This window comes from Paenibacillus sp. GCM10012306 (genome assembly GCF_042649265.1).
GTDB lineage: Bacteria > Bacillota > Bacilli > Paenibacillales > Paenibacillaceae > Paenibacillus_AQ.
The window spans coordinates 287345-345015 of the sequence record NZ_JBHRYW010000006.1 but is presented as its reverse complement, the minus strand read 5'-3'; the positions used below and the strand labels follow the sequence as shown (position 1 = coordinate 345015).

The following is a 57671-nucleotide window of genomic DNA, read 5'->3' as shown; positions in this document are numbered from 1 at the left end:
TGAGGTCAAGCTGCGTCATCGCCGACTGGGTCGGGGTCTGGTTGACGATAATTTTGGTGGAGGCTTCATATACCGGCTTCTTGATATACAAGCTGTAAACCCCGGCAAGAGCGCACACAACTACAACAATACTGACGATCATCCACAGTCTCTTCCTGACGATCCGGAAATAATCGCGAAGATCCAATTCTTGTGATGACAAGTGAAATTACCTCCAAGTTGTTTCTAGAATATCCCAGAGAAGGACCTCCTCTCATCTGCATGAAAGGAGGTTCTCCAATTTACTATATTATTTGAAGTTAATAGTGCGGTAGATAATTACAGCAGCTTCAGCACGTGTAGCAGAATTGTTAGGATTGAATTTACCAGCATTACCGATAACCAGGTCATGGCTTGCTGCGAAAGCAACGCCTTCCTTCAGGGAAGAACTGATCTTGGCAGCATCACTGAATAGGCTCAGGGCCGACAGCGAAGTCGTGCCTTTGATATCCTTCTCAGATTTCAACGCACGGGAGATCATAGTTGCCATCTCAGCACGAGTAATCGTTGCGTTCGGATCGAACTTGTTATCGCCACGTCCATTGATAATGCCCTTCTCAGCAGCAACTGCAACATAAGGTGCGAACCAATCGTTGGCTCTTACATCGCTGAAGGTTGGGGTAGCAGAGCTGTTCTCCAGATTCAAGCCACGAATCAGCATCTTCGCGAATTCAGCGCGAGTCACGTTACTCTTCGGAGCAAATTTGCCGTCGCCTACGCCTTCGATAACACCTTTAGCGGCTACAACTTGAATTTGTCTTCCAGCCCATGTCTGTACACTAGCTGTATCGCTGAAGGATACTTTGTTCTCAAGTACAGCGTAGGAAGAGAAGGTATCACGTGGCTTCACAATATGATCGCCATCCAGTACGCCGCCTTGGAACTGCAGGTTGCTATATACCAGCTTGGTTACGGAAAGAAGCTCTTTGTCCAGACCTTCAGTATTTTTCAATGGCAGCTTCAGTGTAATCGGTTGTTTGAAGGTAGTTACGGCTTTGCCGTCTACAGTCAAATTGAATTCATATACGCTAGAAGCCAGTTTCAGTTTGGTTACGGAAGTTACAACTGCATCTTCAACATTGGTGACGGTCAGAGCAATTGCAGCATCGAATTGTCCCACTGGAATCGTAACGGTCAGACCGTTGAAGGTTACCGCAATGTTAGCGATACCTTTAGCTTTTGCTGCATCGATGATCGCTTTGGACAGCGGCACTTCTACCGTCTTAGCATCCACAGTACCCAAGTCCAGGGTCAACGTTTTAGCTTCTTTATTTGCTGCTAGAAGTGCGTCAATTGCCTTCACTACATCAGCATCAACCAGCTTCAGGGTAGCTTTGCCGTCAACAATGGATACCAGTTTGGATACGTCGTAGACGCCACCGTCTTTAATAACTGGAGCTGGTGTACCCGGATAGGAGTCTGAACCGTTACTAGAGTTGCTAGGGTTGCTAGGTCCAGGATTGCTAGGTTCACCAGGATTTTTGATCAGTGGGTATGCCTTCAGATAAGCAGCAAAGAGAGAAGCTGCTGCCGGTTGAGCTTTATCAAGGTTTTCTCTTACATTGTTTACCGTCGTATAGACCTCATCACTGGTAATACCCAGATTATACACTGCTTGACTGACAGTTAAATGATTAGGGCCCTCTTTCTTAGTCAAAACACTCTTGATCGCTGTCTTCAGCAGTTCCGGGCTAAGATCCTTATCGGTAATCTGCTTCCGCAGTTCAGCTTCTACGCCTTCAGTCCCGAAGATGAATTCGTTGAGGTCGTCAAAAGTCAGGCTGTCTACCTTGGCTGCCTTAGCAATTTTGTCCAGCAGCTCAATATTCTTGTCCACCACAAGCTTATTCTTAATGACACCGGTACCTTCAGCATATACGTCATAAACTACACTGGAGACACTTTGGAACAATTCATAGGATGTGTTCACATCCGCTGGGTCCAGAACCTCTTTGGAAACCAACTTGTTCAAGATCGGAGCAAAGATTTCCTTGTAAGCGTCGAAACTAAGACTCTCAGCTTGTTGTTTGTAAGCAAAAAGTGCTTCTCCGGAAGTCAGATTGCTATAGATCTTCTGAATTCTCTCATTAATTTCCGACTTGGTAGTTACTGCTGAAGCCGCAGCTACTCCCGTCAGTCCAAACTGCTTAGCCAGCCCCTCGCTGCTAAACGGAATTCCTGCAAAAGACGCTGCAGCCATGCTGACTGCCAAAGTCGATACTGCCAGTTTCTTCTTCAAAGTCACTGTTCATCCACCTCTTCTTACATATTTTTTAATTGGTACAACTGGAAAAATCATGGTGTCTTCAACCCAATAAAAACCATTCTACCATCATTCCAGCATTTGGTCAGCCTTTTCGGGAAAAAAAAGCGAACAATTTCTGACGCTTTGTTCGTATTTTTACAAAATGCTGCTGAAATACCTGCTCATTCATGACAATTTTCTGCGTGTTTTCACGAAAATAGTCGCAGACCTCCGGCCCCATCTCTGACTCTAGTATTCTGTATGCCTCACTCAGTCCGAACGGACGGCGCACGCTGTCATGGGCATCGGAAGCAATCATATGTACGGCCCCCATGCGGCATAGCTCCAGCGACAGCTTTTGCAGCTTGCTCCCGAAGGTACCCGCAAGACTTTGCGCAGTTAATTGGCCCAGTACACCTATTTCAGTCAGTTTTTGCAGTTTGGCTGGCTCTGCTGCAACTTCGGCATTGCGCTCCGGATGTGCAATAATCGGAACGATTCCCTGAATGATCAGTTCATGGCAGACTTCCTCCATATTGCGGGGGATTCGTGAGGATGGCATCTCTAGCAAGAGATAACGAGAACCTGACAAAGTTAAGAGCTCGCCCTGCTCCAGATCAGCCAAAAGATCGCCATAGACACGGACTTCCTGACCCGGAAGAACATTCAGCGGGTTCCCGGCCCGCCGAAGTCTCTCATTCAACTCCTCCACAGCTGCCAGTGTATTACTTGCAGGATTCATATATTGTCCGTTGGCATGATGTGGTGTGGCGACTACGCTGGTGATTCCATCCGCCAGGGCATCGCTCGCCATGTCTAGTGCAGCGTCCCAGTCACTAGCTCCGTCATCCATAAAGGGTAAGATGTGGCAATGTATATCTATCATAAGTTCTCTATCGGTCCTTTCTACCTATATCTTTAGTTTTTCGACAAAAAAATACAACCATTTCGCTTGGAAATGATTGTACCTTTCAGTAACTCTTTCATTATGCTTCCAATTGGAAAAGCCTTGCGGCAGCAGCGCTCAATTCACCATCAATCTCTGCAATACGGTACAACGATTCCGCGGCATTGCGTGCATCCAGCAGCAGATTCACCTGCCGCCTGAGGGCTGCAATCTCCTCTTCTACGAAGTTGGATTGGTATATTTTCAGCATTTCTGCAACCGTATGCTTGTGCTGGTAGATCAGCTTGCTGCCACCAGGCGTAATTTCCGAAATTTGGCGGACAGAGCCAGCCACATAGTAATACATCATCGTGAAGCCTTTGTATATTCGATTAACCGTTCCTGTTCCCTTGTAGGTTACGAACAGCTTGCGAATCGCATTATTCAAATGGGGGTTGACCACCCGACAGGACAACTTGCAGACATAAATGCTACCCTTGCGTTCAAAGGACAAGTGAACTTCCTCTCCCCCAGCCGCCTCCAGCACAATCTCCTGTTCCCCGCCGCCGAGCACTTTGACACGGTGACTAATATAACAGGTATCTGCTGTGAGCAGGAACTGGTTCATCTGAAATTCCGTCATTTGCAAAGTCGCATTCACATATTCCGTAGCCAGACGCTGAGCCATCTTAATCCCTCAATTCTTGGTAACACTGTTTAGCAAGATTATACAATGAACACGAGCTTCTTGCCATACTGCTATGCACGTTCTACGCTTCGGTGACTTCACCAGCATCCGGCTCTTGACCGTCAGCTACCTCTTCTGCCACTTCCTGCTCAGTAGACTGGATATGCTCGGCGATCAGTGCCCACAGCTCCTCACGACCAAGTCCGATTTCCGATGAAAATTGAATGAACAGATCACCCGGCAGTACGCCCAGTTCCTGCTTCATGATCTTGATATGCTTCGGCCAACGGGTCTTCGGAATTTTGTCGGCCTTGGTGGCTACCACGCACATCGGAATGTCATAGTGCTTCAGCCAGTCGAACATCATCTTGTCATTGCTCGTAGGCGGGTGACGAAGATCCACGACGAGCAGAACAAGCTTCAGCGTATCCCGTTCGGCCAAATATTTTTCCACCATTTTACCCCAGGTCGCACGCTGGGTCTTGGACACCTTGGCGTAACCGTATCCTGGAAAGTCCACGAAATACATGTTCTCATTAACAAGATAATAGTTCATATGCTGCGTCTTACCCGGGGTAGAGCTTGTCCGGGCCAGATTCTTACGGTTAATCATACGATTGATCAAAGAGGACTTTCCTACATTGGAGCGCCCTGCCAGAGCAATCTCTGGCAAGGCGTCGTCAGGGTATTGATCAGGGCCGACGGCACTGATAATAAATTCGGCGTTATTAACTTTCATAGAACTTCCTTTCTAATGCACACTACTACGTGGCTCACTGCTGATTTTTAGGTATGATGCTCCACAAGCGCATGATGCAGCACCTGGTCCATATGGGATACCGGGACGAACTCTACATCTTTTTTGACGCTGTCGGGAATTTCCTTCAAGTCACGTTCATTGTCCTTGGGCAGTAGAATTTTCTTATACCCGGCACGATGAGCCGCAAGTGATTTTTCCTTCAATCCACCGATCGGCAGTACACGACCGCGAAGCGTAATCTCACCGGTCATGGCGACATCCTTCGAGACATAGCGTTTGGTCAACGCAGAGATTAACGCCGTAGCGATCGTTATACCTGCGGATGGTCCATCCTTCGGAATGGCACCTTCCGGGATGTGAATGTGAATATCATTTTTCTCGTAAAAATCAGGCTCCAGCCCCAGCTCCACCGCTTTCGAACGGGTGTAGCTGAAAGCGGCTTGTGCCGATTCCTTCATGACATCTCCAAGCTGTCCAGTCAGGATCAGCTTACCTGCGCCCGGAACCACCGTTACCTCAATCAGCAGCGTATCGCCGCCAACCTCGGTCCAGGCCAGACCTGTTACCGTTCCGATCTGGTCCTCCAGCTCTGCCATGCCATAACGATACTTGGAGGCTCCCAAATAATCCTTAAGATCTTCCTCAAGGATAGTTACAGCTTCCTTCTCCGCCGAGACCAGTTGCTTCGCAGCTTTACGACACAAGGCAGCGATCTGCTGCTCCAGGTTACGCACCCCGGATTCCCGTGTATATTCACGGATAATCTTAAGCAGGGTCTCCTCTGGGATGCTCAGCTGATCCTCTTCCAAACCATGGTTCTTCTTCTGCTTCGGCATGAGATAACGACTGGCTATCTGCAGTTTCTCCAGTTCCGTGTATCCGGGAATAAAGAGCATCTCCATCCGGTCCAGTAGGGGCCGTGGGATGTTGTGCACTGCATTGGCTGTCGTCACGAACATAACGTTGGACAGATCAAATGGCAGCTCGACAAAATGGTCGCTGAACGTGCTGTTCTGTTCCGGGTCCAACACCTCCAGCAGCGCAGCTGAAGGATCGCCGCGGAAATCCGCAGCCATCTTGTCGATTTCGTCCAACAGAAAGACCGGATTCGTACTGCCAGCGGTCTTCATGCCTTGAATGATCCGACCCGGCATCGCACCGACATAGGTGCGGCGGTGGCCGCGAATCTCAGCTTCATCCCTCACACCGCCGAGCGAGATGCGGACGAATTTGCGGTTCAGCGAACGGGCGATCGAGCGCGCCAGCGATGTTTTGCCGACACCCGGAGGCCCTACAAGACAAAGAATAGGTCCCTTGAGCTTCTTAACCAGTTGCTGAACGGCCAAGTATTCCAGCACCCGTTCCTTCGGCTTCTCCAGACCATAATGATCGGCGTCCAGCACCTCTTCAGCCTTCACGATATCGAGATCATCCTCGGTCCAGTCATTCCATGGGAGACTAAGCAGCCAATCCACATAGTTGCGGATCACGCCACCTTCCGCCGAGCTAGCCGGCATTTTCTCCAGACGGTCGATCTCCTTCTCGATCTTCTCTTTGACACGCTCCGGAAGATCCTTCTCTTCCATCTGGGCCCGCAGCTCTTCCGCTTCCCCTGCCCGGCCTTCCTTCTCGCCAAGCTCTTTCTGGATCGCTTTCATTTGCTCGCGCAGATAATATTCCTTCTGGGTCTTCTCCATCTGCTTCTTCACGCGCTGGTTGATCTTGCGTTCCAGTTCCAACACTTCACGCTCATTGTTGAGAATATCGAGCAGCTTCTCCAGACGTTTGCGAACATCTATGGTCTCCAGGATTTCCTGTTTATCCTTGATCTTCAGCGCCAGATGGCTAGTGATCACGTCAGCCAAACGCCCTGGCTCCTCAATATCGGATACCGCAGCAAGCGTCTCCGGCGTAACTTTCTTGGAAAGCGTGATATAGTGCTCGAACTGATTCAGAACGGTGCGCATCAGGGCATCGCTCTCCTGATCGGCTCCCTCTTCCTCAGGCAGTTCACGCGCCATCACTTCATAATACTCTTCATTATCGGTATAATGAATGATTTCGGCCCGTTCCACACCTTCTACCAGCACACGAATCGTGCCGTTCGGCAGCTTCAGCATCTGCCTTACGTTGGCGACGGTACCCACCCGAAAAATATCTTCCTGACCCGGTTCCTCAATATTCACTTCAGATTGAGAACAGAGGAGGATTAAATTATCTTCAACCATAGCCTTCTCCAGCGCTTTGACTGACTTCTCGCGGCCCACGTCCAGGTGAAGCACCATGCTCGGGTACACAAGAAGGCCTCGAAGCGGCAATAAAGGAAAACGACGACCTTTCGATTTGTTCTGTATCATCGCTTTCACACCCCCAATGGCTCTCAAGTAATGTCACATGCATTCATTCTATCAAAAGCAGCCTCAAAACACCAACGGGCCGCTATTATGCGGCCTGCCGGTGTTTGCTATGCTTGTATTGCAATCTATTTCCCAGGCGCAACCGATGATGTTGCTGTGCTGAATATGAAAATCTACAGGCTTAGAAATTCTACAAACTTAGAAGATCTACAAACTTAGAAATTCTACAGACTTAGAAATTCTACAGACTGGTGCTTTCGCCGGAAGCATCGGCTTTGAGCAGCGAGGGCGCTCCCGAGAATGTCTCGCCGGATACGGCTGGCAGTCTCACATCGGCGATATGTGCGCCGAAGAGGTGGCGGAATACTTCCTCCACTGTCTCCACGGGAATGACCCGCAGTGGCGAGAGGTCTTCAAACAGAGACTGCCAGTTGTCTTTGGGAATCAGGACAGTGGTAGCTCCAGCCTGGAAGGCGGCTTCGACCTTGGCGATAACGCCGCCCACCGGCTTCACACGTCCATGAATCCCAATCTCTCCGGTAATTGCCACTGTGTTGTCCACAGGCAGCCCGCGGATGGCGGAGACAATGGCCACCGCCATCGCCACCCCGGCAGAAGGCCCATCGATGGGTGTACCACCCGGGAAATTAACGTGCAGATCATAACGATCCGGCTCTAGGTTCATGGTGCGTAGCACAGTCAAGACATTCTCCACCGAACCCTTGGCCATACTCTTACGCCGGATCGTGCGCGAGCCACCGCGCGTCTCTTCTTCATCGACAACGCCGGTGATGTTGAGTCGGCCCTGACCACCTGTAGCTGGTGCTGCCGACACTTCAATTTCCAGCAGCGTACCCATGCCCGGTCCGTAGACCGCTAGCCCGTTGACCAATCCCACTTGCGGAGCTGTGGGAATCTTGCGCTCGGTGCGCAGCGGGAGCTGGCTGCTGCTCGCTACCCACTCTACATCCGCAGCGCTAAGGGTTTCGCGCTGCTCAGTCAGCGCAAGACCGGCCGCCAACTGAATCATGTTGACGGCTTCCCGCCCGTTGGTAGCATATTGCTGGACAACGGTAACCGCCTCGGGACTCGGCTTTAGCCCGATTTTCTGAATCGCATCCCGGGCGATGACAGCAATCTCCTCCGGCAGCAGTGGCCGGAAATAGATCTCCATGCAGCGCGAGCGGAGCGCGGGCGGAATTTCCTCTGGCGAGCGCGTCGTTGCACCTACGAGACGGAAATCTGCCGGCAGGCCATTTTGAAAGATATCATGAATATACGCCGGTGTATTGCTGTCCTCTGAATTATAATAGGCGCTCTCCAGCAGCACCTTCCGGTCCTCCAGCACTTTCAGCAGCTTGTTCATCTGGATGGGATGCAGCTCCCCAATCTCGTCCAGAAACAGAATCCCCCCATGCGCCTTCGTAACCGCGCCCGGTTTGGGTTGAGGCACGCCGGCCACCCCCATGGCCCCGGCTCCCTGGTAGATAGGATCATGCACAGAGCCGATCAGCGGATCGGCAATTCCTCGTTCATCAAAACGAGCCGTAGTAGCATCAATCTCCGTGAATTTGGCATCATTTTTGAACGGGGAGAGCACATTCCTCTTGGCTTCTTCCATCACTACACGCGCTGCGGCCGTCTTGCCAACACCTGGTGGTCCATATATGATGACATGCTGCGGATTCGCGCTGCACAGCGCGGCCTTCAAGGCCCGCAGACCATCCTTCTGCCCCACAATATCTCCGATGGAGGCCGGACGTGTCTTCTCCGACAGCGGTTTGGTCAGCGACACCATCCGCATTTTACGCAGCTTATCCAGCTCTTTTCGCGATTCCCGGTCCACCGCCGTCTTATTGGTCTTCTGTCCCCGCAGCAGATTCCAAAAATAAACGCCGATAACCAGCGCGAAAAAGAGCTGCACGATCATCAGCAATATACTTAATTCCATAGGTCATCCTCCTGTTCGTTCTGAATACCTCTCTTACACCCTTGGCTACTACTAGGTAGTATAGCCGTTTCGGTCATTCATAAACGCTCGGGGGAGATGATTTCTGGATTAGCGTTCTACTTTTTCAACTCTCTCTCATCAATCCCAGTAATGCAGAACCTCTCGGCCTAGTTCATACTGTACATTCCGCATTCCGTCGCCTCTTTTAACAGGTACCAACCAGCCCTTCTCACACAATCCTGACAGCAGTATACGTACTCTTCTTGGGGTCAAGGCAAAAAAATCGGCCACATCCTTCGGGCGGATGCTTCCAGCTTGCCCTACTACGAAACGCATAACTTCTTTCTCCATTAGCTGAATCCTGCCATCTGGTGCCTTAATCGTCTGATGTCGGCTGAGCGCGAGTCTTAGTAAGGTTATACACAAATCAGGGCGCTGCTCCACATCATCGTATGCGAAGGAAAGTACCTGATACCCCATTCCATACAGAAACGTTTCTCTATTCAGCTCATTACTGTACTTCTGTCTGTCCATGTCTCTAACATGCGCTGCATACCCTTTGATCTCGAACAACAGTTTGAGGGGTCCCGGCAAATACGCGAAATCTGCAAAGTACGAACGTCCTCGCCAATCCAGCACTTCATACTCCGGATGCAAATCAGCGAAATCTCCCCGAAGCGGCCACCATACATTGTGCAAAAATAGTTGTTCAGCGTGCCCGTGTCCTCTTTTCAGCCGACCCTGCCTCTCTCCCGACCTGGCGGTCAGATGGCGCTCCAGAAAGGCTTCATGTGCTTGTTCATAATTGATGATCTTCTCCTCCTCTATTTAAAAAAATACAAAAAAACGCCCCGCTCTCGCCGCCGGATAACCCGGAGCGTTCGCAGGGCGTTCTTCGCCACTACTTAGAAGTATGCATCATGCCATTTTCTTCCCGCAGCTGAAGGCTGAGGTAAATTAAGGGCAAAATCGTATCTTAATTACACTGATGATTAGAGATATATAGAAATAAGGGCATTTTAGTACCTTAATTCGAAGGTTATTTCCCTGAATCCTAACTTTTGCACAATTTAAGGTGCAGAATTGCACTTATATTGGTTTTTGCTTCATTTGGCGCGTAAATAAGGTGCAAAAATGCCTCTATTTTCGAAATAGAACCTTTGTACGAGCTCCCCAGTATCAGTTTGCCAACACCAGCTACTCAGCACGAGCTGCACAGTATCAGCTTACCATCACCAGTTACTCAACACCAGCTATCCAGCCACCAATCGAGCAACGATGTGAAGCTACTTCTAACCCATAAGTCGTAAAATAAGTGCCAAATTCCAGCCTGTTATACCGTCTCCACCGGCCCGCCCAATTGGGCATGCTTGCGGCCGGGGATTTCCCCGGTTCTTTCGAAATGCTCGACGATGACATCGATCTCCTTCTTCAGCTCGGAGACGAGATCGGCTTCCGGCACTTTGCGGATCATCCGGCCATAGCGGAACAGCAAGCCTTCTCCGCGCGCTCCGGCGATTCCAATATCAGCTTCACGCGCTTCGCCTGGGCCGTTAACGGCGCAGCCCAGCACGGATACTTTGATCGGCACCTTAAGCTTGGAGATGTATTCTTCCACTTCATTAGCAATCGAGAACAGATCGATATCCAGTCGTCCACAGGTCGGACAGGAAATCAACGTTGCCGCGTTGGAGATTAGGCCGAAGGTCTTCAGCAGCTCACGCGCTACCTTCACTTCTTCTACCGGATCAGCACTCAGTGAAATCCGCACAGTGCTGCCAATACCCATAGAGAGCAGTGCGCCAATCCCGGCAGAGCTTTTCACTGTCCCAGCGAACAACGTGCCGGATTCAGTAATACCTAAGTGCAGCGGGTAAGGAATGACTTCTGCCGCCTGGCGGTATGCTTCGATGGCCATCGGCACATCAGATGCCTTAAGCGATACGATAATATCGTGGAAATCCAGCTCTTCCAGAATTCCGATATGATACAAAGCGCTCTCGACCATAGCTTCCGGCGTCGGATAGCCATACTTCTCTAGCAGGTGATTCTCCAGCGAGCCGGCGTTTACGCCAATCCGGATAGGAATTCCTTTTTCCTTACAAGCCTTGACTACTGCTTCGACCTTCTCACGGCGGCCGATGTTACCCGGGTTAATCCGCACCTTGTCAATGCCGTTCTCAATCGCCATAAGTGCCAGTTTATAATTAAAATGAATATCCGCAACAAGCGGGATATGAATCCGTTTCTTGATTTCCTTGATCGCCTCAGCAGCTTCTTCGTTGTTAACGGTGACACGCACCAGCTGACATCCGGCTTCCTCAAGCCGCAGAATTTCCGCTACAGTAGCTTCCACATCCGCAGTTTTGGTAGTACACATGCTTTGAATCGCAACCTCGTTATTGCCGCCAATAATGACTCCGCCTACATTGACGGGACGGGTCTGGTGTCTCAAGAACATGATTTCTCCCCCATAACGCCAAAGCTCCACCCCTTCGCTCCCGCCAGTGAAGCGGGATAAGCGGAAGAAAGGTGGAGACGTTGGCATGTATTGTTAAAGAAGCGTTACGCGCTTTCCTCTTGTTTCTTGTCTTTCTTGATGTTCAATTCCGGCAGAGCCTTCTCTTGAACAACCTGCTCAGTGATGACGCAATCCTTGATGTCATCGCGAGAAGGTACTTCATACATTACGTCAAGCATAATGCTCTCGATGATGGCACGCAGACCGCGAGCGCCCGTGTTGCGTTTGATGGCTTCCTTCGCGATTGCTTCAAGCGCTTGTGGCTCGAACTTCAGCGCAACGTTATCCATCTCCAGCAGCTTAATGTATTGCTTAGTGAGCGCGTTCTTCGGTTCGGACAGAATCCGTACCAAAGTCTTCTCATCCAGCGGCTCTAGTGTCGAGATGACTGGCAAACGGCCTACGAACTCAGGGATAAGTCCGAATTTGAGCAAGTCTTCTGGCAATACCATCGACAGGTATTCGCCTGGCTTCAGATCCTTTTGACCTTCAGCCGCAGCGTTGAAGCCGATGACCTTTTTACCGATCCGGCGTTTGATCATTTGCTCCAGGCCGTCAAAAGCACCACCAACGATGAACAAGATGTTCGTAGTGTCGATCTGGATAAATTCTTGATGTGGATGCTTACGTCCGCCTTGCGGTGGAACAGAAGCTACTGTACCTTCAAGAATTTTCAGCAGGGCCTGCTGTACACCTTCACCGGAAACGTCACGGGTAATGGACGGGTTCTCGGATTTACGTGCCACTTTATCAATTTCATCAATATAGATAATACCGCGTTCGGCTTTTTCCACATCATAATCAGCCGCCTGGATCAGCTTCAGGAGAATGTTCTCCACATCCTCACCAACATAACCGGCTTCTGTCAAGGAAGTCGCATCGGCGATGGCAAAAGGTACGTTAAGAATCTTCGCCATAGTCTGTGCCAAGAGCGTCTTACCGGAACCTGTCGGGCCGAGCAACAGGATGTTACTCTTCGTCAGCTCAACATCTTCCACCTTGCTCTGACTGTTCACACGTTTATAGTGATTGTATACCGCTACCGACAGGGATTTCTTGGCTTGCTCCTGGCCGATAACATATTGATCAAGAATATCGCGAATTTCCTTCGGTTTCGGAATATCCTTCAGATCCAGCTCTTCCTCATGACCGAGCTCTTCCTCCACGATCTCCGTGCACAGCTCAATACATTCGTCGCATATATAAACGCCAGGTCCGGCTACTAGTTTGCGTACCTGTTCTTGCGATTTACCGCAAAAAGAACATTTCAGTTGTCCTTTTTCATCATTAAACTTAAACATTTAACCACCCCTTTAAGATTTGATCGGTGAAGTGAGGACCTGGTCAATAAGCCCGTATTCCTTTGCTTCTTCCGCGCTCATGAAGTTATCGCGGTCGGTATCCCGTTCGATTTTTTCAAGGGGCTGACCTGTGCGATCTACATAAATTTGGTTCAGCTTCTGTCTGGTCTTGAGAATCCAGTCTGTGTGAATCCAGATATCGGAAGCCTGACCCTGAACGCCGCCCAGCGGCTGATGAATCATAACCTCACTGTTGGCAAGCGCATAACGTTTACCCGGCGCACCTGCCGTCAAAAGCAACGACCCCATACTTGCGGCCATGCCCACACAAATCGTTGAAACATCCGGTTTGATGTGCTGCATCGTATCATATATACCCATGCCGGCTGTTACAGAACCACCGGGTGAATTGATGTACAGGTGTATGTCTTTCTCAGGGTCATCCGCAGCCAGAAACAGCAACTGGGCGATAACCAGATTGGCGACATCATCGTCAATCGCATTGCTTAGGAAAATGATGCGATCCTTAAGCAACCTGGAATAGATATCGTATGAGCGTTCGCCCCGACTTGTAGATTCCACAACCATTGGTACCAGACTCATGCCACCAACCTCTTTTCTCTGTATAGATTAGTCTTTCCGTTTCAGAAATATTTTAACACGTTCAAGACGCAATGTCATTTTTTCACTACCCCGGTCTATCACAATGCTAAAGTGTATGACATTACCTCGCAATTATATCCGTATTGACAGGGTTTCATAACTGCACCCGGAGCTTTCTGAGATTTATAATCTCGGAAGTAGGTACTGAAATACATGTCATATGTAAAAAATAAGGCACGTAGCTAAATATACGTGCCTTATCTTCTGTGTATGAAGGCCTCCTAAAAGGCCGTTATAGGTGGATCAATTGGCGCAGAAATTACTCAGCGCTTTTGTCTTCAGCTGCTTCTTCAGTAGCTTCAACTTCTACGCTGCTCTCAACAAGCAAATCAATGGTTTTGCGCAGGGAGAGCTCATCGCTCAGGCTGCTCAGGGAACCGTTCGCTGCAAGAATGCTGCGGATTTCCTCAGGAGTACGTTTGAAGGATTCAGCCATGTTAGCCAGCTCTTGGTTAACGTCTTCTTCAGACACTTCAATGTTCTCTTGCTTCGCGATAACTTCCAGAACCAGGTTGTTGCGAACGCGTTTTTCAGCATCGCCCTTCATTTGGTTCTCGAGGTCTTCACGAGTTTGGCCGGAGAAGCTCAGGAACATGTCCATGTTCATACCTTGTTGACGAAGACGGTTGTCGAAGTCACGAACCATGTTTTGAACTTCGCTGTTGATCATTGCTTCTGGAATTTCAACTTCAGCGTTCTCAGCTGCTTTATCAACAACAGCGTTCTCGCGAGCGCCTTTCAGCTCATCCGCTTTACGGGATTCCAGTTGTTTCTTCAGGTCTGCTTTGTACTCATCCAATGTATCGAATTCACTTACATCTTTAGCGAACTCGTCATCCAGAGCTGGAAGCTGTTTGCGTTTGATTTCGTGCAGCTTCACTTTGAATACAGCAGCTTTACCTGCAAGATTCTCAGCATGGTAAGCTTCAGGGAAAGTTACTTCAACATCCTTGAAATCTCCAGTTCCCATGCCTACAACTTGCTCTTCAAAACCTGGAATGAAGGAATTGCTTCCCAGTTCCAAGGAATGACGCTCAGCTTGTCCACCTTCGAATTGTACGCCATCAACAGAACCGTCGAAATCGATTACGGCGATGTCGCCCAGAACTGCGGTTTCGTCTTCAACGACAACCAGCTCAGCGTGACGCTCTTGCAGACGAGTCAATTCTGCATTCAGCTCATCTTCAGTAACTTCTGCTTTTTGAGCTGGAACTTCAAGACCTTTATATTGACCAAGCACTACTTCTGGTTTCACAGTGATTTTCGCTTTGAAAATAAAGGATTGACCTTTAGCAAATTGCTCGATATCCACTTCAGGACGGTCTACAGGGAAGATGTCAGTTTGTTCAACTGCTTCACCGTAAGCTTCAGGAAGAAGAATGTCAATCGCGTCTTGGTACAGGCTTTCTACGCCAAAACGGGATTCAAAAATCGGCCGTGGTACTTTACCTTTACGGAATCCAGGCACGTTTGCTTTCTTAACTACTTTATTAAAAGCTTTGTCGAGTGCTGCAGCTACACGATCTGCTCCTACTTCGACTTCAAGAACGCCAAGGTTCTTCTCTATCTTTTCCCAAGTTGCTTTCATGTTATACTTTCCCCTCCAAAAATAGGTTCACATGTTTACTCAAATATTCACGCAGTTCACGCACAGAATAACCATTATATTATATACAACATCACTTCATTTATCAAGTAGAGAAGTCTTTACAAATCCTTTCAGAGTGCGGTAAGCTCCTTCAAATTGAAAGCGCATGCTATCTGTAATCCCGTACATGGCCCGAGTTTCCTCTTCCTGCCGGACACCGTTCAGACTTTCGGAAACCATCTGGTGCAGCGCTCCGGCCCATATGTCCAGCATGGCATACTCACCTTCCAGCAGCGTCCGATAATCTCTTGATCCGTAAATAGACATCACGAACTGTCCCCAGAGCTCTTGGGCAAAATAATACAGCGTAGGCTCATGCACCTCGGCTTGTTCAGCCACACGTTCCAGAACCTGACTGATCTGCGGCGGAAATTCATCATTCTGCAGCGGCACACTCTCAATCTCGACGACGACTGTCTCCTGGCCCCGGGTCAGATGAATGCTTCCCTGAGCGCCGCGCTTGTGCAGCGTCTGCAGCGTGCGGAATTGCAGGAGTGGATGGACATTGCCCTGCCCAAGCCACTGTATCAGTGCCTCATCGATTCCTTCCCCTTCCAAATAGGAGAGTTGTTCGAGTGCCAGAATTGTCGCTTCGGACAGCGGTTCTTCCATAATCTTTCGCAGCAGCTTAACAGGATACTCTGTATCTTCCTCCAGTTTGGATCTCGCCAGCACCCGGGCCATATCCTCCTCTTGGAGTTCTTCCTCTTCATGTCTGGAACTGCTGTCCGTTTCTCCGCTGCCGGAGGCATAAGGAAAAGCCGCCACCAGCCAGTCGAGCAGGGACTGCCATTCCTCATAGTGCCGCTCTTCCTGTCCCTGGCACTGCAGCAAAAAACGCAGCAGCTCCATCGCTTCCCCGTAACGTTCACTCTCCAGCATGACCGTCAGCTGAATCTGGTAATAATCCAGCGTGCGCGGAAACAGCACGATATTGTCTTTGGCAGGGGAATCTGATTGTTTAATGAGGGCACCTCCTTTTTTTCCAAAACGATATTCTTGGTTGATTATAGCATATCCTTGGTTACGTTTAAAAAAACCGCTTGAAAAACACTCTTATGTATGATAACATAATTTTTGCTTGCTTTTAACTCATTCTACCTGTGTCCCGGTAGCTCAGCTGGATAGAGCATGCGCCTTCTAAGCGCACGGTCGGGGGTTCGAATCCCTTCCGGGACGTCATGCAAAAGCCTTCCTTTACGGAAGGCTTTTTTTGCGTTCTCACAAGGTGTCCCAAGAATCTTCATTCCACAAGTAGAAAAGGCTTTGCCATGTCCTCTCTAAGGGACGGTATCCGTTTCAGCGAGAAATATAAAATGCCCGGGTTGCCCCGGGCATTACTAATAGATCAGCTATCGTACCAACGTTGTACCTTCCGCCTAAAACAGCAAGTCCTGTGAATAATTCTCGCCTTCCAGAATATCGTACTCCACAAGTCGATAATCCTCCAAAATCGCCTGCTGCTGCTCGTTCAGATCCTGGATAGTATCTTTTGAACCGATGAGCACATTTTTGCTCAGACCCGGAATCTCTGCCTGCACCTCGCGCAAAAGCTTGTAGAATGCTGGCATTTCCTGACCCGACAGCTGAAACACCGTGGGGCCGATAAATGCAGGACTCATCGTACCCACAGGTTCTTTTCCAATATCAAAATTAGCCAAATAGATTAGCTTCGTCTCATGCTTCAACCTTGGATCATTATCCCATCCCGTCTGGGTATAGATATCGGCCGACAGCGCCGGCAGATGATCACCCCAGAAAGCGACAATAGTCGGACGCTGGATCGTCTTCAGCTCCTGGGCCAGATATGCCAGCGCCTCATCCGTCAGCTTCGTGTCATGGACATAGGTCTCCAGCTCGTCCTTCCAGGCTGGCTGTGTACCGCCTACACTAATAGTATTGGGGCCGTTCAGTCCTTTAGTAAAAGGAAAATGATTCTGCATAGTTACAAGATGCAGGAAGGTCGGCTGCTTCGCTGCCTTCAGCTTTCCGACAGCTTCCTGAACGGCAGACATATCGGAGATATAGCCATTCGGCGTAATCCGCTCTGAGTTCTCCATCTCTTTCTCACTGGTAAATTCGTCGAAGCCCATAATTGGATAGACCCGGTTTCGATTATAGAAGGTATCGTCAAAAGGATGCACGGCAAGTGCCTGATAGCCTCTGTCCTTGAGTATGCTGACGATGGATGGGATCTCTGACATTTTGACAATCTTCTGCTGATAAGGAATTGATCCGTCTTTAAGAAAATACATCGACAGGCCGGTCAGCGCCTCAAATTCGACATTGGCCGTGTTCCCGCCAAACTCCGGCGAGAGCAGATAACCGGACGGAGTGTTCTTCCCCTCCTGATGAATGAACGCCAGCGGGTCTTCACTGAAGGTAAAGCCGGGTAGACGGGTCACATCAAAGAATGCTTCATCCATCATATACATGATGTTCGGACGCTCCGTAAGCGTAGTAGTTTTATCGCTACCAGCAGGCAACGCACCATATTTCTCGGCAATCCGGGCAATAGACGCTTGACTGTAATTCGCCGGCTTCTCGATCAGCTTCTGCTTGAGATTGCCCGTGAAGGCGAACACAAAACCGTTCTGGCTGTAATTGACCTTCTGATTCCAGTAAATATTCTGGTACTGGATAGAGGTCGCCAGCGCATGCTGTCCACCAACCATCCAGATAAATCCCCCGATCATGACAGCAGAGAGAAGCGTTAAGATTGCGCGCAGTCTGAAGCGAATCTGCACTCTAGGTAGCTTCCAGATTAAATACACCACTGCAACCAGCAAAACGGCGGCTAGCACCATCGCCAGCGGAGAAATCATCCCTGAGGTGATCTTACTCATCTCACGAGCGTTCTTAAGCTGCATTAAATCCCAGGGAAACAGCGGCTCTCCGGTGGTGGAGAGCTTCTTATAATTCGCTATGCCAATCAGGAGGCATCCTACGAACGCCAGCAATGTTCCGGCATAAATGTTGGGAATGATCAGTGCAAAGCAAAGTAGTACAAAGAAAAAGAACAAGCTACCAAATATATAAAGCCAGTAATATTGCGAAATCCAGGTCAAAGCGCTGCTGGCATTCATCCCGAGCGAAGACGTTTGCATGAAGAAATTAAGCAAAAATCCGCCTAGTAGCAGCAGTAAAAGCAGTATATTCAGCTCTTTGGCAGACGTAAAACGACGCATACATATCCTCCTCTATCTATTCTAATCGAACAGTATACGCCATTTTGATTAAATAAACCTTAAATTTGCAACTGTGCTTCTGTGACGGAGGCGTCGCCCCGCTTTCGTAAAAGGCTAAATTCCTTGCGAACCATCCACGCTGTCCACAGTACGATCATGGCATCAATCGCCAGCGTCCCCCAGTACACACCGGAAACTCCCATAATTCTTGGCAGCACTAACATCACCGGAACATAGAACACAAGCTGTCTGGCAATCCCGATGATCGCAGCCGGTTTTCCTTTATCAATAGACGGGAAGAAGGTCATCGCCATAAAAATCATCGATAACAGCGGCAGGACCGCCATGTTAATCCGGAAGTACATCAGCTCCGCCCCACTGAAGACCTGATCGGGCAGCATAAGCCCCAGAATCATCTGTGGACTCCACATGGCAATTAACCAGAACGGCAGGGTCAGCACCATGGAAGCTAATGTGAATATTTTGTAGGATTGAATGACACGCTCGTATTTCTCTGCCCCGAAGTTAATTCCGATAACCGGCTGCAGTGCGCGCATAAGACCGAAGATCGGTGTAAGCAAGAATGTGAATACCCGGAAAACGACCCCGTAGAAGGCCACATCGGCAATGGTGCCGTATTTGGACAGGGCATTAAACACAATTACGGCCTGCACCAGGTTCATAAAATTCATAATAAAGGAAGACATACCCAGACTGAAAATGGATTTTAAGGTAGTCCCATCTCGGTAAATTGCAAAAGCTTTGCTTTTAAAGGAAGACCATCCTCTACCAAAGTAAATCCAGCCCAGTAGTGTATAGACGAACATTCCGATATTGGTCGCCCAAGCAGCACCCTCCACCCCTAGTTGCAGGACGGCTACAAGCAAATAATTGCAGAGAACATCTGCCACCAAGCCAATGCCCATCACGACTGCCGCAGACTTCATCTTGCCCTCAGCTCTGACAATCATATTCGCGGCCAAACCGTAGATCCAAAAGAAAGCGCCCCAAACGGTAATCCTGAAGTAGCTATTACCCATCTTCAGCGTTTCTCCCTCTCCTCCCATGATTGACACTAATTGGGTAGAAAATAATAGGCCTAGCAACATGTAGACTACGGTCACAATGACCGTTATGTAATTTACATTGCCCATCAAACGCTGCTGAGTAAGTTGATCCCGCCTTCCAATAGCAATGCTCAACACCGCGCCTGCCCCAACCCCGATCAGGGAGCCTAACCCGAGGCTGATTTGTGTCAATGGGTAGGCTACGGAGACACCGGCTAAAGCAGTCTCACCTACATAACGGCCCACAAATACAGCGGCGATCACCGCGTTCAGTCCGTACAATACCATGGCGATAATTGCTGGCCAGGATAGCTGGTACATTATTTTCCACAGATTCTCGTTCAGGATTAGAAGCTTCTGCTTCTCTTTTCCATCTGTGGTCTGCTGTAACGTTGACATAGAAGGAAACCTCTTTTCTCTAAATAAAATAGAAGCCGTTATCCGAACCCAGTTCTCAGATCCTGGCTGACTTCTATATCAGTGTAGGAGATGAAGAGTGTCCCCCACTACCAGCGGACGGAGCCTTATGACCGAAAACAGGATTATTTTCGCCCTGCTGCAGTACAACGCAAAAAAGCCGCCTCCAGGCAGCATGAAAACTACCGGAGACAGCTTTAGATTGAGACAATAAGACATATTGTTCTACTGAACGGCATCCTCACTTCAACTGAAATCAGCGTCCCTGACGGCGGTTGTTCAGCCACAGCGGGAAGCGGAAGGCCAAGTTGATGAGCAGGACAACTATAACCAGCACAGCTGCCGAACGGTCGGCAATCTGACGTGCATCCTCAACGATCGCCTCGGATTGGACGTACCACAGATGCACCGCCAGCGTCTCGCCTGGCGAGAACAGGTTAAAGTCCCACATTTCGCCCGAGGTACTAAGGCCAGCAGTCAAGATGATAACCGCAGACTCCCCGAAAGCACGACCAGCAACCAGACAGATACCGGTTACGATAGAGCGCAAGGCAACAGGGAGCACTACCGTACGGATGACGTGGAATTTGGTCATACCGAGCGCATAACCCGCTTCGCGGATATCGCCGGGAACGGCGCGCACCGCTTCTTCTGTTACGCGAGCCAGCATTGGCAGGTTCAAGAGCGCCAAGCTGACGCCTCCGCCCAGAATCGTAAGTCCAATCCCGAAGTATTCAGCGAAAATCGCTAGACCGAGCATACCGAATACAATGGATGGAACCGAGGACAAGGCTTCTACACAGATCCGTAATGCACCGGTGAATTTGTTATCTGGCGCGTATTCTGCCATGTAAATCCCCGCACCCAGTCCAATTGGAACCGAGATGATCAGTGAGATGAACAGGATGTAGAAGGAGTTGAACAGTACCGGACCAATCCCGCCGCCAGCATCCATCTCCTCTGGCTGCTTGAGCAAGAAATCCAGACTCAGGGATGGCAAGCCTTTGCCCATGATCGAGAACAGCAACCAGAAGATCAGCAGCAGAATCAGACCGCCCAGCGTATAGAAGCCGTATGTAGCTATTTTGTCGCGTAGCTGCGCCCGCGCCGTATGGCGTGTCCGTGTGAAGCTGGTCATGCTGCATCCCTCCGCTTTCTTCCGAGTATCCGAATGATCAGAATCAGCACGAACGAGATCACGAGCAGCAAGAAGGCCATCATGTGCAGCGCATAGTTCCAGGTCGAGTCAAATTCCACATTAGAAATTTGCATTACGATATTACTTGTCAGCACCGAAGAAGGTGTGAACAGTGTTTTGGCCAGTTGGGCTGTGTTCCCGATGACCATAACAACAGCCATTGTCTCACCAACAGCACGAGTCATCCCGAGAATGACCGCAGAAATAATCCCCCGGCCTGCCGCAGGCAGCACTACCCGCATAATTACTTGTAGACGGGTAGAACCAAGAGCATAAGCTGCATCGCGGTATTTGCGCGGTACAGCTACAATGGCATCATCGCTGATCCGGCAGATCGTCGGCAGCACCATCAAGGATAGAACAAGCGCCGCGGCCAATATTCCGTCACCGAGACCCTGGCCACTGACATCACGCAGGAAGGGAAGCAATACGGTAAGGCCCAGATATCCATAAACGATGGATGGAATCCCGACCAGCAGGTCAAGCACTGGGCGAATAAAGGTCTTCAACCAGTTCGGAGCAATCTCGGCAACAAGCACCGCCATACCTACCGAGATGGGAACTGCGATGACCATTGTAAGCGCAGTTAGCGAAAGTGTATTCACAATAAACGCGGCTGCCCCGAAAGCATCCTCTTCCGGACTCCAATTAAAAGAGAAGAAGAAGTCAGCCAATGAGACCTGGCCGAACATTAGCATCGCCGTTTTACCGATAAATAAGATAACCATGCCCAGTACAAAGCAAAGCGCCAAAATACTGAACAAAAAATAATACCGGGATATTGCATTACTTAGCATATGCCTGCTATGTCGTTTTGCATTAGCGCTGACCTTAACCGCGCTTTGTTTCAGCCTGGATTCCAGGTTGTGGACTGGTGCCCCCATATGTTCCCTCCTGTAAGCGGCCAGCCCCCGCTGATTCTCTAGGAGCTGGCCGCTGTTTACCGTTCAATATAATCTTGGATATTAATATTATTTCATCGATGCGATTGGAATGAATTTAAGCTTCTTCAAAGAACCTTGTTGGAACTTCTTGCTTTGTACGTAATCGATGAATTCTTTAGTAGCGCCAGTAGGTTGGCCTTTAGTCATGAAGTAACCGTAAGCCCAAATTTTGTAGGAACCGTTGATTACGTTATCTGTAGTAGCTTCAACGCCGTTGAATTTAACAGCCTTAACGTCGCCACTTACATATACCAAGTCGATGTATCCGATGGCGTTAGGAGTAGTTGCTACAGCTGTTTTCATGTCACCGCTGGAACCTGTTTCTTTGTAGTTCTTTTCTTTCTTCACGATATCGCCACCAGCCAAAGCTTTAGCTTGATAGTTAACGCGTGTACCGGAACCGAAAGCACGAGTGATTACAACGATATCAGCATCCGAACCGCCAACTTCTTTCCAGTTAGTGATTTTACCGGAGAAAATGCCTTTAAGTTGATCTGTAGTCAGGTTGTCAACACCGACATTTTTGTTAACGATTGTAGCAAATGGAATAACAGCTACTTTGTTTGCTACTTGACCGTCAAAAGCTTTGAAGCCTGGAACATCAATACTAGCATCCCAGTCGCAAGCGCCGATGTCAGCGATGCCTTTTTTTACAGCTTGTGGTCCAGTTACGGAACCTTTACCGGAAGCAGCGATTTTCACTTTAGGGTGAAGCTTTTGGAATTCCTTAGCTGCTTGCAGCGTTAGTGGAAGCAATGCTGTGGAACCATTCACCGTAATTTTTCCGGAAAGGGAGTCAGCTGCAGAAGCGATTCCAGCAAAAGCTGTTGTTAACGCAAGAACTGCTGTGAGTGCAGTTACTGTAAATTTTTTAAAAACTTTCATGAACTATTTCTCCTCTCGGCTATACGCCGTTAAATTAGTTAGTAAGGTCTAAGAAGTACAAATGAATGATTGTTATTTAGTCAGTTCGAGAGCTTTGCCGGCTTTGATAACAACTACTTTGCCATCGCTGATGATTGCCAGTTTGCTGCCGTCTTTCGACACAGCCACTTCGGATACATCTTCAGAAGAACGGTACAGCTCAGTTTTAGCTCCGCTAGCATTGATGGAGTATACCACTGTATCGCCATTAGCTGTCGTACCGGACACCACCAGACCAGTACTCACACTGCTTACCCATGTAGGCTCAATATCAAGTGCGATGTCCGAGTTAGTTCCGTCAGCTTTCACACTCTTCAGTGTGTTTGCTGCTTTACCGTCAGCATCTGCACTCAGGTAAGCTACATTGCCATCAGCAAGAATTTCAGGGTACAGCTTGTTGTCTGCGGAAGTAGTGAGTGCAACTGGTTTTGCGTCTTTCACTGTCAGATCCAGCTTATACAGCTGCTCTCCAGCTTTGCTGAAGTCTACTGTAAGAGAATCTTCAGTGCTGTCAGCATCGTTCTTGGCTACACCGGTCAGGTTGACGATATAAGCAACACTCTTCTCGTCAGCAGCCACACGCAGCTCGGATTTGTTCTCGACTTTGTCAGCAAGCACTGTAGCTACAGTTCCCGATTCCACGGAGATGGAAGCAATCTTCTCTTGCTTGTCCCCTTGGATAAAGTAGATCTTCTTACCATCTTGGGACCAGATCAGGTCAGTCTTAACGCTGTTGTCAGTACCCAGCGCTTTAATAGCTCCAGTGTTCAGATCGATCAGACGAAGCTGGCCAGTCTCGTCATTGAAAGCACCCCAACGTTGGTCAGCCGATACTGCGAAATCTACTGCGCTGTCATCGGTAGAGAACAATTGGTAGTTACCTTGATCCGCACCAAACTTAAGAAGTTGAGTCGACTCGGCATCACTTTTGTTCGCAATAATGCTGCCGTCTGCTGCCCAGTGAATCGTATCGAATAGACCCTCAGGACGGGCAAAGCTCAGAATGGATGTACTTTCGGCATCCAGTTCACCGCCCAAGGATACAACAAGCTTGGTTAATTCTACATAAGTGATGTTCTTGTATGTTACAGGCGCAATAGTGAATGTTTGTGCCTCACCGTCTACTTGAAAGCTCTTGGAGCCTGGTTTGATTTGAAGGGTATGTAGGCCTTTGCTGTCGTTCAGCTCAATGCCGCTTGCGCTGGCTTTTACGTGAGCTCCGATCTCGCCGGCTACTTGGCTAAGTGCATAAAGTTTATAACCGCCACTGTCAATTGTCTTGAATGTGACTGGCGTGCCATTTACAGTCCATGTAGCGGTACCTTCATTGACTTTTACCGGCCCGGAGACTGCTGCACTTACTGTTCCTGTCTTACTACCACCTGCACTGGCAGCTAATGCGCTCCCTGCCCCTGCGGTTACTAGAAGTGCCGAAGCCAAGGTTGCGCTTATCCATTTACTGTTTTTCAATTAGATTCACCCTTTTCCTATAGGTAACTGCTAATGTTATTTTCGTCTACAATTGTCAATGCCGTTGCAGAGGTATGTTTTGGAAATATTAATTTGGGCATATTTTGGTAGTTTTTTGTTAAGAGAGTGTAAAATATCGCGTAATGAGTCTATTAGTCCCGCATCTCTAGTGAATATGTCTATAAAAAGACCCCAGCGCCTTCCATTGGGTCTATTTGCACATAATAGTTGCCGGACAGCCCTTCCTTTTACCTGGAAATCGCTGCTGTCAACAATTCGGGAAGTCCTGTTTACAATCATTCCCACTTGACCTACAATCACGAGTGAATGCTGATTTATATCCTGCATTAATGAAGGAGAATGGATATGAAGAAGAATGCTCCCGTCATTTCTGTGAACCATGTCTGCAAATCTTTTGGCAGCAAACAGGTATTGAAAGATATAACACTCGAAGTAGCGCCCGCTGAGACCTTTGGTATTCTGGGACCCTCTGGATCAGGCAAGACCACGCTAGTCAAAATTTTAACCGGTATCGATGAAGCCACCTCTGGTGAGGTGCACCTGCTCGGGGTCAAGCTTCCCAAATTGTCTATGCTTCAGCAGATCGGCTATATGGCCCAGTCCGATGCGCTCTATACAGAGCTCAGTGCCAAGGAGAACTTGGAATTCTTCGCTTCCCTGTACGGTCTTAAGGGACAACGACGTGCCCGCCGCATCAAGGCTGTCATGGAACTGGTCAATCTGGAGGATCATCTGCGCAAAAGAGTGGGGGATTATTCTGGAGGTATGAAGCGTCGCCTGTCTCTGGCAATCGCGCTGCTGCATGAGCCCCCCTTACTGATTCTGGATGAACCTACAGTCGGCATTGATCCTGTGCTACGGCTGTCCATCTGGAATGAGCTGAAGGCGCTGAATACGAAGGGGACGACCATTGTCCTTACTACTCATGTAATGGACGAAGCCGAGAAATGCGACCGTCTGGGCATGATCCGGGAAGGAGAGCTGCTAGCTGCGGACACTCCTGCGGGACTGCTGCAAGCTACCGGTTCTTCAACCCTCGAGGAAGCCTTTCTATATTATGGAGGTGTCCGTCCATGAGAGTCAGAGCGATCACCTTGCGAATTCTGCAGCAATTCATTCGTGATAAAAGAACTATGGCATTGATGTTCATTGCCCCCCTGCTCGTGCTCAGTCTGATGAGCCTTGTATTCAACGGAGATGCCTATGCGCCGAAGCTTGGGGTAACTGGTCAGGCAGCATCGCTGTCTTCCAGCTTGGTGAAGCACGGGGCCATTATCACGGAGTATGCCTCTACAGAGGCAGGTAACGATGCATTAAAAAAAGGCGTCATTGACGCGTTAATCTCGCTGGAAAACAACGTGCCTCATGTTATTTTGGAAGGCAGCAACCCTACCGCGGGCCGTGCGGTGATGACAGTGCTCCAGGAAACCTCTCAAGCGGCCATCCCCAATGCGCAGCAGAGCATCCAGCCCAAGATCAGTTATCTGTACGGCTCTGAAGACATGAAGACTATTGACCGTTTCGGGCCAATTATGATCGGTGTGTTTATCTTCTTCTTTGTGTTCCTGATTGCCGGGGTCTCCTTCCTGCGTGAGCGAACCACTGGCACGCTGGAACGGTTGCTCTCGACACCGCTGAAACGTTGGGAGATTGTCGTGGGTTATGTGTGCGGCTTTGGCCTGTTCACTATCGTTCAGGCCCTGTTGATCTCCTGGTATTCTATTCATGTGCTCGGAATCCTCATGACCGGTAGCTTCGGCTACGTCTTGCTGATAACCTTGCTGTTATCTATGTCCGCTCTAACACTGGGCACCTTGCTCTCGGCCTTCGCAGCTAATGAGCTGCAAATGATCCAGTTTATCCCGCTGGTCATCGTACCGCAAATCTTCCTGAGCGGATTATTTCCGCTCGACACGCTTCCACTCTGGTTGCAGCGGATCGGGCTGGCCACACCGCTATATTATGGCGCTGAGGCGCTAATGAACATCATGATCCGTGGCCAGGGCTGGAAGACGATTGCCCTCGACGTGTATGTGCTGATCGGATTCTCCCTTCTGTTCATGGCGCTGAATGTACTGGCTTTGCGCAAGCACCGCAAAATGTAATGTAAGGAAATCCGAATTCCCGATAGAATTATGTCGAATCGGCAGGAATATACTGGAGTCCCAGCGAATGTATAGAACGCTAAACCATTAGACACCGGTTAAAGCATAATACATTGGGGGAAGAAGACTTATGAAAAGATTGGTCGTAATACTAACTGCCCTGCTGCTCGTTATCGGGCTGGGCAGCCCTGCGGGAACAGGGAAAGCCGCCGCGGCAGCGGCACCAGCTTATAACGAAATCTCTACGTTTGTGGACGGCAAGCTGATTATCTCGACTTCCAAGTCGATCCTGGTCAATTCATCGGCATATGTACCCGTGAAGCTGCTGGATCAAATTCCGGGAATCAGCATGACCAAGACAGCTACAGGCATTAGTGTGAGTGGCGCCAAAGGTGCTACTACACTGAACAAGGACAACTCGGTCCTGTACAACAACTCCAACTATGTTGCATTCAAGACATTGTTGAACATCGGCGCGATTGATGGCAAGTACGCCTCCAGCGCCTACTCATTGTTCATCTGGAGCGGAGATGAAGGCAAGGCGAAGAGCAATGCCACACTGACAGCGCTCAGCAAGCTTCCAAGAAACTTTGGTAGCGTTGTAGGCAAGAAGGTCTATGTCTACGGTTTCCCAGGCACACATTGGATTACAGACGTCCAGTACGATGGAGGCTCCTCGATTGAGTTTTCCATGCTCAAGGACGATGGCACGTCATGGACGCTGAATCAAGACATTGATGACGAAGCTATGATGTATACAATGGATTACCTACAGTACTTGAAGAAGACCTTTAATGGCACAGCGGCTTGGGTGCGGAATTCCCAGATCGAGGATAGTCCGTTCAAAAATATGGAGAAGGTCACGATAAAGAGCGTTCAAGCGGACAATGAGAGCGGTGATATTGAAGTTGTCCTGCGCCGGGCCAGTGGTCAAGAAATTACCATTACTTTGGCACCTGTAGCGGATCAAATCAGTAATATTAGCAGCACTTTCCTCTATAAAAGTCCTCGTACATTAACTAACAGCAGTGATAAAATGTGGGCAGCTATTGTTGCTGAAAAGGTAGTCGTCGGGATGACTTTCGATGAAGTTTACTTCTCATGGGGCGATCCAGACCGAACTAATGAATCTCTTGGATTGGCAGTATACGGAGATACCTATCTGTATTTCTATAATGGAAAATTAAAGTATATTTCTGAGTTGTAGATAGTTCACTAGAATAGCGGAGAAGCGGAGTTTACGGCAGGAGAGCCGGAACTCCGCTTTTTTTGTGCATGGGAACCGTTGTACTAAGGAACATGGTTTGTATCCTTTATTATTTTGAAGGCGTACGCTTGTTCTGTTAATATAGGACTAGATTTATACGGAGCGTGAACAGACTGATGCGTAGAAGAAAGGAATAACAGCATGGGATACAGTGTACCGGAGCGGGTAATCAAGCTGCTGTGTGGCAAAGCCGTTCTAGAAGAAGGAGCCATCCTCTTCCATAGCAACAAGGTTCAATTAACCTGGGAAGAACAACAAGAGGAGCGCGGTGGAATCGTCAGCCGGACAGAATATGAAGCCATCGTTCAAGGACACCCCAGCTATGACGTCAAAGCTGCCGTGGACAGCGATGGAGACGTTCGGGCAGAGTGCAGCTGTCCGGCCTATTCACACGGCGGGCCTTACTGCAAGCATATCGCTGCCGTGCTGATTCACATCCATGAGCTGGCGCATGCCGATCATTCGGATCAGCGTTCAGAGAACTCAATCCTGCACCAGCACGCGCTGTCGTACAGGGAAGACGGCAGGCTGACACCGCGCAACCTCCGCCATTCCTCTGGAAGTCCTGCGCAAGACAGCCAACTGGTGGACAGTATGCTGGGCATGTTCGGAAATTCGCGCCCACGTCCCCGTCCCTCAGGCGCAGGGACCTATGTGGATACGAGAGATACGCTAGTTGTGGAGTGGACAGTGAGACCTATGACCTCTGGCTACGGCAGCACTGAAATGCTTGGCATTGAGCTGAAGATAGGGCCTAAACGTCTATATATTGTACAGAAGATCAGAACCTTCCTGGAAGCCATTCATCGTGGGGAGAACTTTGAATTCTCGCGGCATTTTGTTTATAGTCCCTCGCAGTACAGCTTTCTTCAGAAGGACAATGAGATTATCCAAAAGCTCCTCCAGATCATACAGAGTGAAAAAGTCTACCGTGATAGCCTGGGGATCAACTCACAATATGGAAATAGAGCCAGCGGAGAGCGGGAGCGGTTACTTCCTATCCCACCTTATTTCTGGAAGGAACTGCAACCCCTACTGGCAACAGCGCCTTCGGTCCACCTCCAGCAAGGTGATCACCTATACGAAGGCGTGAATATCTCGCAGGGAACACTCCCGCTAGTGTTTCAGCTGGATCAGGCGAAGAGCGGCGGCTACCGCCTGGAGGTTCAGGGCCTGGACAACATCACGGTATTGGAAAATTACGATTTGGTGCTGTCCGCAGGCCAACTGCTGGAACTACCATCCCAAGAATGCGGGCGGCTCGCCGGGATCAAGCGGATGCTAGGCACCTCTAGCCAAAGCAGCCTGGGTATTACGCCAACGCAGATTGAATCGTTCATGGACAAGGTGATTCCCGGTCTCGTGAAGCTGGGCACGGTTACGGTCGCCGAGTCCATCTCGGACCGGATCCTTCACAGCCCGTTAAAAGCCCGGCTCTATCTGGACCGAATCAGGGACCGGCTGCTTGCGGGACTGGAGTTTCAGTACGGGGATATCGTCCTGAATCCGCTGGAAGAACACCGAAGCCGCGGTACAGATCTCATCCTTATGCGAGACGGCGAACGGGAAGCCCGAATAATGGAGCTGATGGAGAACGCCGCCTTCGTCAGAACGGAAAGCAGCTTCCTCATGAGTAACGAGGATGACGAATTCGATTTTCTGTACCATACGGTTCCACTTCTGGAGGATCTGCTGGAAGTCTACGCGACCACCGCTGTTAAAGAGAGGCTACTTACAGGCAATCCTCCTCCCAAGGTCAACGTCAGCTGGAATGAAAAAACGGACTGGCTGGATTTCAAGTTCGATATGGGTGGCATTCCCGAAGAGGAGATTGCCGCCCTTCTGAAGGCACTTCAAGAGAAGCGTCGATATTACCGTCTTCCAGATGGAGCCTTGCTGCCACTGGACACCGAGGAGCTTCAGGAAATGATCACTTTTATGAATGAAGTGGGGATCAAGACCGGGGAGATTCAAGGCAAAGCCTTCTCATTGCCCCTTATCCGGGGGCTGCATCTCGGTTCCACCGATCATAAAGGAGATGCAGTCAAGCTCGATAAAAGCTTCCGCAAGCTGCTCGCCAATCTGCAAAATCCAGACAATCTGGATTTCCCTGTACCGGACAGCCTATTTCCTGTGCTGAGAGATTATCAGCAGCTCGGGTTCCAGTGGCTCAAGACACTGGCCCATTACCGCTTCGGCGGCATTCTGGCCGATGATATGGGGCTAGGTAAAACACTGCAAAGCATCACCTTCCTGCTCTCCGAGCTGCCGGACATCAGGGACGGAGGACGGCCAGCGTTGATCGTCGCCCCTGCCTCACTGCTCTACAACTGGCATAACGAGTTGAAGAAATTTGCTCCGGAGATAAAAGCGGTCATCGCAGATGGCAACCTGACAGAACGAAGCCGAACGCTCAAGAACACTGCCGAAGCTGATGTGATCATCACCTCTTACCCGCTGCTGCGTAGGGATGTGAAGCTATATAACGGAATATCCTTTCATACACTGATTCTCGACGAGGCACAAGTCATCAAGAATGAAGTCACTCAAACGGCCCGAGCGGTTAGAAGTCTACAGGCACGTTATCGCTTTGCTTTGACAGGAACACCTGTAGAGAATGCGCTAGAAGATTTATGGTCTATCTTCAGTGCTGTCTTTCCTGGACTATTTCCTGAGAATAAGAAGACTTTTCATGATTTGCCGAGAGCAGCGGTTGCTAAACGGGCTAGGCCATTTCTGCTGCGTCGCCTGAAGCGTGATGTGCTGAAGGAACTGCCTGACAAAATTGAGTCTGTACAAGCCTCCGAGCTGCTACCGGACCAGAAGAAGCTGTATGTAGCTTACCTTGCCCGACTGCAAAAAGAAGCACTTAAGCACCTGGACAGCGACGGCTTCGGCGGGTTTGGAGAGCACCGGATCAAAATCCTGGCCGGACTGACCCGGCTACGTCAGCTCTGCTGCCACCCTTCTCTATTTATCGAGGGCTATCAAGGAGGCTCTGGTAAATTCGAGCAATTGCTTGAGATTATCGCTGAATGCCGCAGCTCCGGCAAACGGATGCTGGTCTTCTCACAGTTCACAAGTATGCTGGACCTGATTGGACGGGAGCTTGGCGTGCAGGGTGTTCCCTATTTCTATCTCGATGGTCAAACGCCGCCTGCCCAGCGGACCCAGCTATGCCAACGCTTCAACGAAGGGGAAGGGGATCTGTTCCTGATCTCATTAAAAGCAGGCGGCACTGGACTGAACTTGACGGGAGCGGATACCGTCATCCTCTACGATCTTTGGTGGAACCCTGCTGTAGAACAGCAGGCCGCCGACCGCGCTCACCGCATCGGGCAGAAGAATGTCGTGCAGGTGATCCGACTCGTCGCCCAAGGTACGGTGGAAGACAAGATGTATGAATTGCAGCAAAAGAAGAAGAACTTGATCGATGAAGTCATTCAGCCAGGACATGAGAGCTTGTCCGCCCTGACAGAACAAGATATCCGGGAGATTCTGCGGATTTGATACAACCAACTTTAACAAGAAGGCTTGCCTGAGAAAAAACAGAGAAATGACAATCCCCCCACGGCGATGACCCCATGGGGGATTGTTATATTATTTTCTAGTCCCTGCTTCCTTCTTGTAGGCAGGACCCAGAAGTTTCTGAAAATAATTTCGGTTATACAGCATGCTCGGATGAGAAGGTGCGTATTTTAGAGCCTGTTCATTATGTTCATTCGCTTGCAGATGTTCCCCTATCCGGTCATAGCACAGGCAGAGTTGCAAATGCGGCAGCCAGGTTGAATAGGCACGGTTGGTGGAACCCATATTCTCTTTCTGTTCTGGCAGGTTCAGCGCCTGCTGATACCAATAAATAGCTTCATTGTGCTGCGATTTTTCCAGGAAAAATGCACCGATCCGGCAGCAGAATTCCGCACGGGGAGCGTCATACTGCAAGGTTTTGCAGAGAGCCTGGAACTCTTTTTCCGTGTCGCCCAATTGCCCATAACAACCAGCCAGCTTGAGGCAGGCCTGAATATTATCCTCAACCCAACCCTCACCTGCGCCCAGGAACTTCCCATAGTACTCCACAGCTTCCTGGTACAAGGCATGATCGCGAAGCTCGTTAGCGTAATAGTACAAGTCGCGAGGGGAGAATTGTTCCCCCTGCTCTACTCTTTTGCGATAAATGCGCAGATTGCGGTCTGTATACTGTTTATCTTTTTGATGAGTAATCGCCACCTCGCCGTGAATAATATTGCCGCCTACCTCCAAATACTCGTGCACCGGGCCGTACCACTGAAAGTTGCGATCCCGTCTAACCAGCCGGTTACGCCGCAAGCTCGAGGTCACATTTCCGTCATGGTCAAACGCCAGATGATAGGGCATGGTTACACTATGAATATGGGGGGACAACGTCTTTTTTAACTCTTTAAAAAGAGTCTGATCCTTCTCGGCAATGGTATCATCGGCATCCAGCCAGAGAATATATTCTTGCGTCGCCTGCTTGAAGGCATAGTTTCTAGCAGCAGCAAAGTGATCGATCCATTCAAAATCATAAATTTTGGCACCGAAGCTTCTAGCGACTTCCTTGGTCTTGTCGGTGGAACCTGTATCTACAATAATAATTTCATCGACGATTTCCTTAACCGTTGAAAGACAGCGGGCGAGTCCTTTTTCCTCATTACGCACGATCATGCACAGACTGATTGAAATCATGGATATCTCCTTCCTTGAATGCAACACAGGGATAAAAATAAGCAGGGGCTTGTAACAAGCCCTTGCTTATTTGAAACCTACGGATATACCTTAGCTGATGGCGATCCCGCCACTGGCATAGCCGGCAATCGTAGTCGCTACATCAGTACCAGCCGTTACATTAGCGCTGAAGACCAGAATCAACCGCTCCCCAGGGGTGACCGGAATGGATAAACCAGTAGCGGTTCCACTGCTGGTTGTACCCAACGCCAGAGTACCTGTAAGTGTAGGAGTCAGCGTTACAATCGACCCTGCTATTGCTGTGAAAGTGTTATTAGGTGCTATCGAACGGTACAATTCAGCTGTAATGGTAATCGTTGTACCTACCAAGCTGAGTGCAGTTGTCGTACTGAAATAAGCAGCTATTGAGGTGATGGTACCGGCACGTGGAACAGAGAATGCTTCGTTGACCAAAAGCCCTGGACCACCGGTAATGTTAATTGCTGAGCCGGTAATATTCAGACCTATGGAGCTCGTGCCAAAACCGATCAAGCTGGATGTATTCAGTACACCACCCAGTACTGTAGTCAACGAAACTGGAAGTCCCGAAGCATAAGGAATGATGGCACCTGAACCGGCGGTTCCTGTGGCTCCTGTTGCTCCGGTACCTCCGGCGGCTCCCGTTGCTCCGGTACCTCCAGTGGCTCCTGTTGCTCCGGTACTTCCGGTGGCTCCCGTTACTCCGGTGGCTCCGGTTGCTCCGGTACCTCCGGCGGCTCCCGTGGCTCCGGTGGCTCCGGTGGCTCCTGTGGCTCCTGCCGATCCTGTTGCACCTGTCGCTCCGGTTGCCCCAGTGGCTCCTGTTGCTCCAGTTGTTCCAGTCGCTCCTGTTGCTCCGGTGGCTCCTGTCGCCCCAGTGGTTCCCGTCGCTCCTGTTGCTCCCGTTGCACCCGTTGCTCCGGTGGCTCCTGTCGCTCCGGTGGCTCCTGTTGTTCCAGTCGCTCCTGTCGCTCCGGTGACTCCTGTTGCCCCAGTGGCTCCGGTGGCTCCCGTTGCTCCAGTTGTTCCAGTGGCTCCTGTTGCTCCTGTTGCTCCGGTGGCTCCTGTTGCTCCTGTTGCTCCGGTGGCTCCTGTCGCTCCGGTGGCTCCTGTCGCTCCGGTGGCTCCGGTGGCTCCTGTCGCTCCCGTTGCTCCTGTTGCCCCAGTGGCTCCTGTTGTTCCAGTCGCTCCTGTCGCTCCTGTCGCTCCGGTGGCTCCGGTGGCTCCGGTGGCTCCTGTCGCTCCCGTTGCTCCTGTTGCCCCAGTGGCTCCTGTTACACCCGTAGCTCCAGTGGCTCCTGTTGTTCCAGTCGTTCCTGTTGCTCCGGTGGCTCCTGTCGCTCCAGTGTCACCTGTCGCTCCCGTTGCCCCAGTTGCTCCTGTTGCTCCGGTGGCTCCTGTCACTCCCGTTGCTCCCGTTGCTCCAGTGGCTCCTGTTGCACCCGTAGCTCCAGTGGCTCCTGTTGCTCCAGTGGCGCCCGTCGCTCCCGTTGCTCCAGTGACTCCGGTGGCTCCAGTTGCTCCTGTCGCACCCGTTGCACCAGTTTCACCCGTTGCTCCCGTGGCACCTGTCACTCCGGTCGCTCCAGTGTCTCCTGTTGCACCAGTGTCTCCCGTTGCTCCTGTTGCTCCAGTGTCTCCTGTTGCTCCTGTCGCTCCGGTGGCTCCTGTGTCTCCTGTCGCTCCCGTTGCACCAGTGTCACCTGTTGCTCCGGTGGCACCCGTTGCACCAGTGTCTCCCGTTGCTCCTGTTGCTCCCGTTGCACCAGTGTCTCCTGTTGCCCCTGTTGCTCCCGTTGCTCCTGTTGCTCCCGTTGCTCCCGTTGCTCCTGTTGCTCCCGTTGCTCCAGTTTCACCCGTTGCTCCAGTTGCTCCCGTTGCACCAGTGGCTCCAGTTTCACCCGTTGCTCCAGTGGCACCTGTTGCCCCTGTTGCTCCCGTTGCTCCTGTTGCTCCTGTTGCTCCTGTTGCTCCTGTTGCTCCTGTTTCTCCAGTGTCTCCCGTTGCTCCCGTGGCTCCTGTCGCACCCGTTGCACCAGTTTCACCCGTTGCTCCAGTGGCACCTGTTGCCCCTGTTGCTCCCGTTGCTCCTGTTGCTCCCGTTGCACCAGTTTCACCCGTTGCTCCAGTGGCACCTGTCACTCCGGTCGCTCCAGTGTCTCCTGTTGCACCAGTGTCTCCCGTTGCTCCTGTTGCTCCAGTGTCTCCCGTTGCTCCTGTTGCTCCAGTGTCTCCCGTTGCTCCTGTTGCTCCAGTGTCTCCTGTCGCTCCTGTCGCTCCTGTTTCACCCGTTGCTCCTGTGTCTCCTGTCGCTCCGGTGGCTCCGGTGGCTCCGGTGGCTCCTGTGGCTCCTGTCGCTCCTGTCGCTCCAGTGTCACCTGTCGCTCCCGTTGCACCAGTTGCCCCAGTTGCTCCTGTTCCACCCGTTGCTCCAGTTTCACCAGAATCTCCTGTCGCTCCAGTGGCTCCCGTTGCCCCAGTTGCTCCTGTTCCACCCGTTGCTCCAGTGGCACCTGTTGCTCCGGTGGCTCCAGTTTCACCAGAATCTCCTGTCGCTCCAGTGGCTCCCGTTGCACCAGTGTCTCCTGTTGCCCCTGTTGCTCCCGTTGCTCCTGTTGCTCCAGTTTCACCCGTTGCTCCAGTTGCTCCCGTTGCTCCAGTTTCACCCGTTGCTCCTGTTGCTCCTGTTGCTCCCGTTGCACCAGTTTCACCCGTTGCTCCAGTGGCTCCTGTTGCTCCAGTGTCTCCCGTTGCTCCTGTTGCTCCAGTGTCTCCTGTCGCTCCTGTTGCTCCAGTGTCTCCTGTCGCTCCGGTGGCTCCTGTGTCTCCTGTCGCTCCAGTGTCTCCTGTCGCTCCTGTCGCTCCCGTTGCCCCAGTTGCTCCAGTGTCTCCTGTTGCCCCCGTTGCTCCAGTTTCACCCGTTGCTCCTGTTGCTCCCGTTGCACCAGTGTCTCCTGTTGCTCCGGTGGAACCCGTTGCACCAGTGTCTCCTGTTGCCCCTGTTGCTCCCGTTGCTCCTGTTGCTCCCGTTGCTCCTGTTGCTCCAGTTGCTCCTGTTGCTCCTGTTGCTCCTGTTGCTCCCGTTGCTCCCGTTGCTCCTGTTGCTCCTGTTGCTCCTGTTGCTCCCGTTGCTCCAGTTTCACCCGTTGCTCCCGTTGCTCCTGTTGCTCCTGTTGCTCCAGTGTCTCCTGTTGCTCCAGTGTCTCCTGTCGCTCCGGTGGCACCCGTTGCACCAGTGTCTCCCGTTGCTCCTGTCGCTCCCGTTGCACCAGTGTCTCCTGTTGCCCCTGTTGCTCCCGTTGCTCCAGTGGCTCCCGTTGCTCCAGCTGCTCCCGTTTCCCCAGTTGCTCCAGTGTCTCCTGTTGCACCCGTTGCTCCTGTTGCTCCAGTGTCTCCCGTCGCTCCAGTTGATCCAGTTGCTCCTGTTCCACCCGTTGCTCCAGTGTCACCTGTCGCTCCGGTAGCTCCGGTAGCTCCGGTGGCTCCAGTTTCACCAGAATCTCCTGTCGCTCCAGTGGCTCCCGTTGCCCCAGTTGCTCCTGTTCCACCCGTTGCTCCAGTGGCACCTGTCACTCCAGTCGCTCCCGTTGCTCCCGTTGCCCCAGTTGCACCTGTCACTCCTGGTGTTCCCGGTACTCCAGTATTTCCTGTCACCCCGGTTGCTCCAGTTGCCCCGGTGGCACCCGTAGCTCCTCTCGCTCCAGTCTGACCAGTTGCTCCTGTAGCTCCTGTCGAGCCAGTTGCACCTGGTGCACCTGTTGCGCCAGTGATGCCACACAGTTCACCTAACAGCTCAGCGGAGACGAGGCGATGTGCAGTTACCAATTGACCTTGAGCATCTATACCCCAGACCGAAATTTGAATAGGATCGTCGTCACAAGGGCTGATTGGGGTCTCGAAAAGGAATTCGAAGCCGTCAAAATCCGCAAAATATTCTCTGGTAATTACCTGATTAGGTGCAACAGACAACAATTCATCGACATACTCTGTTCTTACACCATTCAGATAGAACCCTTGAATCCCGACCGAAGAAACCGTGCTGGAACTACGGTTATCGATTTTGACGATAACATGCTGAGTGGGTCTAATCCCGCTCACAGGCGACACAGCATTCTCTATCGGTCCTGTCGACCAAAAGCTCATTTCTCCATCTCCTTTTTTATAGATTTGGAAACTACGACACTATCATTTTCACTGCATGAATAACTTAGTGCCTTAAATAGTAATATTCTTTGAAACCCCGCACGGTGTAGACTTCCATAACCCTCTCGTAAAGATAGTTCAAATTTAATTTTCAATACTGATTGGTAGAAGAATGGGTTTAACTATTGCTTTCTTGGCAATTTTGGGTATACTAAGAAAAATTGATAATTGATATGACAATCGATGATCGGGAGAGTAGTTATGGGAAGTCAGCCCTCAGCGAGCCGGGAGAGTGAAAGCCGGTGCGGCCCCCATATTGAAGCGCACCCGTGAGATGGATTTCTGAACCGAAGCAGTAGGAAATCCCGGCAGAAGGCCGTTACCCTAATACGAGTGGCTGAACTTAATAGTTCGGCAACAAGGAGTGGTACCGCGAGCGCTTACAGCCCTCGTCTCTTTATAGAGACGGGGGCTGTTTTTTTATTTATAAGGAGGATGTATTTATGTTAAGTCAACACATTAGAGATAGTCTGGAACAAAGTGTGCGGGAAGTCTGCCTAACACTCGGTGTACCTTATACCGGAGGCCCTATCCCCATTGAACAGCCTGCCAGCCTTGAGCATGGTGATTATGCCAGCAGCATTGCACTGCAGCTCGCCAAGACCTTGCGCAAAGCGCCGATGATTATTGCCGGGTTGATAAAGGATACCTTTGAACAGCAAGGTGCCTGTTCTGGCTTGATTCGTGAAGTTGCCGTCGCAGCGCCGGGTTTTGTTAATTTGTATATTCACTGGCCGACTTGGGCACAACACTCTTTTGTGCTTCCCGAGCTCTCGAATGAAAAAATTGTTGTAGAGCATACCTCCATCAATCCCAATAAGGCTGCTCATATTGGCCATCTCCGCAACTCCTGTATCGGGGATACCTTGGTTCGCGTACTGAGAAGAACAGGAAAACAGGTCGAAGTGCACAACTACGTAGATGATCTTGGTAATCAGCTCGCCGATACGGTTGTGGGACTACAAAACATTCCGCTGGAGGGGGAGTATGTTCGCTTCGGGGATTACTGCTGGGATATTTATTCCCAAATAAACAAGGCGTATGCTCTTGAGCCTGGGATGGTGGAGAAACGGTCCGAAACCCTGCATGCCTTGGAAGAAGGCCGCGGAAACACCGCCTGGCTGGGCAATCTCGTGGCCGAGCGGATCGTGCGGGAGCATGTAGAAGAGATGAAAGGCTTCGGAATTGACTATGATCTGCTCGTCTGGGAGAGCAGCATTGTCAGAGAGGGTTTCTGGGCGGCTGCGTTCGACCGACTGTCGCAGACTTCAGCTTTTGTTCAAGAAACGGAAGGAAAGCTTGCCGGCTGTTGGGTGCTGAAACAAGGCACTGGAGAGACAGCAGAAGAAGGTACGGAGAATGGTGAATACCACCAGGATAAAGTGCTGGTTCGCTCCAACGGGATTTTGACCTACACTGCCAAAGATATCGCCTATCATCTGTGGAAATTCGGATTACTGGACAAAGATTTTGCTTATAGCGAATTTGCTGCTGGACTGTGGACTACCGGACTAACCGGACAGTCCATGCCTTATGGGCAGGCGGATGCTGTCATCAATGTGATTGACCATCGCCAGGAATACCCGCAACTGATGGTGAAGCAGGCCCTGCAGGTGCTTGGCTATCCCGAACAAGCGGAGAAGCTCTACCATGTAAGCTACGGTGTAGTCTCACTAAGCCCTGCTTCCGCTGCCGAGCTTGGAATTGATATCTCTGATGGCAAAAACTCCTATGCCATGTCGGGGCGCCAGGGGATCGGCGTGAAGGTCGCTAATCTGATTTCCTTAATGGAAGAGACTATCGAAGAGAGCCGTTCCGATAAAAGCGGTCTATCTAGCCGTATCATTGCTCATGCCGCCATTCGGTACTACCTGCTGCGCTTCAATCTTGGGACAGAGATTGTCTTCGACTTCCGGCAGGCTACTGAAATCTCCGGCAATACTGGCGTCTACCTGATGTACACCTTCGCACGGGCAGGCAGTGTACTTGGTAAAGCCGAAGCGGCAGGAATTACAGTGAATGCAGCGGCTCCATTCCCAAGTACACCAGAAGCGGCAGAGCTTGCCTTGCTGAGACATCTCAGTGCCTGGACAGATACGCTGCATGAGGCTGCACAGGAGCTGGCGCCGAACCTGATCTGTACCTACGCACATACCTTGGCTACGCTGTTTAATAACTTCTATTCACAGTGTCCGATTCTGAAGGGAGAAGAAGACAGCATAAGATTCCGGGTCTGGCTGACTGGCAAGTTCCAGGCCACGCTGGGCGATGCGCTGAACGTATTGGGTCTTCCCGCGCCAAACCGGATGTAGAAGGTTCAAAGGTTAGAAATTGAACAGGCAGCCAGCAATAACCTAAAAAAGTCTCTGGAGCGTTAGTATAACGCGACCACAGAGACTTTTTTAACTTACTATTCTATATTAAGCGAAATTAAGATTCAAACAGAAGATCCGGCGTTGTTAACAGTGAAGAATGTTCTACCTCCCAATTAAGCGCATTTTTGTACCTTATTTTTCTTGAATATAGGCAAAAGAAGAAAATAAGGGCATTATTGTATCTTATTTTTCGCAAAAGCACCCTGAACGGGGTATTCTGGAAGATTTAAGGTACAATATTGCACTTAATTCCCACTAAGCCTGAGTTGTAGAGAGTTTAAGGTACAAAATTGCCGTTAATTACACTCTAGGAATAACATCTAGGCTTGAAGCTACTCAAGACAAAGATTGCTCTGGACTGCGGAACCTGTAACCGTGTCCCCATAAGGTTTGAATGAACTCATTTCCTTCCGGGTAATGGAGGGTCAGCTTTTCACGTAATCGCTTGATATGGGTATCGACTGTGCGCCTATCGTATATTTCCTTCGCCGACGACCTCCATACTTCTCTCAGCAATTCTTCTCTAGAGAACACTTTTTCCGGATTGGTAACTAGAAGATACAGCAGATCGTACTCCTTGCGCGTCAAGTGAATTTCATTTCCTTGTACCCGTATACGGCGAGCACTGGGCTGAATCTTAATTCCCGCAAACAGAATTTCACTGCTTGATGAATCATTAACATGAGAAATGCAGGTTCCAGTCATGCGAGCAACAATACTTTGGATACGTAATAGAACCTCTCTTGGACTAAACGGCTTGACGACATAATCATCAGCGCCCGCCCGAAATCCCTCGATCCGGTCTCCTTCATCGGAGCGTTCAGACAAAATAACAACAGGAACGTCCCCACTATGCTTAACGTATCTGCAGATTTCCAGCCCGCTTATATCTGGCAGCTCGTAGTCTAGCACGATCAAATCGAAATTTCCATGCACAAAACATTTTCGAATAGCTTGAACACCGCTAGCAGCCTCATCTACAATGAAGCTCTCTTTCTCGAGATAGTTTCTCAGTAATGTCCGCACCCGACTATCTCCGTCTATTAACAGAATTCTTTTATTCAAAAAATGAGTCAGGTCGTTCACCTCCGAATCTCTTGATCGACACAGCGAAACTTTATGCCCGATCTTCTCCAACCATCTGCCGCTCAATTCCCTTCATCTCATAGAAGTAACCTTTTTGCTCCATCAACTCTGAGTAGGAACCGCTCTCTACAATCTTCCCCTGATCCATCACTATGATTTGATCCATTTTGTCCAGACCGATAAGTCGATGACAAATCAACAGAAGTGTATCTTCAGCCGCTTGTTCGTAAATATGACCGAAAACACGTTGTTCTGTCACATAATCCAGAGATGAAGTAGGCTCATCCAGTACCCATAGCTTTCCTTTCCGAAGCATTGCTCGTGCTAGAGCCAAACGCTGTTTCTCACCGTCGGACAAGTTCTCACCATTCTCGTATACCACATCCGTCAACGATTTATTTGGAAGTTCTGCCTTGCACAGAATCGCAGTCAACACTTCATCAGAATACGCTTCGCCTTGGAGCAGCAGATTGTCTCTAATGGTTCCCCGAAAAAAATGATTATGTTGTAAAACCACATTCGCCGCTGCCCAAATGCTAGTTTCGTTCAGATCCTTGAGCAACACATCATTGATTTGGATTTGCCCTTCGGTTGGTGTACGCAGCTTCAGCAGCAGATCAATGATCGTTGATTTTCCTGAGCCGCTCGGCCCGACAATTGCCGTTTTGGAGCCCGGAGGAAGTTCCAGCGAAATGTTCTTTAATGCAGGACGCCACTCCCCTTCATATTGAAACGCCACATCGGATAGCTTAACCGAGACTCCTTGATGAACGGACAGCAGACCGCCTGATGGCGAAGGTACCTCATTAGCAGCTTTGACTGTTTCTGTAAGCCTATTGGCAGCATGTTCACTATCCTGCTTGTATGCAGGCAATGTAGCCATTGCCGCAGCTTCTTCAAATACTGTTAGTGAAGCCATGACTAGCATGGCAAGAAAGACTCCGGCAAGTTGTCCAGCCGTGATCAGCCAAGCACCAAGCGCCAGTACCCCCCAGGAAATTAAAAATGTAACAAAGGTATGCAGGGATTGTCCAAGGAGCAAATGACCTGCTTCTCGCCGCTGCTCGGCCGCTAAATCTGCTGAGAGATGCCCAAGCTGCTCTTCCCGCTGTTTTAATTGACCATATACTTTTAATTCACGAAAACCATACAGGACTTCGGTAAACTCTGTTGAAAGTGCTGCTCGTTGTTCACGAACACGGCCAATTATTTTTCGCTGGCCAATCAGGACGATGGCAGGAACAACAAAGGCGATAACAAGCATCCCAAGCACGAATAACGCTGCAATCCAGATAGAGAATACCGATGTAAACAGAACCGTTGCCAAAAAAACCATCACGACAATGACCGGCGGATAGGCGACGCGTAAAAAATAAAATTGTAGGCTCTCCACATCCCCCACGATCTGGGCAAGCAGATCCCCACTGCGCTTTTTATTCAATACACCTGGTGTTAAGGGAATGAGCTTTGCAAAAAAGGTGGTTCGTAACCGACTTAGCATAGAGAATGTCGCGCGATGGGAATACAGCCGCTCTCCATAACGGCTCCCCGCACGGAGCAAACCAAGCATTTTGACCAACGATGTCAATACAATCAAGGTATACAGGGGCGGCATAAATACAGTCTGGGAGATCAGATAACCGCTTGTGGAAAAAAGAAACACTCCGGCAATGCCGGCAATAAATCCACCTAAAATGGCAAGAACAATATCTTTCCGCTCCTGTATCATCGCTTTGGATAGAATAGCTAGGTCGTTCATGCCAATCCCCCTTCTCTTTGAACATTGATCATCTCGGCATACTGAGGTAGACGCTGCAGAAGCTCGTTATGCACACCCGAATCTACTAATACGCCATTATCCATAAATAGAATGTTGTCAGCATGCTGTATGGTATACAGCCGATGCGCCACCGTAATCATTGTCGCCCTTTGGGACAGTGTATTTAAGGACTTCTGCAGAATACGCTCTGTGTACAGATCCAAACCAACCGTTGGTTCATCGAATAAGATCAGAGACGGTCGCTTCAGAAAGGCACGGGCCAGAGCCAGACGCTGCTGTTCGCCTCCGGACAGTCCTCTCCCGCCTTCACCAACCAAGGTATCATAGCCATGCTCCAACTGGGCGGCGAGACCAGCAAGTCCAGCCTCCGACGCGGCCTGCTCGATTTCTGCTCTGGAGACATTCCGGCTAGTACCAATGGCAATATTCTCAGCGAGCGTGCCGGCAAAAATATACGGATGTTGCGTAATATAGCTGATTCGTTCGAACCATTCGGTTTCAGTGAATTGTGAAATCAGATTACCGCTCACCAGAATCTCTCCAGAATCTGGTCTGAGCAAGCCGGCAATGAGATGAAGTAGGGTCGTTTTACCTGAGCCGCTTTTGCCCACAATCGCCACGTTCTCTCCTTGTTCAATCGTTACAGATGGTATGTGAAGTTCAAACGACTCGGGAAGATAACGGAATGTAATGTTATCCAGCCTGATGGATGGAGGCATGCTAATGACATCCAACTGGAATTCGGCATTCCTTGTTCCTTCCTTTTCTTCTTTCAGTCCCTGACTTTCCCCATCCGTTGCAACCATCATCTGTTCAACCTTCCGGATCGCTCCCATGCTTGTACGGCCACTATGAAAGGCTGTTCCTGTATTTTTGAAAAGACTATAGTATTCAGGAACAAGCAGAAGGATCAAGAAGGCTGTATGAAAAGTAATCGATTTAAAAATGAGCAATTGAATAGCCAACTCCAGAGCGACAATCCCAATGCTTAACATCACGACGGTCTCCAGCATAAATGTGTTCGTAAACGCAATTCTCAGAATACTCATCGTTGCATCCCGGTACCCCATACTGCTGCGTTCAATTTCTTCCTGCTGGCGCTGGGCCTGCCCGAATATTTTCAACGTCACCAGTCCTCGAACCGCGTTGAGAAACGTACCTGAGAACTCAGCGAGCTGAGCATACTTCTCTTCAGATTTATTCTTGGTCTTTAGTCCGGCCAGAATCATGAATAGAGGGATAAAGGGCGCTGTGCACAGCATGATAAAACCAGAATTCGCATGCTGGGTAAAAACAACTATTAAAATAAGCACTGGAATCATAGAAACCTCGATCATACGAGGCATATATTGACTGAAATAGCTGTCAGCCTCATCCACGGCATCCAGTGCAATACTTACCTTTTCCCCTGCTTGTCCACGAATGGCAGAAGGAATGGAAGACTGAACCATATTCTGCAAGAGCGCTGCCCGCATATTTCTTTTCGCGCTAGCAGCCATGTTCAAGCCAATCCTTCCGTTTCCATAGGATAATAGACTCCGTACAGCCATAACAGCCAGCAGTGCTCCCAGCAGAGCAACAACTGACGAAAGTGCTTCCCCTTGCACAAAGATCCGCTGAACTGCATTCGCTAGCAGCGCAGCCTGGCCTACAATAGCTACGCCGAGCCCCAGAGAGAGAACGGCGAGGATAGCGAGGCGATTCCTTTGCATAGACATTTGTTTAGAGATCAGACTTGTTTTCCCCTTCACGTTCCTTCCCCTCCTTTAATGTTTTCCCTTTACATAATCCGCATCAAAGAGAAAAAGCCTGAACACTAGAATAAGTGAAGGGATCAGCAGACATAGCCCTCCGACAAAGGCAATAATTAAGGCAATGGCCATAGACGGCGAAGTGGCACTATTCTGGATCGTAATGTAAGGATCAATGATATAAGGGTACTGCCCAATCCCGTACGCAAAGAAAGCGCAGAAGAATTGCAGCATGACACATATAAAAGCCAAACCGTAGCGGCGCCCATTGTACAGCAGCCACATTGCCGTCATAAAGAATCCAACGGAAATCGCCAGTAGCCACCATAAATCCATCATGTTCTGAAAATGACGCTCATTGTGCTGACCAAGGTAAATAAAAGCAGTCAGTGCAACAATAATGGTTGGCGTACTCCAAAACAGCGCGTAGCTCCGCAGCAGCTTCAATGCACTATGATCCTCTGCGCGAGAAGCGTAAAAAGCTAGAAATGATCCGCTGATGAACAGCACAGATGTAATAGCTAGCCCAACAATGCTCCAGGATAACGGGCTTGTAAACAACGCCCAGTAATCAAGCACAACGCTACCCTGCTCTTTTACTATAAATCCACCCTCAGATAAGGTGAGCGCTACCGATAAGGATGCTGGAATAAGCAAACCGGAAGCTCCATATAGAAACAAATATACGATGCTGCTTTTGGCCCCGTAATTCTCAAAAGCATAGAACGACCCGCGAATCGCAAGCAGAATCACAGCAATGCTTCCCGGAACAAGCAACGCAGAACCATAGTAGTAGGCAGTATCAGGGAAAAAACCAACAATGCCTATATAGAAAAAGACAAAGAAGACATTCGTAATCTCCCAGACAGGGGATAAATAACGTGAAATCAGACGATTAATTAAGTGGTCCTGCTTGGTCAGGCGAGCATAGAAAGCAAAGAATCCTGCTCCAAAATCAATAGAAGCTACTATTAAATAGCCATACAAGAACAGCCAGAGCACCGAGATCCCAATCAATTCATAATTCATTACGCGTGCTCCCCTTCTTCAGTAGTCGGATTACGCTTAGTCTTGGCCCACTTCTCCATCTCGACTTCTGCCGGATTATTGTTAAACAAGCGTCTTAACACAACAACACACATGGTCCCTAGTACGATGTAAAGAAGCAAGAAGAAGAAAAATAAAATCCTCACACTCGGCGAAGAGGTCGCTGCTTCATCTACGCGCATATATCCCCGGATGATCCAGGGCTGCCGCCCCATCTCGGCATAAAACCAACCTAACTCGACGCCCATAAAAGCGAGCGGTGCACCCAGTGCAACTATTCGAAGCAGCCACTTGTTGAACTCATGACGTTTTTTCAAGAATGCAAAGAAAAAATAAAGCAGGGAAATACCCAATAGCGCAAATCCGATTCCGGCCATGGAATCAAAGAAGTAATGAATGAGCAACGGAGGCCATTCCGCTTCCGGGAATTGATCAAGACCTGTAACCGTCGCATTAAAGTCGCCAAAAGCCAGGAAGCTAAGGAATTTGGGGAGATGAAGTGCACCTATGACTTCATGCTCAGCGTTAAGGAAACCTAATAAAATCAAATCTGCGCCCTTTTCAGTTTTGAAATGCCATTCCCCGGCAGCCAGCTTTTCCGGTTGATGCTCTGCCAAAAATTTAGCCGAGATATCTCCTGCTAATGTATTGAACAAGCTGAACAGCAAAACAACCCACATCATAAGTTTCAAGGCTTTTCGATGGTAGTCCGTTACACCTTTTCTCAGCATCGTAAAAGCAGCAATTCCCGCTAAGAGAGCAGCTCCTGTCAAATAAGCTGAACTTAATACATGAGAAACCTTAGAAAATGTTGCAGCGTTCAACATGGCTTGTATCGGATTGACAGCTGTGAATTGGCCGGCATTCATTACAAAGCCTTGGGGCTGATTCATGAATCCGTTTACTGTTGTGATAAACACAGCGGACATGCCCGCCCCCAAGACAATTGGGATTGTCAGTAAACAATGAATATACGGGTTTTTGAAGCGATCCCATGTATACAAGTAGATTCCTAGAAAGATAGCCTCAAAAAAGAAAGCGAACACCTCTAAAAATAACGGGAGTGCGATGACATTCCCCGCCATTTTCATAAAATTCGGCCATACTAACGCTAGTTGTAATGAAATCGCGGTGCCTGTCACGACACCTACTGCTACGGAAATAATAAATCCTCGTGACCACCTCTTGGCCATCAGTGTATAGTGAGGATCTTGCTTGCGGATACCAATGAACTCAGCAATGGCAATCATTAGCGGTATACCTACGCCAAGTGTTGCGAAAATAGCATGGAATCCCAGGGTCATCCCTGTCACCAGTTTGCTCCAGAGTACCGTATCTACTCCCATACGCTAATGCCTCCCTTCTAACTCTATTGAGATATTAAATACCAGAATTACTCTACTCAGCGTCTCCGTTTTGTTTTATTCATAAACCTCTTATGCTACTCGTTATGAGCTAAAAGAGATTTTTTTCACAAGTTAGACAAAAAGCTTAATGTATTATTACGAATCCTGATATTTAAAATTATTATATCTTCGACTTGAATCAATTCAATTGCGGTCACGACTTCGTCTTTAAACGTTCAAGAAAGGATCAACTCTTTCTGACAACTACGTGAATATCATAGAAATAAACCAAACGAGCTATTGATTGTTGCCTATTGTACTGGTAAGACTTCTGAATAAAGCAAATCCCCCGCAAGAAGTCACTCGATCCAAGTGTCTTTCTTACGGGGGATTATTTTTATTAATTAAATGGAAGGAACATGATATACATATCCGACAAAACACCGTCTTTTAGGCGAAAACCTTTGGGAATTGTGCCTATAGTCTGAAATCCTACCTTCTGATATGTGTGAATTGCCCCGATGTTTCCCGCAACAACCGCATTAAATTGCATTCCGCTAAAACCTAATTCTCTTGCTTGTTCAACTGATTTTTTCACCAGCGGTTCAGCTAATTTCTTACCACGGTACTCTTCTGAGATCGCATAGCTGGCATTAGCAATATGGCTGCATCTACCTATATTATTCGGATGCAAAGTATAATAACCAGCTAATTTATCATCTACTAGAATACATGTAACGCCAGACTGATCCTTCAGCATATCCTCAAATTCTGACTCTGTATAAAGATCTTCGCCAGGAAAAGCAACACCGTCTACTAAAATATCATTCCAGATATCGACCATTAACCCAATGTCATCCTTCTTATAAGATTGGAAAGTAATGTTCATTTTGTGCTCCTTTATTTTGGTATATCTTAAAACTTACAATATAATAATAACAACGCAGAACATTAATTAACTTCAAATATCTCATCTTTTTATATAGATATTTAATCATTTTCGAGGAGTAGCCATGAATAAAGAATTACATGAAAACAATCGATATCAAGATAATCTATTCCCGTTCGAAATGTATACAGTTACTCGATTTAAGTGCATTCCTCATGGGAGGGGATTTAATGATCTTCATTGGCACGAAGAATTACAGTTTACTTTAGTCACAAGTGGACGGATAACCATCCAAATAAACGGCAATAACTACACACTCTGTTCAGGAGATGCGATTTTTATTAACAAAGGTTTGCTTCACGTAACTACGGATATTTCTGACGATGGAGAATATGTAAGCTTTAACTTTCCCGAAAAACTCCTTTGCTTTTTTTCTGATAGTCGTATGGAATATAACTATGTTCAGCCATATACAAACTCATTCGTATTTCCAACGGTTGTACTAAGCAAAAATGTGGGTTGGCAAGCAGATATTTTAAATGTTTTGCGGAATTTAAAACGAATCCATAATGAGGCACGATATTTCGGTTGGGAGTATGAAGTTTCAAACTTGTTAACTTGTATATGGTTTAAGCTAATAAGTAACGTTATTTTGCAAAAGGATAAATTGCATAATAAAACTCTGATACAACAGCAAGAACGTATCCAATTATTAATATCTTATATCCACCAAAATTTCTCCAATAATATTAATTTAGCGGATATCGCAAAAGCCGCAAACATTAGCCTTGCAGAATGTAATAGATGTTTTCGTAAAGTGGTTCATACAACCCCGTATAATTATCTGATTGAATACCGTATTAAACGTAGTTTAGACCTGCTAAAATCAACGAACTTAACTATTACTGACATAGCTACCCGTGTTGGTTTTAATCACGTTAACCACTTCATACAATCTTTTAAAAGAAACCAAGGAGTTACTCCAAAAGAATATAGAAATTCAATTTGAGCTACAACAACATCCCCCGGCTTCAGCGGCAAGAACATGATCCAGTCAGATTCTCTAGCAAATCAATGATTGGAAGAATAGCTTGATGAAGAAAAAAAGAGGCAATTCCGGCTGGTCAGCCAGGAATCGCCTCTTTTACAGTTATAGAACGCTCTTTCTTACAGGTAAATCTCTACGACATTGCCCTCAGCTTTGCTGAACTGGTCATAGTCTTTACGCTCGATGCGAACACCTCCGCTGCGGTAGCGGTTGTGGTTGTCTTTGGTAGCAACATCATTACCATTCACAGTAACGCGCGTGATTTCTCCACCCGTCAGATGATAGATAAAGTCCACCTTCGCTCCAGCGAATTCAAAAGCTAACTTCAGACCGTCAAGCGAGTCCGGCAGAACCGGATCGAGGATCAGATCTCCGCCCTCTTGGCGGATACCAAGTGCGTTGGAGATAAGCTGGTTCATATAGATCCCAGGACCGCTAGAATAGATTCTCCAGCCGCCTTTTACCTGAACATCACCGGTACGCAGCTTGCCAAAGCCTTCTTGCGCTTCGTAACGAGTATTGAATTTACCGTCCGAACTACTGAAGTAAGAGTTCGCTTGGCGCAATTCAGCATTCGGCACTACATCACGGATACCGATCGGGTTGATGGCAGCCAGTCCACTCCAGACCTGATCATTCTTGCCCAGCTTGGCCATTGCTTCCACATAGCGGATATGTGCATGCACATACTGAAGTCCGATTTCGCGGCCGAAATTCGAAGCCTGCTCTGCACGTTTGAAATGCTTGCTAACGCCGCCGACATATTGAGCCGGACGGTTCATCAACCGCACACCGTCAGGACAGAACAATTTATCTTGAATCACTGCATAGTGGGCTTCAGCCTGTTCAGGCGTCAGCAGCTCACTGATCATGCTGCGTGTCATCGGCAAGAGACGATATTGAATACCTGTCTCGGTATCGCTTGGATGTACCATCAGCTTCACTTGTTCCGGGTCTTCCATGTAGAGGAAGCCAGGGATAACTTCGGATTGCAGCATATGCGTGTTGAAATCCTCACGGATGCCTTCTGCCAGTTTGCCAAGCTCCTGTGCTGTTTCAGGCTCAACAGTCTCCAGCACTTTGGAGAAGCGGCTGAGCGTCTGATAGGTCAAGGCAACCGTCCAACTGCTCACCATATATTGCTTGAGCTGCGGGTTCGCAGGCTGCAATGTATCATCCCAGTCCCCGTCTCCGTAGGAGGATAGATGAGTATCATGCAGGAAATGACTTTGGATATAGCCGATCTCCTTACGGGCATGATCCAGCAGGCTTGCGGTCTCCTCTGTGAAGTCGAAGCTGTGCTTACGAGTGTATGGCAGCTGCTCCTGCAGGATTCCATAATCACGAGTTACCGCCAGGTAATCGCCCAGTACTTTGAGCGGCCAAACGATAATGTCGCCATGGCTCTCTTCCTGTTGAATCTTCGTGTACTTATCGAACATGAACCATTGTGGCCAGTTGCCATCATCCTCATATTGGTGAGCGAAGATGGTCAGGATGATCTCACGAACCTGTTCATACTTATGCGTAGCCATGAAGTATTCAACCGGTCCTTGGCAGACGTCACGTGTTCCCCATGCCGCGCCGCCGTACTGCTCCAGACCATGTGGTACAGAATAGTGAACTAGCATATTATGCGTATACCACCAGGCCAGAGCGTTTACCTTGAACAGATCGCCTTCTTCACCGTTCTTGTTACTCAAATGGAACCCGTTCATAACTCCGGTATAGAATTCACGATAGGAAGCAATCTCCGCTTCCACTGTCGTATGGCGTTCAGGAAGAGCTTCTCCGTTAAGCAGACCTTGAATGCTCAAAGTCCACTCCGCACTAGACGACAGTTCCAGCACAGCTAGTGGTGCCTTCTCAGGGGCAACTCCGGTAACCAGCTTGGACTCATCGGTCAGCGTCAGTTCAGCACCTTGCAATTGGAAACGGTACTGCAGCTCAGGATATACGCCAGCGCTTAGCGATTCACTGTCTGCCTGGAAGATGATACTGCCATTCTCCTGCTTCACTTTGTAAGCCAGTTCATATTCGTTGACATTCATCGTAATCTGGTTTGTTACCAAATAACGATAGGCTTTACCGCTCTCTGCCCGAACATTCAGCAACAGCTCAGGCTCATTCGCTGTCGTATAGTTCGTAATAATGAAGACCTCATTCTCGGTCTTGTAGTGCCAACGGGCATAGTTGAAGCCAATCTCGAACAGGGATGGCATTGTCAACAGTCTGTACTGTCCATCGATCTGTACATAAATCCGCTGACCCGATACTTTCGCAATATTCAGCGCATTTCTTGGATTGGTCATCAGTTTGTTGAAATTCGTATTGCCGATAACGACCTGGGAGTTGAAAATCCCGTACATATAAGAAGTAGTAGTAATGACTTTATCGTTGAGACGGGCATTGTCGCCACTCATCAGAATGTGACCATGCGGACGCTCTACAAGCAGCTCTTTTTCCTTCAAGACAACATGCTCATAAGTATCTGTGAAGAAGGACAACAGCGTATCCCCATCCCATTCTTCCTGATGACGAACCGGATACAAGGCATTGATTTCTTCCGTAGTCAACGACAGAGCAGCCAGCGGTGCCCCTAGCTCAGACGTTAAGGCAGGACGTTCAGCCACTGCTCCGCCTTGGACCTCGGCATCTTTTACCGCGTTCCATGCGGCAGTGATCTCGTCTGCGAATTCCAGTCCAGTTACTGCATCCTGGTGGTTCTCCTTGAACAAACCGTAGAAGACAAAGCGGGCATTACCGTCCAGCTTCACCCGTGGTGATTGCAGCGCCGTATAGGCAAACTCATATTGATACACTTCGTTCGCCAGCTTCTCGCGGCTTAAAGATTCCGGTTCGTTCGTCTCCTTGTAAGACAGGCCGAAGAATTGGAACCCGTCCGTCGAGAACCCAGTTGCTCCAGTCAGGGAACCTTGCTGTAAATACGGGAATTTCCCGCCTTGCGGCTGGTTTTGTCTAGAGCAAACGACGTAACCCTTAGTGCTATCTTCAAATACTGCATGGTCAATGTATTGCGACAAATAGGCTTCATTACTGCGAACCGCGCCGATATCAGCAATACCGACATCCTGGCCGTAGACCAGATCAACATCAGCATCGCTGCCCGTCAGCTTCACATCCCAGAACCAGATACTGTCCGAACCCAGGGTGAAGACCACTTGATATTCCACATGTCCGGCTTTGCCTTCCCAAACTACACAGTTGCCGTCCTGACGAACCGTGCTGGAAGAACGGATGCCTAGCAGTGGAAAAGCTTGAATACCCTCGTTACTGTGCAAACGCAGGTAGAGATTGGACAGCGAGCCATCCAGCAAGTTTGATAAAAGCTGGTTGATCATCGTCCGTCCGTATGAAGCTTTGAATACATCCCCGCTATTCAGAAAAGTAAACGACAGTTCTCCAGTACTCAGGGAGATGTTGGTGTTGTTAGTTGTCATTCCTGATCACTCCTATCCTTTACGACAGCACATGCTGTATATTTTCTACTGCAGCCTTCTCCAGGCGGAAGCTGTGGCTCTTCACATCTCGGCTATTTGGTCCGACGAACAATTGGAATTGTCCCGGATCACTAACAAAGCTGAGATCACTGTGATGATAACGAAGCTGTTCTTCTGTAAGTGTGAAGTGAATCTCTCTGCTCTCTCCAGGCAGGAGACTAACTTTGGCAAAATCCTTCAGTTCCTTAACTGGTCTGACTACTTCACCCGAAATATCGCGAGTGTAGAGCTGCACAATATCTTGCCCAGCAACAGTTCCGGTATTGGTGACAGTTATCGACACCTGAAGCGGCTGCTCCTTGGACATGGTTCCAGAAGATACTACTGGTTCACTATAATTAAAGGTTGTATAACTGAGACCGTAGCCAAACGGCAGCAGCGGCTCATTCGGAATATCGAGATATTGCGAGACATAACGTCCATCGGCATCCGGCGAATCCACAGGACGACCTGTGTTGAAATGGTTATAGTATACCGGGATTTGCCCCACCGATACCGGGAAGGACATACTCAATCGGCCCGAAGGGTTCTCGTCGCCGTAGAGCAAGCTTGTAATTGCCGCTCCTCCTTCACTACCTGGGAACCAAGCTTCCAGGATGGCGTCTGCTGTCTCATATACACCACCGAGATCCAGTGGGCGGCCATTGAACAGCACGACAGCGATTGGCTTGTCCAGTGCCTTCAAGCGAAGTAGTAATTCTCTTTGCGCTTCTGGCAAACGGATATCGGCACGGCTGCCCGCCTCACCGCTCATTTCGGAGCTTTCCCCGAGTGCCAGCACGATAACATCTGCAGCCAGCGCAGCGGCTTCAGCCTCCTGCCATTGCTCTTCAGTCATGCTCTCTATGCCTGAGCCTTCGGCAACGGTAATGTGATCCGCGCCAACCCGTGCAATCATTGCTGCTTCCAGCTTGACAGCATCCTCCATAGATCCGGTCCAAGACCATGGTCCAAGAATGTCACCACTGCGTGCGAAAGGACCAATCAGTGCCACCTTCTGGTCTCCCGAAAGAGGCAGTACACCGTCATTCTTCAAGAGCACACTAGATTTAACAGCCAGTTCACGCGCGGCAGTACGGTGCTCCTCACAGAACACAACCTCACGCTCAGCCTCCGGATCAGCAGCGCGATAAGGATTCTCGAACAATCCCAGCTTCTGCTTCAGCTTCAGAATGCGAAGTACAGATTCATCAATCAGCTTCTCATCTACCAGACCGTTACGTACAAGGGCTGGCAACTGGTGTACATAGCAGGCGGTCATCATTTCGATATCCACTCCAGCGCGAATAGCCTTCAGAGCAGCCTCGGCTTCATCCTCGGCAACACCATGCGGAATCAGTTCCTTCACTGCACCCCAATCAGAGATCAGGATCCCGTCAAAGCCCCATTCTTCACGCAGCAGTTCGCGCAGCAGCTTCGCATTTCCGCTAGCCGGAATCCCGTCAATAGTGTTGAACGAGGTCATCACCATTTCACAGCCTTCATCCAGCGCCGCACGATAGGCCGGCAAATAATACTCACGCATATGGCGTTCGGACAAATCTACCGTATTGTAATCACGTCCAGCTTCAGAGAGGCCATAAGCAGCAAAATGCTTAATGCAGGCCGCTACACGGTCCTTATCCCCTGCCAGATCGCTACCCTGAAAGCCGCGAACAAACGCGCGGGCGAACAGACTGTTCAGATGCGGGTCCTCGCCTGTGGACTCCATCACTCTACCCCAGCGTGGATCACGCACCAGGTCAGCCATCGGCGCATAGGTCACATGTACACCCGAGACCGCAGCTTCCTTAGCAGCAACGGCTGCGCTGCGCTCGGCCTCTTCTAAGTCCCAAGAACAGCCAATTGCCAGTGGTACCGGGAAAATCGTCTTGAAGCCATGAACGATGTCAGCCATCATTAGTAGCGGAATGCCCAGTCTGTTCTTGCGCAGATGAGCTTTCTGCACGGCAATTACCTGCTCCGCCCCTGCCAGACCAAGCACAGAACCACTGCTCTCTATCATTTGATCTGTCATGCCCATCGCTTCCATAGGGCCAGTAATCTGCCCTCCGCTCTCCGCCCCTTCATAGAAGTTAGCGGCTAGCTGTTGCAATTGAGCAATCTTCTCCTCAAGTGTCATCTGATTTAACAAGATGACCAGTTGCCGATCGTCCATCTCAAGTCCTCCGTTGTATAAATACTATATATAATGTCTGATAAAAGAACCCGGATGCAGAAATTCGCACCCGGGTTCAGTAGCGGTTCGGCCCGGGCGAGCCCGGGAAGACGGGGGATCATCACTTCCCGTCCGCACGATTAATTGAAATTACTAACCACGCTTGGTTCCTCCGCGCATGGGACAGGAATTACTTTTTCAAGTTGTTCAATTCATCAAGAACAGGTTGTACAAGTGACATTTTGCTGTTAACCCAGTCTTTCCAGTTCTTTTCAAGATCGCCTGGTTGCAGAATCAGGTTAGTATACTCGGTAGCATAGTCGAAGGACGCTTGGTTCTTGGCTTTGGAATCATACAATTGGAAATCCCAGTCGTAGTCAGCAAGTGATTTGTCTTTCATTCCAAGCTCGGCTTTTTCCTTGAACAATTGCACTGAACGCTCACGGTACTCTTTCTTGATGCCAGGGTTAACGATGCTGAAGTCATCCGCCAGGACATACAGTCCTTCAAAACGGTTTGGATATTTCTTATCCAGCGTTTGTCCCTCAGGAAGAAGGCTCACTAGCTCCTGATTGTCACCATACTTCCAGTCTTTTCCTTCAAAGCCCATGTTAACAATCAAGTTGCCTTCTTTAGCTGTTGTGTATTCCATGAAGTCCATGATGCGCTCGAATTTCTCTTTGCTGATGTTTGGCGAGAAGATTACGGCAGACCAGAAGTTAACTTGCTCCAGGTTGCGGTATTTGCCATCATCGCCAAGTACGATAGCGGTATGCACGACATCATCGCTGTTCAAGCCGAGGTTGTCTTTCATTCTTTGGTCCATGTCTTTTCTGTAGGAAGCCAGACCGCCAAGACTAGTAATACCGGATACACCGTTAACATTGAACTTTTGGTTAGCTTCACCGTTCTTCCAAGTGTAGAACTCTGGGTGCAGCAGACCTTCTTTATAAGCTTGTTGCAGATCCTTTAAGCCTGTTAGAGTCTCTTGGTTAGCAGGTCCCCATTGGTATTTGCCATCCGCATCTTTGTAGAAAGCAGATTCCACACGGGAATGTGCACTGTTAGCCATAATAATGTTAGTCAGTGCATCGTTAACATCATAAGAGATAGGAACCAGATTCGCGCCAACCTTGCCTGGATCTTTTTCTTTAAGCAGTCTTGCGAATTCCATCAGTTCGCTTGTAGTGTAAGCATCCTTTATCGGGAAACCCACTGCTTTGGCCCAGTCGGAACGAAGGGCGATAACGCCGATTTGGTTCACAAGCGGATCAGCCGGTTTGTTCTCGTTGTATACCGGTCTTGGCAGAACATAAGTACCACCGACCAGTTCTTCCAGCTTGTCACCAAGTCCAGTCAGCTTGTAAGCTGCTGCTACGTTTGGCCAACGCTCTTTCCAGTTATCCGGAAGTTTGTACAACAGACCTTGATCAATATAATTGAGGGCATCGCCGTGAACATAGTTCCAGCTCGCTACGTCCGGCAGATCGCCAGAGTTGATCCACAGGCGCAGCTTCTCTGCCCAGGAATCCCACTCTACGTAGTTGTAATCCCATTTGATGTTGAACTTATCAGTAAAATATTTATGGAATTCATTATCGAAATCAGTGTTTGCCGTTTTGATCGTGCTGGCAATGGAAATATTCAAGTTATCTTTGTAACCATCAGTAGGATTTCCGTAATCGGAGTTGCCTGCTTCAGCAGCATTGTTGCCCGAGTTCGAACATGCTGCCAGCAAGACCATGGAAGTACCTAGTACTGCTGCCAAAATCGTTCTGACTGACTTTCTTTTGAATGTGTTCATGATAGACCTCCTGTTTGTGTGTGACTATCTTTCTCTTGAAGTTACCCCTGTATAAACTAGGTCTTGATAGCCCCTGTTAATACCCCTTTAGCAAAATGCTTCTGTAGCAGTGGGAAGAAACACATGATCGGAACCATGGTTACGAATACCGCCGCCATTTTCATACCCATGGAGAATGACTGCTTGCCGGCAGCACCCAAACTGCTGGCATTGGCAGCGTTGACCTGAGCCTCCGTAATAATAGATCGCAGCACATTCTGCAATGGCATCTGATCCGCTTTTCGCAGGAAGATCATCGCTTCGTACCAGCCATTCCAGAAAGCTACACCATAGAACAACGTTATTGTAGCTACGATCGGTGCCGACAATGGAAGTACGACTCTGAAGAGAATCTTCCACTCACCAGCCCCGTCGATTCGTGCCGATTCCATCAAGGATTCAGGCAGACCGCTGAAATAGTTGGACATTAGAATCAGGTTGAACGCACTGAAGCTTCCCGCCAAAATGACGGACCAAAGTGTGCCTGTCAGGTGCAAATCCTTCATGATGAGATAAAGCGGTACAATCCCGCCGTTGAAGATCATCGTGAACAGGACAAGCATGAAGATCAGTTTTTTACCTGGAAACTTGCTTCTGCTTAGGCCATAGCCCATGCTTGTCGTCAAGAACAAGCTTAACGGCAGACCTAGCACAAGAATCTTCATCGTATTCAGATAACCCGTCCCAATGAGACCTTCTGCGAAGAGCGCTTTGTACGACTCCAGCGTCGGGTGTTTCGGGAATAGCATCAATGGATTGTCGGCATATTCCTTTTGTGTTGAAAAGGAAATCATGATTACATTCCAAAAAGGAATCAGGATGGCTAAAGCACCTACAGTCAGAATCGCGAAAATGACATAATCCATCGTCGTCATCTTCTGGCTGCCTACCTTAGCCTTGGATTTCTTGCTCATTTGTTTAACTCTCCTTTCTTACCGGAATAAACCGTCGCCGCCCATAAGCTTGGCAGCTCTATCAGCCAGAAGCAGTAATATCATGTTGACAATCGAACGGAACAGACTGACTGCGGTTGAGAACGAGAAGTCCGTTGCGGACTGGAACGTAATCCGGTAGATGTACACATCCAGCACTTCCGAGACATTCTTGGTCGCCGCATTTGCCATGTTGAAGATTTGGTCAAATCCGGAAGACATCAGACCACCTACTGACAGAATGAACATAATAGTAATGGTCGGCAAAATGTTCGGAATCGTAACTTTGAAAATTTGTTGAAGACGTGTAGCTCCATCAATCTGAGCGGCTTCATATTGATCCGTATCAATCCCGGAAATCGCAGCCAGGAAGATAATCGCTCCCCATCCGGCTGATTTCCAAATGTCTGCCAAATACAACATCGGTACGAACAATTTCTCGGAACCCAGGAAGTTGATGCCTGTTCCTCCGAGTAATTTAATGAGGCTGTTCACCAGACCATCATAAGAAAGAACGTTGATGACCACACCGGACACAACGATCCAGGACAAGAAGTTAGGGAAGGTAAATACAGTCTGTAGCGCTTTCTTATAACGGGTCATGCGCAGTTCGTTAATCAGAAGTGCCAGGATAATCGGGAACGGGAACTGGATGATCAGCTTGCCAATGTTAATGGCGAGTGTCCGCCAGACCGCATTAGCAAATGCCGGGTCCCGGAATACATATTTGAAATTTTCAAATCCTACCCAAGGACTGCCCCATATTCCCAAATTGGCTTTAAAATCCTTGAAAGCCAGCGACAAACCACCCATTGGAAGGTAAGCGAACAGAATTAACCAAACCAAACCTGGAAGCACCAGGGTGTACACCATTCTGTTCTTCCATATTTCCCTCATTAACAGCCGAAACTTGCTGTCATTCATGTTACTCCCCGGTAATGCGGCTGCGGGTTTCAAATTGCATCTCCTCACTCTACTTGAGACTTTTAGTTATACAGAAAATCAAAGGTTGTCTTCAGATGCTGCTCCCAGAAGCGCCACTCATGAGTTCCGGGTGTTTCAACATATCTGAAATCATAAGGTGTCGTCTCCATGTATGAGGCGAATTCCCGGTTCATCTCGGCAAAAGGGTCCTCCGAGCCGCAGCAGGTCAGAATGGCTGGCAGCGACCGGTTATCCTTCACCAGCTTGTCCGCAAGACTGCGGATATCCTGATCCGGCTTCACCTGCAACCCATGGCCAAAGACCCCCATCATCTCCCTCGACATCTCTGGGGCCATGTGCGGATCATTCAAGCGTTTCTGAAGATC

The 57671-nt window shown here is 49.1% G+C and carries 40 protein-coding genes, 1 tRNA gene and 1 other annotated feature (2 of these 42 running past the window's edge); of the genes, 7 read left to right on the top strand and 34 right to left on the bottom strand.

Annotated features, from left to right (window positions below; genetic code table 11):
• The 13 genes from ACFORK_RS15900 to ACFORK_RS15840 form a co-directional block, all read right to left on the bottom strand.
• Nucleotides 1-202, bottom strand: partial view of a YveK family protein gene (locus ACFORK_RS15900; protein ID WP_379200535.1) — the start only. Its footprint begins 581 nt before the window's first position; the window shows 202 of its 783 coding nt (coding positions 1-202); it begins with the start codon at nt 200-202; its stop codon lies off the left edge, out of view.
• Nucleotides 203-289: 87 nt separating this feature from the next.
• Nucleotides 290-2284: an S-layer homology domain-containing protein gene (locus tag ACFORK_RS15895; protein WP_379200533.1), complete on the bottom strand. Its 1995-nt coding sequence runs from the start codon at nt 2282-2284 to the stop codon at nt 290-292.
• Between the two features lie 103 nt (nt 2285-2387).
• Nucleotides 2388-3170: a tyrosine-protein phosphatase gene (locus ACFORK_RS15890; protein WP_379200531.1), complete on the bottom strand. Its 783-nt coding sequence runs from the start codon at nt 3168-3170 to the stop codon at nt 2388-2390.
• A gap of 100 nt (nt 3171-3270) precedes the next feature.
• Nucleotides 3271-3858 (bottom strand): non-ribosomal peptide synthetase module, encoded by a 588-nt coding sequence (locus ACFORK_RS15885; RefSeq protein ID WP_379200529.1) that lies wholly within the window; start codon nt 3856-3858, stop codon nt 3271-3273.
• Nucleotides 3859-3940: 82 nt separating this feature from the next.
• Nucleotides 3941-4597 (bottom strand): ribosome biogenesis GTP-binding protein YihA/YsxC, encoded by a 657-nt coding sequence (yihA, locus tag ACFORK_RS15880; protein ID WP_379200527.1) that lies wholly within the window; start codon nt 4595-4597, stop codon nt 3941-3943.
• Nucleotides 4598-4644: 47 nt separating this feature from the next.
• On the bottom strand, nt 4645-6975 hold the full coding sequence (lon, locus tag ACFORK_RS15875; RefSeq protein WP_379200621.1) for an endopeptidase La: 2331 nt from the start codon (nt 6973-6975) through the stop codon (nt 4645-4647).
• A 241-nt stretch (nt 6976-7216) separates the two neighbouring features.
• Nucleotides 7217-8926 (bottom strand): ATP-dependent protease LonB, encoded by a 1710-nt coding sequence (gene lonB, locus ACFORK_RS15870; RefSeq protein WP_379200525.1) that lies wholly within the window; start codon nt 8924-8926, stop codon nt 7217-7219.
• A gap of 138 nt (nt 8927-9064) precedes the next feature.
• Entirely contained in the window at nt 9065-9625 is a 561-nt protein-coding gene (locus ACFORK_RS15865; RefSeq protein WP_379200523.1) for a hypothetical protein, read from the bottom strand.
• A gap of 634 nt (nt 9626-10259) precedes the next feature.
• Nucleotides 10260-11387, bottom strand: a complete 1128-nt coding sequence (gene ispG, locus ACFORK_RS15860) for a flavodoxin-dependent (E)-4-hydroxy-3-methylbut-2-enyl-diphosphate synthase (RefSeq protein ID WP_379200619.1) — start codon at nt 11385-11387, stop codon at nt 10260-10262.
• A gap of 104 nt (nt 11388-11491) precedes the next feature.
• On the bottom strand, nt 11492-12748 hold the full coding sequence (clpX, locus tag ACFORK_RS15855) for an ATP-dependent protease ATP-binding subunit ClpX (protein WP_379200521.1): 1257 nt from the start codon (nt 12746-12748) through the stop codon (nt 11492-11494).
• Nucleotides 12749-12760: 12 nt separating this feature from the next.
• Nucleotides 12761-13351 (bottom strand): ATP-dependent Clp endopeptidase proteolytic subunit ClpP, encoded by a 591-nt coding sequence (clpP, locus tag ACFORK_RS15850; RefSeq protein WP_379200519.1) that lies wholly within the window; start codon nt 13349-13351, stop codon nt 12761-12763.
• A 319-nt stretch (nt 13352-13670) separates the two neighbouring features.
• Entirely contained in the window at nt 13671-14999 is a 1329-nt protein-coding gene (gene tig / locus ACFORK_RS15845) for a trigger factor (RefSeq protein ID WP_379200517.1), read from the bottom strand.
• A 96-nt stretch (nt 15000-15095) separates the two neighbouring features.
• Nucleotides 15096-15941 carry a hypothetical protein gene (locus ACFORK_RS15840; RefSeq protein ID WP_379200616.1) on the bottom strand — a complete coding sequence of 282 codons (846 nt, stop codon included), beginning with the start codon at nt 15939-15941 and terminating at the stop codon, nt 15096-15098.
• A gap of 223 nt (nt 15942-16164) precedes the next feature.
• Between ACFORK_RS15840 and ACFORK_RS15835 the strand changes: the two genes are divergently transcribed.
• Nucleotides 16165-16238 (top strand) — tRNA-Arg (locus ACFORK_RS15835).
• Between the two features lie 200 nt (nt 16239-16438).
• Here ACFORK_RS15835 and ACFORK_RS15830 read toward each other — a convergent pair.
• The 6 genes from ACFORK_RS15830 to ACFORK_RS15805 form a co-directional block, all read right to left on the bottom strand.
• Complete coding sequence (locus tag ACFORK_RS15830; protein ID WP_379200515.1) at nt 16439-18247, bottom strand: LTA synthase family protein; 1809 nt, start codon at nt 18245-18247, stop codon at nt 16439-16441.
• Nucleotides 18248-18306: 59 nt separating this feature from the next.
• Nucleotides 18307-19713: an MATE family efflux transporter gene (locus ACFORK_RS15825; protein WP_379200513.1), complete on the bottom strand. Its 1407-nt coding sequence runs from the start codon at nt 19711-19713 to the stop codon at nt 18307-18309.
• Nucleotides 19714-19987: 274 nt separating this feature from the next.
• Complete coding sequence (gene pstA, locus ACFORK_RS15820; RefSeq protein ID WP_379200511.1) at nt 19988-20869, bottom strand: phosphate ABC transporter permease PstA; 882 nt, start codon at nt 20867-20869, stop codon at nt 19988-19990.
• Entirely contained in the window at nt 20866-21813 is a 948-nt protein-coding gene (gene pstC / locus ACFORK_RS15815) for a phosphate ABC transporter permease subunit PstC (RefSeq protein ID WP_379200509.1), read from the bottom strand. The genes pstA and pstC overlap by 4 nt, the downstream gene beginning before the upstream one ends.
• Before the next feature lie 87 nt (nt 21814-21900).
• On the bottom strand, nt 21901-22758 hold the full coding sequence (locus ACFORK_RS15810; protein ID WP_379200506.1) for a phosphate ABC transporter substrate-binding protein: 858 nt from the start codon (nt 22756-22758) through the stop codon (nt 21901-21903).
• Nucleotides 22759-22830: 72 nt separating this feature from the next.
• Nucleotides 22831-24267, bottom strand: a complete 1437-nt coding sequence (locus ACFORK_RS15805; protein ID WP_379200504.1) for a stalk domain-containing protein — start codon at nt 24265-24267, stop codon at nt 22831-22833.
• Nucleotides 24268-24633: 366 nt separating this feature from the next.
• Between ACFORK_RS15805 and ACFORK_RS15800 the strand changes: the two genes are divergently transcribed.
• From ACFORK_RS15800 to ACFORK_RS15785, 4 genes are all read left to right on the top strand, one after another.
• Nucleotides 24634-25365: an ABC transporter ATP-binding protein gene (locus tag ACFORK_RS15800; RefSeq protein WP_379200502.1), complete on the top strand. Its 732-nt coding sequence runs from the start codon at nt 24634-24636 to the stop codon at nt 25363-25365.
• Entirely contained in the window at nt 25362-26393 is a 1032-nt protein-coding gene (locus ACFORK_RS15795; RefSeq protein WP_379200500.1) for an ABC transporter permease, read from the top strand. The genes ACFORK_RS15800 and ACFORK_RS15795 overlap by 4 nt, the downstream gene beginning before the upstream one ends.
• A gap of 130 nt (nt 26394-26523) precedes the next feature.
• Complete coding sequence (locus tag ACFORK_RS15790) at nt 26524-27600, top strand: hypothetical protein (protein ID WP_379200498.1); 1077 nt, start codon at nt 26524-26526, stop codon at nt 27598-27600.
• A 201-nt stretch (nt 27601-27801) separates the two neighbouring features.
• Nucleotides 27802-31170, top strand: coding sequence for a DEAD/DEAH box helicase (locus ACFORK_RS15785; RefSeq protein WP_379200496.1), 3369 nt, complete (start codon nt 27802-27804; stop codon nt 31168-31170).
• A 90-nt stretch (nt 31171-31260) separates the two neighbouring features.
• Here the strand turns inward: ACFORK_RS15785 and ACFORK_RS15780 are convergent, their stop codons facing one another.
• From ACFORK_RS15780 to ACFORK_RS15770, 3 genes are all read right to left on the bottom strand, one after another.
• Nucleotides 31261-32364: a glycosyltransferase gene (locus tag ACFORK_RS15780; RefSeq protein ID WP_379200494.1), complete on the bottom strand. Its 1104-nt coding sequence runs from the start codon at nt 32362-32364 to the stop codon at nt 31261-31263.
• Nucleotides 32365-32454: 90 nt separating this feature from the next.
• Entirely contained in the window at nt 32455-36036 is a 3582-nt protein-coding gene (locus ACFORK_RS15775) for a hypothetical protein (RefSeq protein WP_379200613.1), read from the bottom strand.
• A complete protein-coding gene (locus ACFORK_RS15770) occupies nt 36033-36158 on the bottom strand; it encodes a hypothetical protein (protein ID WP_379200625.1) in 126 nt (41 codons plus the stop codon). Before ACFORK_RS15770 ends, ACFORK_RS15775 begins: the two co-directional genes overlap by 4 nt.
• Before the next feature lie 601 nt (nt 36159-36759).
• Nucleotides 36760-36985 (top strand) — a binding site (T-box leader).
• Between the two features lie 43 nt (nt 36986-37028).
• Here ACFORK_RS15770 and ACFORK_RS15765 point away from each other — a divergent pair.
• Nucleotides 37029-38897, top strand: coding sequence for an arginine--tRNA ligase (locus ACFORK_RS15765; RefSeq protein ID WP_379200492.1), 1869 nt, complete (start codon nt 37029-37031; stop codon nt 38895-38897).
• Nucleotides 38898-39296: 399 nt separating this feature from the next.
• Here the strand turns inward: ACFORK_RS15765 and ACFORK_RS15760 are convergent, their stop codons facing one another.
• The 6 genes from ACFORK_RS15760 to ACFORK_RS15735 form a co-directional block, all read right to left on the bottom strand.
• Nucleotides 39297-40025, bottom strand: a complete 729-nt coding sequence (locus tag ACFORK_RS15760; RefSeq protein ID WP_379200489.1) for a response regulator transcription factor — start codon at nt 40023-40025, stop codon at nt 39297-39299.
• A 52-nt stretch (nt 40026-40077) separates the two neighbouring features.
• Nucleotides 40078-41805, bottom strand: coding sequence for a thiol reductant ABC exporter subunit CydC (gene cydC / locus ACFORK_RS15755; RefSeq protein WP_379200487.1), 1728 nt, complete (start codon nt 41803-41805; stop codon nt 40078-40080).
• Nucleotides 41802-43577, bottom strand: a complete 1776-nt coding sequence (cydD, locus tag ACFORK_RS15750) for a thiol reductant ABC exporter subunit CydD (protein ID WP_379200485.1) — start codon at nt 43575-43577, stop codon at nt 41802-41804. The genes cydC and cydD overlap by 4 nt, the downstream gene beginning before the upstream one ends.
• A 15-nt stretch (nt 43578-43592) precedes the next feature.
• Nucleotides 43593-44606 carry a cytochrome d ubiquinol oxidase subunit II gene (locus ACFORK_RS15745; RefSeq protein ID WP_379200482.1) on the bottom strand — a complete coding sequence of 338 codons (1014 nt, stop codon included), beginning with the start codon at nt 44604-44606 and terminating at the stop codon, nt 43593-43595.
• Complete coding sequence (locus tag ACFORK_RS15740; RefSeq protein WP_379200480.1) at nt 44606-45970, bottom strand: cytochrome ubiquinol oxidase subunit I; 1365 nt, start codon at nt 45968-45970, stop codon at nt 44606-44608. The genes ACFORK_RS15745 and ACFORK_RS15740 overlap by 1 nt, the downstream gene beginning before the upstream one ends.
• Before the next feature lie 400 nt (nt 45971-46370).
• Complete coding sequence (locus ACFORK_RS15735) at nt 46371-46859, bottom strand: GNAT family N-acetyltransferase (protein ID WP_379200478.1); 489 nt, start codon at nt 46857-46859, stop codon at nt 46371-46373.
• 124 nt (nt 46860-46983) lie between these two features.
• On the opposite strand from ACFORK_RS15735, the gene ACFORK_RS15730 reads away from it, so the two are divergent.
• Nucleotides 46984-47868, top strand: coding sequence for an AraC family transcriptional regulator (locus tag ACFORK_RS15730; protein WP_379200475.1), 885 nt, complete (start codon nt 46984-46986; stop codon nt 47866-47868).
• Nucleotides 47869-48026: 158 nt separating this feature from the next.
• Here the strand turns inward: ACFORK_RS15730 and ACFORK_RS15725 are convergent, their stop codons facing one another.
• The 6 genes from ACFORK_RS15725 to ACFORK_RS15700 form a co-directional block, all read right to left on the bottom strand.
• Entirely contained in the window at nt 48027-51368 is a 3342-nt protein-coding gene (locus ACFORK_RS15725; protein ID WP_379200473.1) for a GH36-type glycosyl hydrolase domain-containing protein, read from the bottom strand.
• A 19-nt stretch (nt 51369-51387) separates the two neighbouring features.
• Nucleotides 51388-53586, bottom strand: coding sequence for a glycoside hydrolase family 3 N-terminal domain-containing protein (locus tag ACFORK_RS15720; RefSeq protein ID WP_379200471.1), 2199 nt, complete (start codon nt 53584-53586; stop codon nt 51388-51390).
• 190 nt (nt 53587-53776) lie between these two features.
• Nucleotides 53777-55390, bottom strand: a complete 1614-nt coding sequence (locus tag ACFORK_RS15715; protein WP_379200469.1) for an extracellular solute-binding protein — start codon at nt 55388-55390, stop codon at nt 53777-53779.
• Nucleotides 55391-55446: 56 nt separating this feature from the next.
• Nucleotides 55447-56343: a carbohydrate ABC transporter permease gene (locus tag ACFORK_RS15710; RefSeq protein WP_379200467.1), complete on the bottom strand. Its 897-nt coding sequence runs from the start codon at nt 56341-56343 to the stop codon at nt 55447-55449.
• Between the two features lie 18 nt (nt 56344-56361).
• A complete protein-coding gene (locus tag ACFORK_RS15705; RefSeq protein WP_379200465.1) occupies nt 56362-57318 on the bottom strand; it encodes an ABC transporter permease in 957 nt (318 codons plus the stop codon).
• A gap of 29 nt (nt 57319-57347) precedes the next feature.
• Nucleotides 57348-57671, bottom strand: partial view of an alpha/beta hydrolase gene (locus ACFORK_RS15700; RefSeq protein WP_379200463.1) — the end only. The gene runs 426 nt beyond the window's last position; only the last 324 of its 750 coding nucleotides appear in the window; its start codon lies beyond the right edge, outside the window; the stop codon is at nt 57348-57350.

Coding starts and splice junctions, on each gene's coding strand:
- ACFORK_RS15885 (WP_379200529.1), bottom strand. CDS start 3,858: ATGGCTCAGCGTCTGGCTACGGAATATGTGAATGCGACTTTGCAAATG.
- cydC (WP_379200487.1), bottom strand. CDS start 41,805: ATGAACGACCTAGCTATTCTATCCAAAGCGATGATACAGGAGCGGAAA.
- ACFORK_RS15765 (WP_379200492.1), top strand. CDS start 37,029: ATGTTAAGTCAACACATTAGAGATAGTCTGGAACAAAGTGTGCGGGAA.
- ACFORK_RS15720 (WP_379200471.1), bottom strand. CDS start 53,586: ATGGACGATCGGCAACTGGTCATCTTGTTAAATCAGATGACACTTGAG.
- ACFORK_RS15890 (WP_379200531.1), bottom strand. CDS start 3,170: ATGATAGATATACATTGCCACATCTTACCCTTTATGGATGACGGAGCT.
- ACFORK_RS15810 (WP_379200506.1), bottom strand. CDS start 22,758: ATGAAAGTTTTTAAAAAATTTACAGTAACTGCACTCACAGCAGTTCTT.
- ACFORK_RS15745 (WP_379200482.1), bottom strand. CDS start 44,606: ATGAATTATGAATTGATTGGGATCTCGGTGCTCTGGCTGTTCTTGTAT.
- pstA (WP_379200511.1), bottom strand. CDS start 20,869: ATGACCAGCTTCACACGGACACGCCATACGGCGCGGGCGCAGCTACGC.
- ACFORK_RS15785 (WP_379200496.1), top strand. CDS start 27,802: ATGGGATACAGTGTACCGGAGCGGGTAATCAAGCTGCTGTGTGGCAAA.
- lon (WP_379200621.1), bottom strand. CDS start 6,975: ATGATACAGAACAAATCGAAAGGTCGTCGTTTTCCTTTATTGCCGCTT.
- lonB (WP_379200525.1), bottom strand. CDS start 8,926: ATGGAATTAAGTATATTGCTGATGATCGTGCAGCTCTTTTTCGCGCTG.
- ispG (WP_379200619.1), bottom strand. CDS start 11,387: ATGTTCTTGAGACACCAGACCCGTCCCGTCAATGTAGGCGGAGTCATT.
- yihA (WP_379200527.1), bottom strand. CDS start 4,597: ATGAAAGTTAATAACGCCGAATTTATTATCAGTGCCGTCGGCCCTGAT.
- ACFORK_RS15790 (WP_379200498.1), top strand. CDS start 26,524: ATGAAAAGATTGGTCGTAATACTAACTGCCCTGCTGCTCGTTATCGGG.
- ACFORK_RS15715 (WP_379200469.1), bottom strand. CDS start 55,390: ATGAACACATTCAAAAGAAAGTCAGTCAGAACGATTTTGGCAGCAGTA.
- ACFORK_RS15740 (WP_379200480.1), bottom strand. CDS start 45,970: ATGGGAGTAGATACGGTACTCTGGAGCAAACTGGTGACAGGGATGACC.
- ACFORK_RS15840 (WP_379200616.1), bottom strand. CDS start 15,941: ATGCTGGAGAGTGAACGTTACGGGGAAGCGATGGAGCTGCTGCGTTTT.
- ACFORK_RS15780 (WP_379200494.1), bottom strand. CDS start 32,364: ATGATTTCAATCAGTCTGTGCATGATCGTGCGTAATGAGGAAAAAGGA.
- tig (WP_379200517.1), bottom strand. CDS start 14,999: ATGAAAGCAACTTGGGAAAAGATAGAGAAGAACCTTGGCGTTCTTGAA.
- ACFORK_RS15735 (WP_379200478.1), bottom strand. CDS start 46,859: ATGAACATTACTTTCCAATCTTATAAGAAGGATGACATTGGGTTAATG.
- ACFORK_RS15800 (WP_379200502.1), top strand. CDS start 24,634: ATGAAGAAGAATGCTCCCGTCATTTCTGTGAACCATGTCTGCAAATCT.
- ACFORK_RS15725 (WP_379200473.1), bottom strand. CDS start 51,368: ATGACAACTAACAACACCAACATCTCCCTGAGTACTGGAGAACTGTCG.
- pstC (WP_379200509.1), bottom strand. CDS start 21,813: ATGGGGGCACCAGTCCACAACCTGGAATCCAGGCTGAAACAAAGCGCG.
- ACFORK_RS15795 (WP_379200500.1), top strand. CDS start 25,362: ATGAGAGTCAGAGCGATCACCTTGCGAATTCTGCAGCAATTCATTCGT.
- ACFORK_RS15730 (WP_379200475.1), top strand. CDS start 46,984: ATGAATAAAGAATTACATGAAAACAATCGATATCAAGATAATCTATTC.
- ACFORK_RS15830 (WP_379200515.1), bottom strand. CDS start 18,247: ATGCGTCGTTTTACGTCTGCCAAAGAGCTGAATATACTGCTTTTACTG.
- ACFORK_RS15825 (WP_379200513.1), bottom strand. CDS start 19,713: ATGTCAACGTTACAGCAGACCACAGATGGAAAAGAGAAGCAGAAGCTT.
- clpP (WP_379200519.1), bottom strand. CDS start 13,351: ATGAGTCTGGTACCAATGGTTGTGGAATCTACAAGTCGGGGCGAACGC.
- clpX (WP_379200521.1), bottom strand. CDS start 12,748: ATGTTTAAGTTTAATGATGAAAAAGGACAACTGAAATGTTCTTTTTGC.
- ACFORK_RS15710 (WP_379200467.1), bottom strand. CDS start 56,343: ATGAGCAAGAAATCCAAGGCTAAGGTAGGCAGCCAGAAGATGACGACG.